This window comes from Variovorax guangxiensis (assembly GCF_003952165.1).
Classification (GTDB): Bacteria; Pseudomonadota; Gammaproteobacteria; order Burkholderiales; family Burkholderiaceae_C; genus Variovorax; species Variovorax guangxiensis.
Genome location: NZ_RXFT01000013.1, coordinates 1 through 55,415 on the forward strand (window position 1 = coordinate 1; position 55,415 = coordinate 55,415).

General features: G+C 68.1%; 54 protein-coding genes (1 of these 54 running past the window's edge). 31 read left to right on the forward strand and 23 right to left on the reverse strand.

Annotated features, from left to right (window positions below; translation table 11 throughout):
• Positions 1-243: 243 nt before the first annotated feature.
• Entirely contained in the window at positions 244-1,044 is an 801-nt protein-coding gene (locus tag EJP67_RS25245) for an IclR family transcriptional regulator (protein ID WP_126024491.1), read from the reverse strand.
• A 194-nt stretch (positions 1,045-1,238) separates the two neighbouring features.
• Here EJP67_RS25245 and EJP67_RS25250 point away from each other — a divergent pair, with 194 nt between their 5' ends.
• The 6 genes from EJP67_RS25250 (at position 1,239) to EJP67_RS25275 (ending at position 8,705) form a co-directional block, all read left to right on the forward strand.
• Complete coding sequence (locus tag EJP67_RS25250) at positions 1,239-2,198, forward strand: tripartite tricarboxylate transporter substrate binding protein (RefSeq protein ID WP_126024641.1); 960 nt, start codon at positions 1,239-1,241, stop codon at positions 2,196-2,198.
• Positions 2,199-2,233: 35 nt separating this feature from the next.
• Positions 2,234-3,025, forward strand: coding sequence for an enoyl-CoA hydratase/isomerase family protein (locus EJP67_RS25255; protein WP_126024492.1), 792 nt, complete (start codon positions 2,234-2,236; stop codon positions 3,023-3,025).
• Between the two features lie 4 nt (positions 3,026-3,029).
• On the forward strand, positions 3,030-5,138 hold the full coding sequence (locus tag EJP67_RS25260; protein ID WP_126024493.1) for an acetate--CoA ligase family protein: 2,109 nt from the start codon (positions 3,030-3,032) through the stop codon (positions 5,136-5,138).
• Positions 5,139-5,202: 64 nt separating this feature from the next.
• Complete coding sequence (locus tag EJP67_RS25265; RefSeq protein WP_126024494.1) at positions 5,203-6,540, forward strand: MmgE/PrpD family protein; 1,338 nt, start codon at positions 5,203-5,205, stop codon at positions 6,538-6,540.
• 244 nt (positions 6,541-6,784) lie between these two features.
• Positions 6,785-7,654 (forward strand): alpha/beta fold hydrolase, encoded by an 870-nt coding sequence (locus EJP67_RS25270; protein WP_126024495.1) that lies wholly within the window; start codon positions 6,785-6,787, stop codon positions 7,652-7,654.
• A 67-nt stretch (positions 7,655-7,721) separates the two neighbouring features.
• Positions 7,722-8,705, forward strand: a complete 984-nt coding sequence (locus EJP67_RS25275) for a Bug family tripartite tricarboxylate transporter substrate binding protein (protein WP_126024496.1) — start codon at positions 7,722-7,724, stop codon at positions 8,703-8,705.
• Positions 8,706-8,708: 3 nt separating this feature from the next.
• Here the strand turns inward: EJP67_RS25275 and EJP67_RS25280 are convergent, their stop codons facing one another.
• Entirely contained in the window at positions 8,709-9,629 is a 921-nt protein-coding gene (locus EJP67_RS25280) for a LysR substrate-binding domain-containing protein (RefSeq protein ID WP_126024497.1), read from the reverse strand.
• Between the two features lie 102 nt (positions 9,630-9,731).
• Between EJP67_RS25280 and EJP67_RS25285 the strand changes: the two genes are divergently transcribed.
• The 5 genes from EJP67_RS25285 to EJP67_RS25305 all read left to right on the forward strand — a co-directional run bounded on the left by EJP67_RS25285 (position 9,732) and on the right by EJP67_RS25305 (position 13,637).
• Positions 9,732-10,529 (forward strand): SDR family NAD(P)-dependent oxidoreductase, encoded by a 798-nt coding sequence (locus EJP67_RS25285; protein WP_126024498.1) that lies wholly within the window; start codon positions 9,732-9,734, stop codon positions 10,527-10,529.
• 31 nt (positions 10,530-10,560) lie between these two features.
• Positions 10,561-11,523, forward strand: a complete 963-nt coding sequence (locus tag EJP67_RS25290; protein WP_126024499.1) for a Bug family tripartite tricarboxylate transporter substrate binding protein — start codon at positions 10,561-10,563, stop codon at positions 11,521-11,523.
• Positions 11,523-12,062 (forward strand): carboxymuconolactone decarboxylase family protein, encoded by a 540-nt coding sequence (locus tag EJP67_RS25295; protein WP_126024500.1) that lies wholly within the window; start codon positions 11,523-11,525, stop codon positions 12,060-12,062. The genes EJP67_RS25290 and EJP67_RS25295 overlap by 1 nt, the downstream gene beginning before the upstream one ends.
• A gap of 8 nt (positions 12,063-12,070) precedes the next feature.
• Complete coding sequence (locus EJP67_RS25300) at positions 12,071-12,970, forward strand: amidohydrolase family protein (RefSeq protein ID WP_126024501.1); 900 nt, start codon at positions 12,071-12,073, stop codon at positions 12,968-12,970.
• 127 nt (positions 12,971-13,097) lie between these two features.
• Entirely contained in the window at positions 13,098-13,637 is a 540-nt protein-coding gene (locus tag EJP67_RS25305) for a hypothetical protein (protein ID WP_126024502.1), read from the forward strand.
• 146 nt (positions 13,638-13,783) lie between these two features.
• Here the strand turns inward: EJP67_RS25305 and EJP67_RS25310 are convergent, their stop codons facing one another.
• From EJP67_RS25310 to EJP67_RS25340, 7 genes are all read right to left on the reverse strand, one after another.
• Positions 13,784-14,575, reverse strand: coding sequence for an SDR family NAD(P)-dependent oxidoreductase (locus EJP67_RS25310; protein WP_126024503.1), 792 nt, complete (start codon positions 14,573-14,575; stop codon positions 13,784-13,786).
• Positions 14,572-15,081: a nuclear transport factor 2 family protein gene (locus EJP67_RS25315; protein WP_126024504.1), complete on the reverse strand. Its 510-nt coding sequence runs from the start codon at positions 15,079-15,081 to the stop codon at positions 14,572-14,574. Before EJP67_RS25315 ends, EJP67_RS25310 begins: the two co-directional genes overlap by 4 nt.
• 72 nt (positions 15,082-15,153) lie before the next feature.
• Complete coding sequence (locus EJP67_RS25320; protein ID WP_126024505.1) at positions 15,154-16,011, reverse strand: SDR family NAD(P)-dependent oxidoreductase; 858 nt, start codon at positions 16,009-16,011, stop codon at positions 15,154-15,156.
• Positions 16,008-16,982, reverse strand: coding sequence for a Bug family tripartite tricarboxylate transporter substrate binding protein (locus EJP67_RS25325; RefSeq protein ID WP_126024506.1), 975 nt, complete (start codon positions 16,980-16,982; stop codon positions 16,008-16,010). Before EJP67_RS25325 ends, EJP67_RS25320 begins: the two co-directional genes overlap by 4 nt.
• 14 nt (positions 16,983-16,996) lie before the next feature.
• On the reverse strand, positions 16,997-17,569 hold the full coding sequence (locus EJP67_RS25330; RefSeq protein WP_126024507.1) for a carboxymuconolactone decarboxylase family protein: 573 nt from the start codon (positions 17,567-17,569) through the stop codon (positions 16,997-16,999).
• A gap of 8 nt (positions 17,570-17,577) precedes the next feature.
• Positions 17,578-18,570, reverse strand: coding sequence for a Bug family tripartite tricarboxylate transporter substrate binding protein (locus EJP67_RS25335; RefSeq protein ID WP_126024508.1), 993 nt, complete (start codon positions 18,568-18,570; stop codon positions 17,578-17,580).
• An 8-nt stretch (positions 18,571-18,578) separates the two neighbouring features.
• Complete coding sequence (locus EJP67_RS25340) at positions 18,579-19,442, reverse strand: SDR family NAD(P)-dependent oxidoreductase (RefSeq protein WP_126024509.1); 864 nt, start codon at positions 19,440-19,442, stop codon at positions 18,579-18,581.
• A 145-nt stretch (positions 19,443-19,587) separates the two neighbouring features.
• Here EJP67_RS25340 and EJP67_RS25345 point away from each other — a divergent pair, with 145 nt between their 5' ends.
• Positions 19,588-20,610: a substrate-binding domain-containing protein gene (locus tag EJP67_RS25345; protein ID WP_126024510.1), complete on the forward strand. Its 1,023-nt coding sequence runs from the start codon at positions 19,588-19,590 to the stop codon at positions 20,608-20,610.
• On the opposite strand, the gene EJP67_RS25350 is transcribed toward EJP67_RS25345, so the two are convergent.
• From EJP67_RS25350 to EJP67_RS25375, 6 genes are read right to left on the reverse strand one after another with little or no spacing between them, the layout of a single operon-like run.
• The gene (locus EJP67_RS25350; protein WP_126024511.1) at positions 20,565-21,530 is read right to left on the reverse strand and encodes an NAD(P)H-dependent flavin oxidoreductase; all 966 of its coding nucleotides are present in this window, start codon (positions 21,528-21,530) and stop codon (positions 20,565-20,567) included. The genes EJP67_RS25345 and EJP67_RS25350 overlap by 46 nt on opposite strands.
• Positions 21,527-22,531, reverse strand: a complete 1,005-nt coding sequence (locus tag EJP67_RS25355) for an NAD(P)H-dependent flavin oxidoreductase (RefSeq protein WP_126024512.1) — start codon at positions 22,529-22,531, stop codon at positions 21,527-21,529. The genes EJP67_RS25350 and EJP67_RS25355 overlap by 4 nt, the downstream gene beginning before the upstream one ends.
• Positions 22,528-23,634 carry a CaiB/BaiF CoA transferase family protein gene (locus EJP67_RS25360; RefSeq protein ID WP_126024513.1) on the reverse strand — a complete coding sequence of 369 codons (1,107 nt, stop codon included), beginning with the start codon at positions 23,632-23,634 and terminating at the stop codon, positions 22,528-22,530. The genes EJP67_RS25355 and EJP67_RS25360 overlap by 4 nt, the downstream gene beginning before the upstream one ends.
• Positions 23,631-25,754 (reverse strand): acetate--CoA ligase family protein, encoded by a 2,124-nt coding sequence (locus EJP67_RS25365; RefSeq protein ID WP_126024514.1) that lies wholly within the window; start codon positions 25,752-25,754, stop codon positions 23,631-23,633. The genes EJP67_RS25360 and EJP67_RS25365 overlap by 4 nt, the downstream gene beginning before the upstream one ends.
• Positions 25,755-25,775: 21 nt before the next feature.
• Positions 25,776-26,921 carry an acyl-CoA dehydrogenase family protein gene (locus EJP67_RS25370; protein ID WP_276312265.1) on the reverse strand — a complete coding sequence of 382 codons (1,146 nt, stop codon included), beginning with the start codon at positions 26,919-26,921 and terminating at the stop codon, positions 25,776-25,778.
• Positions 26,922-26,959: 38 nt separating this feature from the next.
• A complete protein-coding gene (locus tag EJP67_RS25375; protein WP_126024515.1) occupies positions 26,960-27,820 on the reverse strand; it encodes an IclR family transcriptional regulator in 861 nt (286 codons plus the stop codon).
• A 191-nt stretch (positions 27,821-28,011) separates the two neighbouring features.
• Here EJP67_RS25375 and EJP67_RS25380 point away from each other — a divergent pair, with 191 nt between their 5' ends.
• From EJP67_RS25380 to EJP67_RS25400, 5 genes are read left to right on the forward strand one after another with little or no spacing between them, the layout of a single operon-like run.
• A complete protein-coding gene (locus tag EJP67_RS25380) occupies positions 28,012-28,998 on the forward strand; it encodes a Bug family tripartite tricarboxylate transporter substrate binding protein (protein WP_126024516.1) in 987 nt (328 codons plus the stop codon).
• 56 nt (positions 28,999-29,054) lie between these two features.
• Positions 29,055-29,483, forward strand: a complete 429-nt coding sequence (locus EJP67_RS25385; RefSeq protein WP_126024517.1) for a Zn-ribbon domain-containing OB-fold protein — start codon at positions 29,055-29,057, stop codon at positions 29,481-29,483.
• Positions 29,480-30,634 carry a thiolase family protein gene (locus EJP67_RS25390; protein ID WP_126024518.1) on the forward strand — a complete coding sequence of 385 codons (1,155 nt, stop codon included), beginning with the start codon at positions 29,480-29,482 and terminating at the stop codon, positions 30,632-30,634. Before EJP67_RS25385 ends, EJP67_RS25390 begins: the two co-directional genes overlap by 4 nt.
• Before the next feature lie 27 nt (positions 30,635-30,661).
• The gene (locus EJP67_RS25395; protein ID WP_206169555.1) at positions 30,662-31,483 is read left to right on the forward strand and encodes an enoyl-CoA hydratase/isomerase family protein; all 822 of its coding nucleotides are present in this window, start codon (positions 30,662-30,664) and stop codon (positions 31,481-31,483) included.
• Positions 31,484-31,536: 53 nt separating this feature from the next.
• Entirely contained in the window at positions 31,537-32,352 is an 816-nt protein-coding gene (locus EJP67_RS25400; protein WP_126024519.1) for an SDR family NAD(P)-dependent oxidoreductase, read from the forward strand.
• Positions 32,353-32,391: 39 nt separating this feature from the next.
• On the opposite strand, the gene EJP67_RS25405 is transcribed toward EJP67_RS25400, so the two are convergent.
• From EJP67_RS25405 to EJP67_RS25415, 3 genes are all read right to left on the reverse strand, one after another.
• A complete protein-coding gene (locus EJP67_RS25405) occupies positions 32,392-33,648 on the reverse strand; it encodes a serine hydrolase domain-containing protein (protein WP_126024520.1) in 1,257 nt (418 codons plus the stop codon).
• Between the two features lie 110 nt (positions 33,649-33,758).
• Entirely contained in the window at positions 33,759-34,778 is a 1,020-nt protein-coding gene (locus EJP67_RS25410) for a helix-turn-helix transcriptional regulator (RefSeq protein ID WP_206169556.1), read from the reverse strand.
• A gap of 125 nt (positions 34,779-34,903) precedes the next feature.
• Positions 34,904-35,425, reverse strand: a complete 522-nt coding sequence (locus EJP67_RS25415) for a hypothetical protein (protein WP_206169557.1) — start codon at positions 35,423-35,425, stop codon at positions 34,904-34,906.
• A gap of 292 nt (positions 35,426-35,717) precedes the next feature.
• Here EJP67_RS25415 and EJP67_RS25420 point away from each other — a divergent pair, with 292 nt between their 5' ends.
• Positions 35,718-38,111: a DNA polymerase II gene (locus tag EJP67_RS25420; protein ID WP_126024523.1), complete on the forward strand. Its 2,394-nt coding sequence runs from the start codon at positions 35,718-35,720 to the stop codon at positions 38,109-38,111.
• 92 nt (positions 38,112-38,203) lie between these two features.
• On the opposite strand, the gene EJP67_RS25425 is transcribed toward EJP67_RS25420, so the two are convergent.
• From EJP67_RS25425 to EJP67_RS25435, 3 genes are all read right to left on the reverse strand, one after another.
• Positions 38,204-38,455 (reverse strand): hypothetical protein, encoded by a 252-nt coding sequence (locus EJP67_RS25425; protein WP_126024524.1) that lies wholly within the window; start codon positions 38,453-38,455, stop codon positions 38,204-38,206.
• Positions 38,456-38,494: 39 nt separating this feature from the next.
• Complete coding sequence (locus EJP67_RS34145) at positions 38,495-38,629, reverse strand: hypothetical protein (protein ID WP_256228313.1); 135 nt, start codon at positions 38,627-38,629, stop codon at positions 38,495-38,497.
• An 81-nt stretch (positions 38,630-38,710) separates the two neighbouring features.
• On the reverse strand, positions 38,711-38,986 hold the full coding sequence (locus tag EJP67_RS25435; RefSeq protein ID WP_126024525.1) for a hypothetical protein: 276 nt from the start codon (positions 38,984-38,986) through the stop codon (positions 38,711-38,713).
• A 375-nt stretch (positions 38,987-39,361) separates the two neighbouring features.
• Between EJP67_RS25435 and EJP67_RS25440 the strand changes: the two genes are divergently transcribed.
• The 12 genes from EJP67_RS25440 to ntrC all read left to right on the forward strand — a co-directional run bounded on the left by EJP67_RS25440 (position 39,362) and on the right by ntrC (position 53,134).
• Complete coding sequence (locus tag EJP67_RS25440) at positions 39,362-40,957, forward strand: class I SAM-dependent methyltransferase (protein ID WP_126024526.1); 1,596 nt, start codon at positions 39,362-39,364, stop codon at positions 40,955-40,957.
• Between the two features lie 62 nt (positions 40,958-41,019).
• Positions 41,020-42,756 carry a gamma-glutamyltransferase gene (ggt, locus tag EJP67_RS25445; protein WP_126024527.1) on the forward strand — a complete coding sequence of 579 codons (1,737 nt, stop codon included), beginning with the start codon at positions 41,020-41,022 and terminating at the stop codon, positions 42,754-42,756.
• A 60-nt stretch (positions 42,757-42,816) separates the two neighbouring features.
• Positions 42,817-43,566 (forward strand): pseudouridine synthase, encoded by a 750-nt coding sequence (locus tag EJP67_RS25450; RefSeq protein ID WP_126024528.1) that lies wholly within the window; start codon positions 42,817-42,819, stop codon positions 43,564-43,566.
• 112 nt (positions 43,567-43,678) lie between these two features.
• Positions 43,679-44,683, forward strand: a complete 1,005-nt coding sequence (locus EJP67_RS25455; RefSeq protein WP_126024529.1) for a YncE family protein — start codon at positions 43,679-43,681, stop codon at positions 44,681-44,683.
• Positions 44,667-45,488 carry a polysaccharide deacetylase family protein gene (locus tag EJP67_RS25460; RefSeq protein ID WP_126024530.1) on the forward strand — a complete coding sequence of 274 codons (822 nt, stop codon included), beginning with the start codon at positions 44,667-44,669 and terminating at the stop codon, positions 45,486-45,488. The genes EJP67_RS25455 and EJP67_RS25460 overlap by 17 nt, the downstream gene beginning before the upstream one ends.
• A 27-nt stretch (positions 45,489-45,515) precedes the next feature.
• The gene (locus EJP67_RS25465) at positions 45,516-46,490 is read left to right on the forward strand and encodes a sterol desaturase family protein (protein WP_126024531.1); all 975 of its coding nucleotides are present in this window, start codon (positions 45,516-45,518) and stop codon (positions 46,488-46,490) included.
• 50 nt (positions 46,491-46,540) lie between these two features.
• The gene (locus EJP67_RS25470; protein WP_126024532.1) at positions 46,541-47,428 is read left to right on the forward strand and encodes an EI24 domain-containing protein; all 888 of its coding nucleotides are present in this window, start codon (positions 46,541-46,543) and stop codon (positions 47,426-47,428) included.
• The gene (locus EJP67_RS25475) at positions 47,425-48,225 is read left to right on the forward strand and encodes a competence/damage-inducible protein A (protein WP_206169558.1); all 801 of its coding nucleotides are present in this window, start codon (positions 47,425-47,427) and stop codon (positions 48,223-48,225) included. The genes EJP67_RS25470 and EJP67_RS25475 overlap by 4 nt, the downstream gene beginning before the upstream one ends.
• A gap of 146 nt (positions 48,226-48,371) precedes the next feature.
• On the forward strand, positions 48,372-49,787 hold the full coding sequence (gene glnA / locus EJP67_RS25480) for a type I glutamate--ammonia ligase (RefSeq protein WP_126024534.1): 1,416 nt from the start codon (positions 48,372-48,374) through the stop codon (positions 49,785-49,787).
• A 164-nt stretch (positions 49,788-49,951) separates the two neighbouring features.
• Complete coding sequence (locus EJP67_RS25485) at positions 49,952-50,467, forward strand: hypothetical protein (RefSeq protein ID WP_126024535.1); 516 nt, start codon at positions 49,952-49,954, stop codon at positions 50,465-50,467.
• 6 nt (positions 50,468-50,473) lie between these two features.
• The gene (gene glnL / locus EJP67_RS25490; RefSeq protein WP_126024536.1) at positions 50,474-51,553 is read left to right on the forward strand and encodes a nitrogen regulation protein NR(II); all 1,080 of its coding nucleotides are present in this window, start codon (positions 50,474-50,476) and stop codon (positions 51,551-51,553) included.
• Positions 51,554-51,580: 27 nt separating this feature from the next.
• Complete coding sequence (gene ntrC, locus EJP67_RS25495) at positions 51,581-53,134, forward strand: nitrogen regulation protein NR(I) (RefSeq protein WP_126024537.1); 1,554 nt, start codon at positions 51,581-51,583, stop codon at positions 53,132-53,134.
• A gap of 44 nt (positions 53,135-53,178) precedes the next feature.
• Here ntrC and EJP67_RS25500 read toward each other — a convergent pair whose 3' ends face one another.
• Positions 53,179-53,694 (reverse strand): hypothetical protein, encoded by a 516-nt coding sequence (locus tag EJP67_RS25500; protein WP_126024538.1) that lies wholly within the window; start codon positions 53,692-53,694, stop codon positions 53,179-53,181.
• A 3-nt stretch (positions 53,695-53,697) separates the two neighbouring features.
• Entirely contained in the window at positions 53,698-54,483 is a 786-nt protein-coding gene (xth, locus tag EJP67_RS25505) for an exodeoxyribonuclease III (RefSeq protein ID WP_126024539.1), read from the reverse strand.
• Positions 54,484-55,131: 648 nt separating this feature from the next.
• Between xth and EJP67_RS25510 the strand changes: the two genes are divergently transcribed.
• Positions 55,132-55,415 carry the start of an ABC transporter substrate-binding protein gene (locus tag EJP67_RS25510; protein ID WP_126024540.1) on the forward strand. Its footprint extends 865 nt past the window's final position, so 284 of the gene's 1,149 nt are visible here — the first part of the coding sequence; the start codon lies at positions 55,132-55,134; its stop codon lies off the right edge, out of view.

Below are 55,415 nucleotides of genomic sequence, written 5' to 3' on the forward strand. Positions count from 1 at the left end.
CCAGTATTTGTCGGGCTTCCAGCTGATCATTCAGTAGACCCAGCCCCGAGGGCGTTCACTGAAGTCGGTGAACGCCCTTTTTCATTGGGAAATCGTCTGCTGGCAGCCCAGTGTCATCTGGCGGAGTCTTCAAGATATTGGTCATTCCGACCAGCGCAAACAGCCGTTGTGCACCCATGTTTCTATCTGCTTTCCCGATTGTTCCGAATCGATCCGGGATAGCTCAGTCCACGAATGGTCAGTTCACTCAGACCTGGGCTCTCGCACCGCGAGCTCGTGGCGTACAGCCTGCGCCAGGGCGAGCAGCGACGGTCCGAGGTCCTGCGCGATTGCCTCGATCGACTCCTGTGTCGAAAGGCTGATATTCAACACGTAGATGCTGCCTTCCACCTCCAGCGGTGTAGCCAGCGCAACCACCTCGGGCTGCCAGGCCGCGGCGCAGAAGCCTCGCGTGCGGACGTCGGTGCACGCTTTCCTGATCTCGGACTCGATGCCTTTCCACTTGACGCGTCGTTTTGAAAGAAGCTGCATGAGCTGGGTCCGGTGCTGCGGCGTGAGTGAGGCCAGGTATGCGCGTCCCAGCGAGGTGAGCTCCATCGGTACGCGCTGGCCGGAAACCACGTGGCGAAGCGCGGCGCGCCTGGCGTAGCGAATCGACTCCAGGTAGACCATCTCGTCCCGGTCGGGTGCCGCCAGCCCCACGTTGATATGGCGCTGCCGGGCCAATTCGAGCATGCGCGGAGCCGCTGCCTGCAGCACGCGCGATGCGGTGCGCATCGCATGGGAGAGGCTCAGGACCGCGGGCGCCAGCCGATACGCACGCTCGGCCTTGTCGAGTTGCAGCATCCCGCTGCCGACCAGGGTTTGCGTGAGCCTGCTCACCGTGGCCTTGGACAGGCCCGTGCGCTCGGCCAGTTCGCCGTTGCCCAGCAGCTCCGAGCCGGGGCGGAACGCGCGAAGAATCTCCACGCCCCGCTCCAGCGAGCGGTTCGCGGGCGACCGTCCTGGCTTGTGATCGAGGAAGAAGCGGGCTTGATCAGTCATGGCACTGGATGAGAGAAGAGCCTGGATCATCGCAGGGAAATTCCAAGCAGTGGAATTGCATCCCCCGAACCGGAGTGCTTCCTCCTAAAGTCCGTGCACCCACTTGCGGCGTAGCCAAGAACGTCCGCGATCACCAGGGATTCACTACTTGGTTCTGGAGACATCAGATCATGACTGCTCATGGCTTGCGCAGGATGCGCGCGCTTTTCCTTCTCTTCCTCGGCTTCACTGCTTTCTTCGCCTTCGGCACGGCATTCGCCGCCTACCCCGACAAGCCCATCCGCTTCGTGGTGCCGTTCGCTCCCGGCGGGGGTACTGACATCATCGCCCGCACTTTGGGCGTCGAAATGTCCAAGGATCTCGGCCAGCCCGTGATCGTCGACAACAAGCCGGGCGCCGGAACGCTGATCGGCACCGACAACGTGGCCAAGAGCGCGCCGGACGGCTACAGCGTGGTGGTCGCCTCGTTCGCCCATGCCGTCAACCCGGCGCTGCAGCCCAAGCTTCCGTACGGCAGCAACAAGGCTTTCGCGCCGGTCATCCTCATCGGGCGCGGCCCCAACGTGCTGGTGGTGCGGCCCGACAGCCCCTACAAGTCGGTGGCCGACCTGGTCGCCGCGGCCAAGGCCAATCCGGCCAAGCTGACCTTCGCGTCGCAGGGCGCGGGCACCTCCGCCCACCTGGCCGGAGAGATGTTCGCCAACCTCGCGAAGGTCAAGCTCTCGCATATTCCCTACCGCGGCGCCGGTCCGGCGCTCACCGACCTGCTCGGCGGCCAGGTCGACATGATGTTCGCCACCGCCGCGGCGGTGTCCACCTTCGTCGACAGCGGCAAACTGCGCGCGCTCGGCGTGACCACGGCGCAGCCTTCACCCGCGTTCAAGGGCGTGCCGGCCATCGCCGCCAGCGTGCCGGGCTATGTGGTGGAGAGCTGGTACGGCCTGTACGTGCCCGCCGGCACGCCGGCGGCAGTCATCGACCGGCTCAACGCCGCGGCCCGCAAGGCGGCGCGCGCGCCCGACTTCGTGCGAAAGATCGAGCACGAAGGCCTCGTCATCAATGCCGGCCCGCCGGCGGAGCTCGACACCTACGTGCGGGCCGAGGAAGAACGCTGGGCGCGCGTGATCAAGGAAAACGGCATCAAGGCCGATTGAACGGCAGCCACCGGCCAGCCCCCAGGAAGAAGAACATGACCTACACCCTCATCGACTATCAGGTGACGGACGCCATCGCGACCGTGACATTCAACCGCCCCGACAAGCGCAACGCCATGAGCGACGACATGCGCACCGAGTTCATCGACGTGCTGGAGCGCGTGACCGCCGACAAGGGCGTCCGGGCGATGGTGCTCACCGGAGCGGGCAAGGGCTTCTGCGCGGGCGGCGACATCAGCGGGATGCAAAAGCGCATGAACGCGCCGGCGGGGGAGGTCGGCTTCAACGGCTGGCACCGCCAGCAGCGCGTGCACCACGTGCAGGCCCTGCTGCACACCATGCCCAAGCCGGTGATCGCGGCCGTCAACGGCGCCGCCTCGGGGCTGGGTGCCGACACCGCGATGGCATGCGACTTCGTCATCGCCAGCGAGTGGGCCAGCTTCACCTGGAGCTATGTGCTGCGCGGCATCATTCCCGACGGCGGCGGCATGTACTTCCTGCCGCGCCGCGTGGGCCTGCCCAAGGCCAAGGAACTGATCTTCACCGGCCGCCAAGTCAAGGTGGACGAAGCCGTCGCGCTGGGCATCGTCGATCGCAAGACCAGCGCGGAGACTCTTGTGGCCGACGCGCAGGCGTGGGCGCGCGAGCTGTCGTCCGCGTCTTCCACCGCGCTGGCGCTGACGAAGACCATCCTCAACCAGAGCTTCGAGCTCTCCTCGCACGACGTGTTCTCGCAGGGCAGCCAGGCCCAGGGCATCTGCTACACCAGCAGCGAGCACCGCGCGTCGGTGGAGGCCTTCCTGGCCAAGACGGCCTCGAAGGAGTGAGGCCATGAACGAAGCCATCGCCAAACTGCTCTCCCCGCGCAGCGTCGCCGTCATCGGCGCCTCGGCCGACCCGAAGAAGACCACGGGCCGGCCGGTGGCCTACCTGCAGAAGCACGGCTTCGCGGGGCGCATCATGCCGGTGAACCCGAAGGTCGAGCGCATCGGCGAGCTGCCGTGCTATCCCGACATCGCCTCGCTGCCCGAGGTGCCCGACGTCGCAGTCGTGCTGCTGGGCGCCGAGCGCGCCCACCTGGCCGTGAAGGAGCTCTCGCAGCGCGGCTGCGCCGCCGCCATCGTGCTGGCCAGCGGCTACACAGAGACCGGCGAGGAGGGCGCGCGTCGCCAGCAGCAGCTGGTGGAGGCTGCCGGTGCGATGCGCATCCTGGGGCCGAACACCATCGGGCTCGTCAACCTCACCGACAACATCGTGCTGTCGCCGTCCGGTGCGCTGGAGATGGACGAGTTCCAGGCCGGCGGCATCGGCGTGGTCTCGCAGAGCGGGGGCATCCTGGGCTCGCTGCTGTCGCGCGCCGCGGCGCGCGGCATCGGCCTGTCGAAGCTGATCTCCACCAGCAACGAGGTCGATCTGGAGCTGGCCGACTTCATCGATCATCTCGCCGAAGACCCGGCCACCAGGGTGATCGCGCTGTACGTCGAGACCGTGCGCAACCCCGCCAGCTTCCGTGCCGCCTGCCTGAAGGCCGCGCGCATGGGCAAGCCGGTAGTGGCCTTCAAGATCGGCCGCTCGGAAGCCGGCGCGAAGGCCGCCGTGTCGCACACCGGCGCGATGGCCGGCGCCGACAGCATGTACGACGCGCTGTTCAGGCAGGTCGGCGTGATCCGCGCGCAGAGCTTCTCCGACCTGCTCGACATTCCGGCAGCGCTGTGCACCGGCCGCAAGCTGCGCGGCGCGCGCGTCGCGATCCTCACCTCCACCGGCGGCGCCGGCACGCTGGTGTCCGACGACCTGGGCGTGGCAGGCTTCGACACGCCCGCGCCCGACGCGGCCACCGCCGATGCGCTGCGCGCGCTGCAGACCGGCAGCGAAGCCGTGCTCGACCGAAACCCCATCGACGTGACGCTCGCGGGCCTGCGCCCCGACCTGCTGCGCGGTGCCATCAATGCGCTGCTGGCGAGCCCGAGCTACGACGCGCTGGTGATCATCGTCGGCTCCTCCAGCCTCGCAATGCCCGAGCTGCTGGCCGGTGCCATCCAGGAATGCCTGCCCAACTCCGACAAGCCGGTGATGGCCTATGTGAGCCCGCATGCGCCTGAAGTGGGCGCGCTGCTCACGCGGCGCGGCGTGCCGGCCTTCACCGCCGCCGAGAGCTGCACGGCTGCGCTCGCCGGCATGCTGCGCGTGCAGCGCTTCGTGGCGCCTGCCCAAGACGAGGAGGCACCGCCGCTGGTCGAGGCCGGCGACCTGCCATCCGGCTCGCTCGACGAGGCGCAGGCCAAGCAGCTGTTCTCGCGTTTCGGCGTGCCTTGCGCCGCGGAACGCGTGGTCGCGTCGCCCGCCGAGGCCGAAGCCGCCGCGCGCGAGCTTGGCGGGCGAGTGGTGCTCAAGATCCTGTCGTCGCAGATCACGCACAAGAGCGACGTGGGCGGCGTCGCCGTCGGCCTGGGCGCCGACACCATCGGCGAGCGCATCGGCCGCATGGCGGCCGAGGTGAAGAGCCGCACCGGCACGGATGCGCAGCGCTTCCTGGTGCAGGAGATGGTCGCGGGCGGCACTGAGCTCATCCTGGGCATGCACCGCGATGCGCTGGGCACGGCCATCTTGCTGGGCATGGGCGGCGTGACGGCCGAGCTCTTCAAGGACACCACCATGCGCCTGCTGGCGCAGGACGCACGAGACGTGCAGAGTCTGAAACCGCTGAGCCGCGCCGAGGCGCTGTCGATGGCGCGCGACCTCAAGACCTGGCCGCTGCTCGACGGCTTTCGCGGCCGGCCGAAGGCCGACGTCGAAGCGCTGGTCGATGCGATCGTCGCCTTCTCGGCCATGGCGGCGCAGCTCGGCGAGCGCCTGGTCGAGGCCGAGATCAACCCCGTCTTCGTGCTGCCCCAGGGGCAGGGCGTGCGTGCCGCCGATGGGGTGGTGGTGCTGGCCTGAGCGGCGCGCCGGCAGCGTTCGCCGCTGCTTAACTTTTTTCTTTTCTCGAACCGATCGGACACCCATGCACGCCACCGAGACATTCGCCCGTTACGCCACCGAATTCCGCCAGGCCCGGCTCGACGACGAGGTGCTTCACCACGCCAAGCGCGCGGTGATCGACTGGCATGCCGCGCTGTTCCCGGGGCTCGATGTCGCACCGATGCCGCAGTTGCGCGCACTGCTGGCCGACGACCTAGGCCGCGGCCGTGCGCGTCTGCCGGACGGCCGCCTCGCACCTGCCCGAGCGGCGGCGCTGCTCAACGGCACCGCGGCCCATGCGGCCGAGGTGGACGACAGCTTCCGCGACGCCATGTACCACCCGGGCGCGGCCACCGTGGCGGCGGCGCTCGCCATCGCTCAGGAGCGCGGCGCCAGCGGGCTGGACTTCCTGCGTGGCGTGGTGCTGGGCTACGAGGTCTCCACGCGCATCGGCGTGACGATGGGGCGGGCCCACTATCGCCACTGGCATAACACCGGCACCGTGGGCACCTTCGGCGCGGCTGCATCCGCCGCCGGCCTCCTCGGGCTGCACGGCGCGCCCTTCGCCCATGCGCTCGCCACGGCCGCGACCTTCGCGGCGGGGCTGCAGCAGGCCTTCCGCATGGATTCGATGTCCAAGCCGCTGCATGCGGGCCGGGCCGCCGAGGGCGGCGTGCTCGCCGCGCAGCTGGCCGCGCAGGGCGTGACCGGTTCGCTCGACGTGCTCGACGGCGAGGCAGGCTTCGGCCGCGCCATGAGCGATGGCCCCGACTGGTCGGCGGTGGGCGACACGCTCGGGCGCGACTTCCACATCAAGCGGCTGACCTTCAAGAACCACATCGGTTGCGGCCACACCTTCGCGGCCATCGACGGGGCCCTGGAGCTGGCGCGCCGGCACGGTCTGCGGGCCGCGGACATCCGCCGCGTCCACGTGGCCACCTACGGCCCGGCGCTGGACATCGCCTGCTACGAGGATCCGCGCACCGAGAACGAGGCCCGCTTCAGCATGCGCTTCGTGGTGGCGACCGCGCTGGTGCACGGCAGCGTCCGCCTCGCGGCCTACACGCCCGAGCGGCTGGCCGATGCCGACGTGCGCGCCATGATGGCGCGCATCACGGCCGTGGTCGATCCGGAGATCGATGCGGCCTTCCCGGGTCGGCGTTCAGCCCGCGTCGAGATCGAGACGAACGATGGCCAGCGCCACGCCTGGCTGCAGCCCGACCGCAAGGGCGACCCCGAGCTGCCGCTGTCGGACGCGGAGCTCGACGACAAATTCCTGGAGCTCGCTGCGCCGGTGATCGGCGCCGAGCGTGCGCAGGCCCTGCTGCGCAACATCTGGTCGCTCGACAAGGCCGATGGGCGGCAGGGGCTGACGGCCTGAGGGGCTGCCAGCGTACGACACCGCCTTCGCGCGTTCGGTATCGACGGTCCGCGCCTGCAGGCATGCAGCGCGGAGAACCGTCGCGCCTGCGCGCTCGATTTCCACGCACGAGACCCAGACGGCGGGGAGCGACGCGGTGGCCCGCAGACTTTCTTCGCCATCGCACGGCTAGATAGCAGAAAAACATATCTGCTATAGGAGCCATGTGCTTACCCTTGATGTCGGCCCCTGAAAGACTCCAGGCATGGAGACGAAAGATTCAACCGCACAGGCCGCGACGCATGCCCCCGTATCGCGCAAGCTGATCACCTATCCCTCGGCGCGCGACGGTGCGCAGATCCGCATCGAGTACGCCGACGAAGGCGAGGGGCCCGCGATCTGCATCCTTCCTTCGCTCGCGCGGTCCGGGCGCGACTACGACGAGGTCGCGGCCATGCTGGCGCGCGAGGGCTTTCGCGTACTGCGTCCGGAGCCGCGCGGCATCGGCCGCAGCCAGGGGCCGATGCAGTCGCTGGACATGCACGACTTCGCTGCCGACGTGGCCGCAGTGCTGGACCATGAGCGCACCGGCCCGCTCTTGGTTGTCGGCCATGCGTGGGGCAGCCAGCCTGCACGCGCGCTGGCCGCGGACCGCCCGGACCTCGTGCGCGGCGTGGTGATGGCAGCCGCATCGGCGGGAAAGCTGCCGCCCGGGTCGCAGGAGAAGCCGTACGGCCGTCTGCGCGATGCTATCGACGGCGCAGGCGACCCGAGCCTGTCCGAAGCGCAGCGCATCGACTGCCTGCGGCGCGCCTTCTTCGCCCCGGGCCATGACCCGCGCGTCTGGCTGGACGGCTGGAGTGCCGAGGCGCACGAGGCGCAAAGCCACGCCCGGCGCGTGACGCCGGTCGACGACTACTTCTCCGCGGGCCAGCACGTGCCCATCCTCGATCTGCAGGCCGAGCACGACGCGGTGGTGATTCCCGGCGTGATGAAGCCCTACCTGGGCGACCGGGTCACGGTGCAGGTGGTCCGTGACGCGGGTCACGCGATGGCGCCGGAACAGCCTCGCGCGATGGCCGACGCGATCGCAGCGTTTGCGCAGCGCGTCTACGGCTCGCGCGCTGGCGCATAGCGCAACGAGGCGGCCGGCTCAGCCATGGCGGCGTCACTCGAATCACATCAATACACCAGGAGACAACATGGTCAAGAAATCCAGCCTTTCCGGCCTGAAGCTGGCGCTCGCTGGCGCGGCGCTGCTCGTGGGCGCCTTCGCTCATGCGCAGGGCTATCCGAACAAGCCGATAAGAATGGTCATTCCCTACACGCCGGGCGGCTCGATCGACACCGTCGGGCGCCTCGTGGCGGACCAACTGCAGCGACAGCTCGGACAACCCATCGTGATCGACAACGCGCCGGGCGCCTCGGGCTTCGTGGGGGCGATGCATGTGAAGAAAGCCAAGCCCGACGGCTACACGCTGCTGTTCAACGCATCGAGCCAGGCCTACCTGCCGCTGGTCGTCGCGAAGAAGACCTACGACGCGCAGCGCGACTTCACCCCCGTGGGGCAGATCGGCTACGTGCCGCTGATCGTCGCCGTCAACAACGACGTGCCGGCCAAGACCATGGGCGAGTTCGTGCGGCTGGCCAAGGCCAATCCGAACAAGTACACCTGGGCGACCTCCGGGCTCGGCACCACCAGCCACCTGAGCGAGGAGATGGTCAACCGCGCACTGGGCCTGCAGATGGAGATCGTTGCCTACAAGGGCGCCGTGCCGCAGCTGACCGACGTGATCGGCGGCCACGTCTCGGCCGCGATCTCGCCGATGCCCGGCGTCGCGCCCTTCGTGCAGGGAGGGCGCCTGCGTCCGCTCGCGGTGACCAGCAAGGTGCGTGTTCCGTCCATGCCGGATGTGCCGACGCTGTCCGAGGCGGGCATGCCCGGCTTCGAGCTGCTGTCGTGGTACGGCATCTGGGGCCCCGCGGACCTTCCCGCGGACATCGCGAACCGGCTCAACAGCGAGATCGCCAAGGCAGTCGATGCGCCTTCACTGAAGGTCAAGTTCGCCGAGCTGTCCTTCGTACCCGTGAAGTCCAGCCCGGCGCAGTTCAGGCAGCTGATCGCGGACGACCTCGCCAAGATCGGCAAGGCAGTGAAGGATGCGGGCATCCGTATCGACTTCTGAGATTCACTCTTCGCCGGCTGGCATCGGCGCCGCCGGCCGATACGCGCGAAAGTCCAGCGCCCGCAGCAGCCTCGCGGTCTCCTGGATGAGGCGGCTGGCGGGCCGCGCGGTCGGCATTGCCAGCACCAGGCTGTTCCACATGGCCGGAGGCCCGATGGGGGCTGCCCGCACCTTCGCGCGGCGCGCGCTGAGATTGAGCGCGCCCTCGGGCAGGATGGAGCAGGCCATTCCCTCCTCGACCACCGTCAGCGCCGTGTGCACGGCACCCACTTCGGCCACGATGTTCAGGTTGATCTTGCGCGGCAGCATCACCGCGTCGACCAGGCTTCGGATGGGGTTCGGCACGGCGGGCAGGATCAGCGGGAAATCGGCAAGGGATGCCAGCGAGACGCGCTCGGGCAGCCGATAGCCTTCTGGCGTGACGAGCAGCAGCCGCTCGCGCATCAGGGGCTCGTAGCTCAGCAACGGCGTTGGCGGAGGGTCGAAGAGCACGCCGACGTCGATGCGCCCGGCCAGCAAGCCCTCGCGCAGCGAGAGGCTCAGCCCTTCCACCACCGACAGCATCGCATTGGGCAGCCGTTCGCGGAACTCCCGCACGAGCGGCACGCACAGGCCGCTGGCTACCCGGTTCGGCAGCCCCACCACCACCTTGCCGGCGGGTTCGTCGCTCATCTCCTTGATCTCGAACAGGGCCTGCGCGGCTGCGTTGAGCATGACGCGGGCATGGGCTTGCAGCGCATGGCCCGCCTGCGTCGGCGTGACGCCGCGGCCGGTGCGTTCCAGCAGGCGCTGGCCGAGCTCCTGTTCAAGCAATGCGACCTGTCGGCTGATGCTCGGTTGCGCCAGGTTCAGGGCGGCCGCGGCGCGGCTGAAGCTGCCTTTCTCGACCACGACGACGAAGTACTCGAGCTGTTTGAGATCCATAGCGCAAAGACATATCTGATATAGGCCTCATTCGATTTAACTTTGCTTGCGTTCGGCCCAGACTCAAGGTTTTCCCGGGGAAGCCGGGCTCGAGGAGCAACGATGAAGAGATTCGAATCGAAGGTCGCGATCGTGACCGGCGCGGGCTGCGTGGGCGCAGGCTGGGGCAACGGTCGCGCGATGGCCGTGCGGCTCGCGGAAGAGGGCGCCAGGGTGCTCGCGGTCGACCGCGACGCCGAGCGCCTGGCCGAGACCCTGTCGCTCGCTGGCAGCGCCGCGGCATCCATCACCACCTGCATCTGCGACGTGACCGGTTCCGCGAGCGTGCAAGCGATGGTCGAGGCCTGCATCGAGACCTATGGCGCGCCCGACATCCTGATCAACAACGTCGGCGGCTCGGCCGCGGGCGGCCCGGTGCAGCTCAGCGAAGAGGCCTGGGACACGCAGATCGACGTCAATCTCAAGAGCGTGTTCCTCACCTGCAAGCACGTGCTGCCGCACATGATCGAGCGCAAGCGCGGCGCCATCGTCAACGTGGCCTCGACCTCGGGCCTGCGCTGGACCGGCAGCGCGCAGGTGGCCTATGCGGCCAGCAAGGCCGGGGTGATCCATCTGTCGCGCGTGGTGGCGGTCCAGCATGCGGCCGACGGCGTGCGCGTCAACACCGTGGTGCCGGGACAGCTGCACACCCCGATGGTCGAGGCACGCCTGGCCAGGCAGCGCACCGGTGGCGACATCGAAGCGCTGCTGGCGTCGCGCGTCAAGCGCATCCCGCTGGGCTTCATGGGCGACGGCCGCGACACGGCGAGCGCGGCGCTCTACCTCGCCAGCGACGAAGCCCGCTTCGTGACCGGCACCGAACTGGTCGTGGACGGCGGCATGACGGCGCGCTGCGACTGAGCGGCCCGCAAGGCAAGCAAGGAGACAAGCGATGAAGAGAAGACAAGTCCTGGCCGCGGCCGCGATGCTTTCGCTGGCATCTGCCGCATTCGCGCAGGCCGGCGGGAAGCCGGTCCGCATCGTCACCTCGTTCAGCCCGGGCGGCCCGGTCGACTTCGTGGCGCGCACGCTGGCCGAGCAGCTCGGGCGCGAACTCAAGCGCCCGGTCATCGTCGACAACAAGCCCGGCGCCAACGGCGCGCTCGGCGCATTGGAAACCCTGCGCTCCGAAGCGGATGGCAGCACGATCTGGATCACCAGCGTGGGCGCTGCCGCCATCAATCCGTCGCTGGTCGAGAAGTCGCCCTACGACACCCAGCGCGACTTCGCGCCGGTCTCGCTCGTGGCGAACAACGTGGAAGTGCTCGTGGTCGGCGCGAAGGACCCTGCAGCGGATGCCGCGGAGTTCGTGAAGACGGCCAAGGCCAGCAAGGAGTCCACGCCGATGGCCTCTTCGGGGTCCGGCAGCATTCCCCATCTGGCCCTGATTCAGCTCGAGGAAGCCACCGGCGCACGCTTCCTGCATGTGCCGTACAAAGGCATGGCACCGGCTTTCACGGACCTGATGGGCGGCCAGGTCAAGGGCGTGTTCGCCGACGTCGCGGCGATCATGCCGCACGTGCAGGGCGGCCGGCTCAAGGCGATCGGCATCGCGGCGGGCAAGCGCCATCCTTCGCTGCCGCAGGTCAAGACCTTCGACGAGCAGGGCATCAAGGCCGTGGACACGAACAACTGGTATGCGCTCTTCGTCTCGGCGAAGACGTCTCCGGCGGTGGTGCAGGAGCTGAACAAGGCCGTGCGCAGCGCGATCGCCAACCCCGATGTCAGCGCCCGGCTGCTGCGTGGTGGCGCCGAGCCGAAGACATCCACGCCGCAGGAGCTTGCAGCGCTGCTGAAGGCCGACACGGCCAAGTGGGCCGCATTGATCAAGTCACGCAACATCAAGGCTGAATGATGAGCACGAGCCACATCCGCGTTCCGCTGGTGGTGCCGGGCACGGTTCCCGAGCTCGCCGGCATCGAGGCCCGCATCCTCTCGGAGCGCGGCCGGATCTCGCTGCTCTACCAGGTGCTGCTCAACAGCCCGAGCATCGCCAGTGGCTGGGAGTCGATGCTGACGGCCGTGCGCAACCGCACATCGGTGCCGGCCGACCTGCGCGAGATGATCATCCTGCGCGTCGCCGTGCTCAACGAGGCGGCCTTCGAGTTCGAGGCGCATGTGCCGCATGCGTTGAAGGCCGGATTCGCGCAGGAGAAGATCGATGCGCTGTGCGCGCCCGATCCCGCAGGCGCCTTTGAAGGGGTCTTCACGCAGGATGAGCTTCTGCTGCTGGCGCTGACCGATAGGATGACGCGCGATGTCAAGGTGCCCACCGAGCTGATGGACCGCCTGAACGTGCGCTTCGAGCCTTCGGCCGTGGTCGAAGTGGTCGCCACCGCGGCGGCCTACAACATGGTGTCGCGATTCCTCGTGGCGCTGAACATTTCGCACTAGACACCGCCATGACAGATGCAACCACCGAGGCCGGCGTTCCCTCGAGGACCTATCTGGAGCGACCCTCGCAACCGAGCCTGCGCCTGCCACCCGGGGCCTGCGACAGCCATGTGCACGTCTTCGGGCCGACCGCGCGCTTTCCTTATGCGCCAGGCCGCCCGGCCACGCCGCTGGAAGCGCCCAAGGAGACGCTGTTCGCGCTGCATCGCGCCCTGGGCATCGAGCGCTGCGTGATCGTGCAGTCGATCACGCACGGCACCGACAACCGCGTGGTCGAGGACGCCATCGCGGCGGGGCAGGGCCGCTATCTCGGCATCGCCCTGGTCGAGGCCGACGTGCCCGATGCCGAACTCCAGCGCCTGGCGCAAGCGGGCATGCGCGGCGTGCGCTTCAACTTCATGCGGCATATCGCGACCACCGCGGGCGTCGAGGCGGTGCTCGCGCTGACGCCGCGCCTGGCTGCCGTCGGCATGCATTTGCAGGTGCACTTCGAGAGCGAGCTGGTCCACGAACTCTCCGCGCCGCTGCAGCGCAGCCAGGTTCCGGTGGTGATCGACCACATGGGGCGCGTGGATGCCACGCGCGGGCCGGATGCTTCCGACTTCCAGGCGCTGCTGAAGCTGCTGGAGAACCCGCGTTTCCACGTGAAGGTCAGCGGCATCGATCGCGTCGACGCGCATGCACCGCCGGCCGGGCGCTATGCCCATGGCGAGGCGCTGGCCCGCATCCTGGTGGAGCGCTTTCCCGAGCGCTGCGTGTGGGGCACCGACTGGCCGCATCCCAACCACACCCACATTCCCGACGACGGCGTGCTCGTGGATGCACTGGGCCGTATCGCGCCGGATGCGAGGCATCTGGAGCAGTTGCTCGTGCATAACCCCCAGGCCCTGTACCGGTTTCCAACCTGAGCCGCGGCTTCGACGCCACACGGTTCCATCCGAGGTGCACATGTCAACAACTGGCCGGATTCCAACCGACGTCGTACTCCTGCGATGCCATGGCCCGCTCTCGACTCCGGCTGGGTTCGGCGAGGGAGTGGCGACTTTGCCTTGCTGGAAGGGAATCGGTGGCCGCATCGTCCGGCATATTCATTCGCAGGCGCTGCAGCTCTCGTACGTCTACCTGGGATTGCCTCGCCGCACGGCGCTGTCGAGGCACTGCCTGATCGAGCTCGCCACGGAGGCGGGCAAGGTCTGGCCCGGCACACGGGTGGCGGCCTCCCGCCTGACGCTGATGCACGACATCGCCGGTGCCAGCGCGGACTCGCCGGCGCGCTCTCACTACGTCGTCGAGATGAAACCCGAACCCGGCTGGGGCATCGAGCTGCAACGCTGGTACGACCAGGAGCACCTGCCCGCGCTGGCCGCGGTGCCGGGCTGCATACGCGCCCAGCGCTTCTGGAACAACGACGACGAGCAGGAGTCGCTGGCGTGCTACGACCTCGTCTCGGACCGGACCACGGCCTCCGCCGAATGGCTGGCGGTCCGCGAGACGAGCTGGAGCGCTCGCGTGCGGCCCCATTTCATGAAGCCCGTGCGAACCATGTTCGCCCTGGCCGACGCCGCTCTGCCTTAGGTGATCGTCCGGCCCGCCGGCAGGAACTGCTGCGGTCGGCACGGACGGCGACCAGTTCGCGCGCCCCCTTGGCGCGATGCGGCGCGATACGGCGCGATGCCTCGCGCGAGGCAGCCCTGCATCGAAGCAGCAGTCCTGCGCCCTCGCTACCGCGCCGAGGCGCCGCCATCGACCGGAATGATCGCCCCGGTCATGTAGCTGGAAGCAGGCGAGGCCAGCAGCAGGGCCAGTCCCTTGATCTCGTCGGCCTGGGCCACGCGGCCGAGGGGAATGTGGGTGCGCATCCGCTCGGCGGATTCGGGAAGGCGCAGGCGCCCGCCGTTGATGTTGGTGGCGAAGGGGCCGGGCGCGATGGCGTTCACCAGCACGTTGTGCGGTGCCAGCTCCATGGCGGCCTGCCTCACCAGGTTGTTCGCCGCCGCCTTCGAGGTGACGTAGGCGTAGCCCGAGAGCGACTCGGAGCGCAGGCCCGCGATCGATGTGGTCACGACGATGCGTCCCTCCCGGCGCGGCTTCATGTGCCGCGCCGCGGCGCGCACGGTGTGCAGCACGCCGTCGAGGTTGATGCGCAGTACCTTGTCCCAGTGCGCGAGGTCGATGTTCTCCAGCTGGCCCGCCTCCACGACGAAGCCGCGTCCTGCGCTGATGCCCGCGTTCGCGAACACGCAGTCGATGGCGCCGTGGCGCGCAGCCATGCTGTCCACCAGCGCGTCAACGGCCGTGGCGTCGGCCACGTCCAGCGTCGCACCTTCAACGAGCGGATAGCGCGATTTCAGGCGCTGCACCTCGGTGTCCAGCGCCTGCGCATCCATGTCGGTCATGAGCGTGCGTGCGCCGGCCTCCAGCATGGTCTCGGCGTATGCCAGGCCGAGGCCGCTGGCGGCGCCGGTGACCAGCACGCTGCGCCCGGTGAGGTCGAAGAGTGAAGGGATGCTCATACGGCCTCCGCCTTCTTCGTCATTGGCAGCAGGGTCTCCCAGTGCTCCGCCGCCTCGATCATGTAGTGGACCGTGAGCACCACCTTCTTGAAGTACCACCGACCGTCGATGCGCACGTAGGCGTCGTCGAAGCGGCCCACCACGTAGAAGCTCTTGCCGCCGTGCACCGGGCGGCCGTCCAGGTACGACTGGCCGGTGCCCGTGTCGCCGTCGACGCTCACCTCGTGCTGGTGGATGAACTGCCGCGCGTACTGCACGGGGAAGTTCTCGAAGAAGGTGCGGATGGCCTCGCGGCCGAAGACCTCGGGTCGGCCGTTGTAGATGACGCTGGCGTCCGGCGCGAACAGTTCGTACAGGCGCGGGCCCTGGTCCTCGTTGACCAGCGTGTGGTAGCGCGCACGAAGGGCGCGGATCGCCTCCACGCTCTCCAGCTGGTCGACGCGGCGCTGAAGGGCCTGAAGTTGCTGTGCGACCTGCGCGAGCGTGTTGCCGGAATCCGTGTTCATTCGAAGTCTCCTGTAGAAAGTGCTCGGCCCTGGCAGCGCAGGGCCGTCGTGTGGAAGGAAGAAAGCTCCGTCTCACCCCGCGTCGGGGTGCTGCGCGCCGAAGTCGGAAAGGATCGCGCGCATGCGCTTCTCGACCGACGCGCCCGTGTGGGCGTGCGGGATGACGTAGAAGCGCCCCGCGCGCACGGCCGCCAGCGTGGCCGAGGCGACGTCCGTCGCGTCGATGGGGGATGCCGCCATGCCTTGGCGCACCCTCTCGTCATAGGTTGCGGCGGGCGCGACGGTATCGGCGAGGTTTTCGGGCCGGTTGCGCTGGGACACGTGAATGCCGGTGGGCAGCAGCGAAGGGCAGACCACGGTCACGCCGATTGGCGAGCCGGCCTGCTCCAGGTCGCGCGCGAGGCATTCCGAGAAGGCGACCACCGCGTGCTTGCTCGCGCTGTACACGGCGGAGCCCGCCAGCGTCGCGAGCCCGGCGGCCGACGCCGTGTTGATCACATGGGCCGGGCGGCCGCGTGCGCGCATGCGCGGAACGAAGCTGCGCACGCCGTTGGCGACGCCCAGCACGTTCACGCCCAGCACCCACTGCCAGTCCGCATCGGTCGCGGCCCAGGCGGGCCCGAGCACCGCGACGCCCGCATTGTTGAAGAGCCAGTCGACGCCGCCGAAGCGGTCGTCGCAGGCTTGTGCGAAGGCTTCGACGTCTGCGGCGCGACTCACGTCGCAGCGCTGCGCCAGCGTGGGCACGCCCATCGATCGAACCAGCGCCTCGGTGGCTGCGAGCGCCTCGACCTCCACGTCGGCGAGCGCCACGGCCATGCCCTCGCCCGCGCAGGCCAGGGCCAGCGCGCGGCCGATGCCGCTGCCCGCGCCGGTGACGGCGGCCACGGCGGGTGCAGCGAGGGTGCGCGGTGTGGAGGCAGCAGTCATTCCAGCGTCACTCCCGCCGTGCGAAGGACTTCCGTCCACTTGGCGGCTTCCTTGGCCACATAGACCTGGAACTCCGCATGCGGCATGTCGATGATGAAGCCGCCCGCCGATTCGAGCGTGTTCTTCACCTCCTGCGAGCGCAGGGCTTCCGAGGTCTCCACCGACAGGCGCTTGACGATGTGCTCCGGCGTCTTCGCGGGCGCGAAGAACCCGCCCCAGGTCAGCGACTCGACGCCTGGGTAGCCGGCCTCCGCCATGGTCGGCACCTCCGGCAGCATCGGCATGCGCTGTCCGCGCGTGACTGCCAGTGCGCGCAGCTTGCCGCCGCGGATGTGCGGCGCGGCGGTCTGGAGGAAGTCGAACATCGCATCGACGTTGCCCGAGACGAGGTCGACCAGTGCCGCTGAAGTCGCCTTGTAAGGCACGTGCGTGAAGCGCGCGCCGGTGCGCGTCTGCAGCAGCTCCAGGCACAGGTGCCCGCCGGTGCCGTTGCCGCCCGAGCCGAAGTTGAGCTTGCCCGGGTTCTTCTTCGCGAGCTCGACCAGTTCACTCACCGAACCGACGCCGAGCCTGGGGTTCACCACCAGCACGTTCGGGTTGCCCGAGAGTCCGTGGATGGCCACGAAGTCCTTCACCGGGTCGTAGCGGATCGTCTTGTACAGCGCGCTGTTGGTGCCCTGGGTGCCCTGCGTGCCCAGCAGCAGCGTGTAGCCGTCAGGCGGCGCGCGCGAGACGAACTCCGCGCCGATCGAGCCGCTCACGCCCACCTTGTTGTCGATCACGATGGGCTGCCCCAGTCGCGCGGCGAGCACGCGCGCGATCACGCGGGCCTGCAGGTCGACGACGCTGCCTGCCGAAAAGGGCACCACCAGCGTGATGGGCCGGCTGGGGTAGGTCTCCTGGGCGCGCAGCACCGGCGCAAGCGGAAGCAGGCCGGTGGCGAGCGCGAATTGGCGTCGGTTGAGGCTCATGTGTGTCTCCCGGATCAGTTCTGCCTGAGGATCTCGGCCCACGGGGCGTGGCCCGCGAGCACGTCGCTGCCTTCCAGGTCGACCTCGAAGTTCTCGAGAACGCGGCACACCAGCATGTAGTAGCCGATGGTCATCACGACCTCCATCAGCTGCTGGTGCGGCAGTTGCGCGGCCAGCGCATCGAACATCTCGCTCGGCGCCTTGACCTGGCGCACCACGGCGTCGGTGAAATCGAGCACGCGGCATTCGAGTTCGCTGAACGGGGCCCTGTCGACGCTGCCTTGCGGATGGTCGAGCACCGCCTCGACCTGGGTGGCTGGCACGCCGGCCTGCGCAGCCACGCGGCGGTGCTGTGTCACCTCGTAGCTGGAGCCGCACAGCGCACCCACGCGCAGGATCACCAGCTCGCGCTGCGACACCGGCAGCGAGGCGTGCCGCAGGATGCTGGAGCCCAGGGCCAGGAAGCCCTGCGCGGTGGCGCCGCCGTGAGCCACCATGCGGTAGATGTTGAGAGGAGGGCGCCCGCCCAGCAGTGCGTGGAGTTCAGCGGGCGCCTGGGCGAGGTCGAAGTAGGGGATGCGAGCCATGGTCTTTTTCAGTCGAGTCGGATGGCGGCGGCGCGGATCACTTCGCGCCACCGGAGGGTTTCGCTGCGCGCGAAGTCGGCCAGCGCCTGGGACGTGCCGCCCTGGGGCTCGATGGTCAGTTCGCGCATGCGATCGGCCACTGCCGCGGTCTGCAGCGCGCGGTTCACTTCCTGGTTGAGCCTGTCGATGACGGGCGGCGGCGTGCCGCTGGGAGCCCAAAGTCCGCCCCAGGCCGCGATCTCGCAGTCCGGCAGTCCCAGTTCCTCGAAGGTCGGTACCTGCGGCAGCAGCGGCAGCCGGGCGCGCGAGGTGACGGCCAGCGGGCGGATCTTCTCGCTGCGGATGTAGGCGAGGTTGCCCGCCACGTTGTCGAAGATCGCAGGCACCTGCCCACCGAGCACGTCGGTGAGCGCTGGAGCGCTGCCCTTGTACGGGATGTGTGCGAGCTGCACCTTGGCCGCGCGGTTGAGCAGCACGAGCGAAAGATGGCCGCTGGTGGCATTGCCGGGCGTGGCGACGGCGATGCGCTCGGGCTTGGCCCTGGCCATGGCCAGAAAGCTCTTGAGGTCGCGCGTCTCGAAGGCCGGGTTGACGCACAGCACGTTGTAGACCTTGCCTTCGAGCGCGATGGGCGCGAAGTCCTTCACCGGGTCGTAGTCCAGCTTCGGATAGAGGCTGACGTTCATCGCGTGGGTTGCGTTGCTGCCGTAGAAGAGCGTGTAGCCGTCGGGCGCACTGCGCGCCGCTGCCGCGGCCGCGATGTTTCCGGAGGCGCCCGGACGGTTGTCGACGATCACCGGCTGGCCCAGCTGGCGGCCCAGTTGCTCGGCCAGGCGCCGCGAAGACTGGTCGGCCGAGCCGCCCGCCGGAAAGCCCACGATCAGGCGTGTGGGGCGGCTGGGGTAGGCATCGTCGCGCGCCGCCATCGCGGCGCCCAGGTGCGGCGCCGCGACCGTGCAGGCGGCTGCCTGGAGGAATCGGCGTCTCTGAAGCGGCTGCATGGTCTTGCTCAGGCCGAGGCGCGCGGCGCGGCGATGCCGCCGGTCAGGCCGCCATCGACGACCAGCGCGTGGCCGTTCACGTAGGAGGCTTCGTGCGACATCAGGAAAAGGGCCGCATAGGCCACTTCCCAGCCGGTTCCCTGGCGGCCGAAGGGCAGCGGCATCGCGAGGCGGTCGGACCTGCGGCGCGTCGCCGCGCGGCCGATGGGCGTGTCCATCAGGCCGGGCAGGATGCTGTTGCAGCGCACGCCCCTAACCTGCCCCGCCATCGCGATGGAGCGGGCGAGCGACACCTGCGCCGCCTTGGTCGTCTCGTAGGCCGGGTTGAAGCTGGAGTTGCGCAGCGCCGCGATCGACGACAGCAGCACGATGGAGCCGCCGGGCGCCATGTGCCGCAGCGCCTGCTGCCCGAACAGCATGCACGAGCGCACGTTGGTGGCGTGCTCTCGGTCCCAGGCCTCGGCGGTCTGGTTGTCCAGCGAGAGCCCGCTGGCCACGCCCACCACCATCACGAGGCCGTCGAGGCCGCCCATCTTCTGCACCGCGCGCTCCACCGTCGAAGCTGCGGCCTCGGGCTGCGAGACGTCGGCCACCTCGGCATGGGCCGTCGCGCCCGATGCGCGCACCAGCTCGCAGGTCTGCTGCAGCGAGGCGGGATTGATGTCGACGCAGGTCAGCGTTGCGCCCTCGTGCGCGAACAGCAGCGAGATCGCCCGGCCGTTGCCCACGGGCGGATCGGGGTCGTCGATGTCGCGCTGGCCCGCGCCCACCACCAGGATGCGCCGCTGCGCGAGGCGTTGCGCGGAGGGGCGGAGGTTGCCGAGCGCTTCGGCGAAAAGCTGCTGCTCGGGCTGGATGGCTTGCGAGGGCATGAACGTCTCCTTCTTCGTCTTTCAATGCGTTCATGGTTCGATTTTGGAAACGTTTCCGAAATGGTGGAAACCCTCGCCCGCTGTCACCTAAGATTCACCCCGTCCCAGTCCCCGTCTCCTTGCTCGCAAGGGAATCTCCATCCGAATGAATGCAGGAAAACAGAAGATCGATCTGCGCGACGTGGCGCGCCTGGCGGGCGTCTCGCTGGGCAGCGCATCGCGCGCGATGAACGGCGTCGGCGCCTCGGCGGCCACGCAGGAGAAGGTCAACCAGGCGGCTGCGGCGCTGGGCTACCGGCCCAACCACGCGGCGCGCGTGCTGCGCTCGAGGCTCAGCCGCACCGTCGGGTGCCTGCTGCCCGACATCTCGAACCCGCTGTATGCGCAGGTGTTCCGCGCGCTGGAAGACGAGTTCCTGCGCCACGACTACCTGCTGCTGCTGGCCAACGGCGCCAACGACGTCGATCGCGAGACGAAGGCATTGGGAACGTTCACGCAGCGTGGCATGGACGGCGTGATCCTCGCGCCCGGCAACGAGCGCAACGCGGCGCTGGTGGAGGCGCTGCGCGTGCTGCCGATGCCGGCCATCGTGTTCGACCGCGAGGTCAGCGGCGCCCACGACGCCGTGCTCATCGACCACGCGGGCGGCGTGCGGCGCGTGGTCGAGCACCTGCTGGGCCTGGGGCACCGCGACATCGCCCTCGTGCTCTGGCAGGGCGACACGCGGCCGGTGCGCCGCCGGGTGCAGGGCTTTCGCACCGCGTTCCAGGCCGCGGGCCTGCCGGTGCCCGACCTGCTGGTGCAGGCGCGCAGCGTCACGGCCTCGGTCAAGGCGGAAGTCACGGAGCTGCTTGCGCGACCCGACCGGCCGACCGCGCTGATCGTGCAGGGCACGCACATGCTCAACAGCGCACTGCGCGCCATCGCCGCGCGCGGGCTCCAGGTGCCACGCGACATCTCGGTGGTCGCCATCGGCGACACGCCCTTCGCGGCCGAGCACGACCCCGCGGTGAGCGTGCTCGACATCGACCAGGCCGAGACCGCGCGCTGCCTGGTCGACCTGCTGCTCACGCGGATCGCCGACAACGGCCTGCCGCAGCGCAAGGCGCGCGTCGGGCTGCGCTACGTGGAGCGCGATTCGGTGGCCGCGCCGCCGCGGTATTCCTGAACGAGCGCATCCACCAGCTCGGCGACCGTCGGCACGGCGCGCACGCCGGAGACCGAGTGGCCCGCGCTCCAGATGTCCGTCCAGCGCTGGCTGGGCGCCGCATTGGCGCCGCCGCCGTAGCGTCTTCTCGCTTCTTCCACCGAGATGCTTTCGTCGAGCGTCGAGATGTCGATGCCCAGCCGCCGTGCCGAGGGCGCCAGGAAACTGGCGGGCAGGCCGGTGAAGCCGCGCGTGAGCAGCACGTCGTCGATCGAGCTGTCGACCAGCATCTGCCGGTATTCGTCGCTCGCCAGGCTCTCCTGCGTGGCGATGAAGCGGGTGCCCATGATGCCGAGGTCGCAGCCTAGCTCCCTGGCGGCGCGCAGGGCCACACCGTCCGACAGCCCGCCGGCCAGCACGATGGGGCCGTCGAACACCCCGCGCACCGCGCGCACGAAGGCGAAGGGGTTCGCCCAGCCGGTGTGGCCGCCGGCGCCCGCGGTGAGCAGCACGAGGCCGTCGACACCCGACTCGACGGCGCGCACCGCATGGTGCAGCGAGGCCACGTCGGCGAACACCCGGCAGCCGCCTTCGTGCAGGCGCGGAACCACCGCAGCGGGCGAGCCCACGCTGGTGATCACGAGCTGCGCGCGGTGCCGTGCGATGAGCTCTACCTCGGCCATCACACGCGCGGGGTCGCGCCGCATGATGAGGTTGGGGCAGTAGGGCGCCGTGCGTCCAGGTGCGGCGGCGGCTTCTTCGTCCAGGCGGGTGAGCCAGGCATCGAATTCGTCGAGCGTCTGGCAGTTGGCCGTCGGAAAGGCGCCGATCACGCCTGCGGTGCAAGCGGCGGACACCAGTTCGATGCCCGAGACTCGCAGCATGGGCGCGACGATCAGCGGCAGAGCCAGTCGATCGAGGAAGGGAAGTGCTTTGGTCATTGCAGTGCGGTCGATGCGTTCAGGTGCGCCAGCGCGGCGCGCGTTTGCCGGATGAGTTCCTCGACGATCGCGGCCAGCGGCTCGGTGCGCGTGGCGAAGCCGATGGCGGGCCCGAGCGAGAGCATGCCGCCGCGCCAGTCGCCGTCGCCGTAGCAGCGGTCGCGCGCCACGCGGCTATCGAGCAGGGTGCCGAAGGCGGCGTGGTCGGCCGCGCCGGCGCGCTCGATGGCGTCGACCTGCGCGGCGGTGTCGTTGCGCAGCACGCGCCAGGTGTTGCCCAGCGTGTGCAGCAGGCGCACGGTGCTGTGCTCGTCGCAGCCAAGCAGGTGGTTCTTGTAGGCGGCGTGGGCAGACACCTCGTCGCTCACGAGGAAGCGGCTTCCCATCAGCACGCCGTCGGCACCGAGCGCGAGCGCGGCGGCGATCTGGCTGCCATGGCCGATGCCGCCGCCAAGCACCAGCGGAACGTGGAACTGCCCGCGCGCCGTGGCCAGCGCGCCCATCAGCATGGTCGGCAGCTCGTTGGCGCCGGGGTGCCCGCCTTCCTCCATGCCGACCAGTGCGACCGCATCGGCGCCGGCCGCCTGCGCGGCGAGGGCGTGCCGCACGCTCGATGCCTTGTGGATCACGATGCCGCCGGCTTCGTGGATCGCCCGGATCAGCGCATCGGGCGCGTAGCCCGCGGTCTCGAAGTGCCGCACGCCATGTTCGAGCGCGGTCTCCAGCGAAGCCCGCACACCGGCGTTGGCCTGCGGGCGCGCCGACAGCGTGAGGTTGACGCCGAAAGGGCGGCCCCCGGTGATCTCGCTGCAACGCCGCAGCTGCTCGTACAGCGCGGCCTCGCCGTCGAAGGAGCGCGGTGTGATGAAGCCCATGCAGCCTGCGTTGGTCAGCGCGCCCACATAGCGCGCGTCCGAGAGCCACATCAGCCCGCCGCCGAGGATCGGATAGGCCAGGCCGAAGAGCCGCGTCAGCCGTGTGGGCAGCGGTGGCTGGCTCACTGCAGCAGCTGCCGTGCGTTGTCGAGGCCGGGCGCGTCGCCCAACGCCGACGGATCGACGCCCGCGAGTGGCACCGGAAAGCGCACCAGCGACAGCGCCTCGGCGCCGTTGAGCAGGCCGCGCTGCGCGAACTGAGGCAGCGCAGCGAGATCTGCGGGCGACACCACGGGCGCGACGGGCAGGTCGTTGCGGGCCATCGTCTCGAAGGCTTCGGCCGAATCGCGCGTGGCGAGCTGCTGCGCGATGCGGTCGTTGATGGCCTGTGCCTGCTTCTTGCGCGCGCCCAGCGAGCGGTAGGCCTCGCCTGTGAAGTCGCCCATGTCGAGCACCTGGCAAAGCCGCGCCCAGAAATGGTCTTCGAGCGCGGCGACGCTCAGGTGCTGCCCGTCGCGGCAGCGGAAGCTGCCGTACGCGGGCTTCAGCTGCGTGGACGCGCGCTGGCGCTCGAGGCTGTCCGCGCCGTCGGCGCGGTAGGCGCCCAGGCGTGGGTTCATCCAGTGCAGCACGCAGTCGGCCAGGGCCACGTCCAGGTGCTGGCCCTGGCCCGTGTGTTCGCGCTGCAGCAGCGCCGCCAGCGTGGACGACAGCGCATACGTCGAGCCGCACAGGTCCGCCACCGGCAGGCCGAAGTTCTGCGTGGGCGGGCCGCCGGGTTCGCCCGAGACCGCGAGCGCGCCCGACGCGGCGAGGTAGTTGATGTCGTGGCCCGGCAGCTGCGCCCAGGGCCCCTGCTGGCCATAGCCGCTGAGGGAGACGTACACCAGGCGCGGGAAGCGCTCGCGAAGGCTCGCGTAGTCCAGGCCCAGGCGCGCCATCACGCCGGGGCGGTACGACTCCACCAGCACGTCGGCCTGCGCCACGAGCTCGTGCACGCGGGCGCGCTGCGCCTCGTCCTTCAGGTCCGCGAGCAGGCTGAGCTTGCCCCGGTTGACCGCCTCGAAGCCGCCCGGCCCCATGCGCCGCGCGTTGTCGCCGCCGGGCGGGCGCTCGATCTTGATGACGCGCGCGCCCATCTCCGCGAGGTTCTGCGTGAAGAAGGGGCCGGGCAGCAGTTCGCTGAAGTCGAGAACGGTGACGCCCGCGAGCGGGCCGCCGGCGCTCACGCTGCCCCTCGCTCGACGATGACCGCATCGAGCGGCAGGGCGCCTTCGCCCCGGGCACCGACCCAGATCGGGTTGAGGTCCATCTCCTCGATGCGCTCGGCGTTCGCCGTCACGAACTCGGACACACCCAGCAGCAGTCGCTCCAGCGCGGGCACGTCGGCCACGGGGCGGCCGCGCGCGCCGTCGAGCACGGGGAAGCAGCGCATCTCGCGCACCATCGAAGCGGCATCCTCGGGGCTCAGCGGGAGCAGCCGGCGCGTGACGTCGCGCAGGATCTCCACGTAGACCCCGCCCAGGCCGAATGTCATCACATGCCCGAACACCGGATCGCGCGTGACGCCCGCCATCAGCTCCACGCCGCCGCCCGGCGCCATCTTCTCGATCAGCAGGCCGTCGATGGCCGCATCGGGCTTGTGATGCCGGGCCGAGGCCATGATGTCGTCCCATGCCAGCGCCAGCTGCGCGCCGTCGGCGATGCCGACGCGCACGCCGCCGATGTCCGACTTGTGCAGGATGTCGGGGCTCGCGATCTTCGCGACCACCGGATAGCCCATGCCGTCGGCGATACGGCGCGCTTCTTCACGCGTGCGCGCCACGGCCACGGGCAGCAGCGGGATGCCGGCCTTCTCCAGCAGGGCCTTGGCCTGCAGTTCCGAGAGGCTGCGCACCTCGTCCTGCGCCGCTGGCACTGCGGCCGGAAGGCGGCGCGCCGGGCGGCCCGCCGCGCTGCGGTGCCAGCGGCCCCATTCGGTCCAGCGCCGGATCGCGGCGATCGCCTTGCCGACCGAGCGCGGCGGCGCGAAGCCGGCTTCCACCAGCATGCGGTAGCCCTCGCCGAGCCGGTCGCTCATCCAGATCGGCACGATGGGGCTGCGCACACGCTGCTGCGCGGCGATGATGGTCTGCGCCATGCGGATGGTGGTTTCGCCGTAGTCCAGCGCGATCGGCGTGACCACGCAGCCCGTGTTGGGGTCCGCCGCCACCGCGCCGAGCGTGCTCTCGACGAGGTCGGCGTCGCTGAGCACGGCGGCCGTGGTGTCGACCGGGTTGTTGATGGCCGCGTAGTCGGGCAGCTTGCCGCGAAGCAGCTCCGTGGTCTCGGGCGCGAACTCGGCCAGCGTGAGGCCGGCGGTGCCCACCGCATCGGCGGTCAGCGCGGTGGTGCCGCCCGAGGAGCAGTACACGCCGATCGCTTCGCGCTCGCCGGGCATGGTGCGAGCGAAGAGCCAGGCCGTGTCGACCAGTTCGTCGATGTCGTCGACCTCGATCACGCCGTACTGGCGGAACACCGCGCTGTTGACCTCGGCCGAGCCTGTCAGCGAAGCTGTGTGCGACTGCGCGGCGCGCTGGCCGTACTCCGACTTGCCGACCTTCAGCGCGATCACCGGCTTGCCGTTGTCCGCCGCGCACTGGAGCGCGGCCAGGAAGCGCGGGCCGTCCTTGATGCCTTCGAGCAAGGTCACGATCACCTTGATGTCCGGCGCGGTCGCCATGTAGTGGATGAAGTCGGCCACCTGCAGGTCCACCTCGTTGCCGGTGGAGGCCCACAGGCCGATGCCGATGCCGCGCTCCATCGCCTGCATCACGTTGCGCCCCAGGCCGCCGCCCTGCGTGGCCAGGCCGATCGGGCCCTTGACCAGGTCATGCGGGAACGATGGCGAGAAGGTCATGCCCAGGCGGGCGTTGACGTTGGTGAGGCCCGGGCAGTTGGGGCCGTAGATGCGCATGCCGGCCTGATCGGCGATCTCCTTGAGCCGGGCCTGGGCGCGTTGGCCCTCGGCACCGGCCTCGCCGAAGCCCGAGGTGAGGATGATCGCGAAGGGCACGCGCCGGGCCGCGCATTCCTCCATCACCGCGATGACGCCCGAAGCGGGCACGGCGATCACGGCGACGTCGGGCGTCTGCGGCAGCGAGGCGATGCTGGGCCAGCAGCGATGGCCGCGCAGCTCGCTCTTGGTGGGATTGACCAGGTAGAGCTCGCCGTCGATCTGCGAATGGTCGAGCAGGTTGCTCAGGGTGCGCCCGCCGATGCTCTGCGGCCGCTCGGAGGCGCCGACCAGGGCGATGGCGCGCGGATTGATGAGGCGAGACAGGTCGGTGCTGAAGGCCGGATGGGTCATGCTGTGCGACTCCCGCGGCGTTCAGGCGATGGCCGAGATGCCGAGGATCTCGCGCCCGACGATCAGCGTCTGCACTTCGGTCGTGCCTTCCGGAATGGTCCCGCCGCGGGTGTCGCGGAAGATCCGCTCGATCGGGTAGTCGGTGGCGTAGCCCAGGCCGCCGTGTACCTGCAGCGCCATGCTGGCCACCTCGTGGGCGGCTTCTGTGGCGTAGAGCTTGGCGATGGACGCGGCGGTGCGTGCGTCGTGGCCCGAGTCGAGCGCGGCGGCGGCGCGCAGGCCCAGGGCGCGCGCGGCCTCCACGCGGATCGTCATGTCGACGATCAGCTTCTGCACCAGCTGGAAGCTGCCGATGGGCTTGCCGAACTGCGTGCGCGTGCGCGCGTAGTCGATGGAGAGGTCGAGCGCCGACTGCGCGGCGCCCACGGCACCCATCGCGATGTTCACGCGCGCGCTGTCCAGGCCGATCAGCATCTTCTTGAGCGCGCCGCCTTCCTCGCCCAGCAGGTTCTCGCGCGGCACCTTGACGTTGTCGAAGCCCAGCTCGGCCGTGCCGGTGCTGCGCAGCACCATCGTGTCGACGCGTCGCATCTCGTAAGGCGACACGTCGCGCTCGACGAGGAAAGTGGAGAGCTGGCCCTGGCAGTCTGGGCTGAAGGTGCGCGCCACGACGATGCCGAAGTCGCCGAAGGCGCCGTTCGTGATCCACAGCTTGCGGCCGTTGAGCACGTAGTGGTCGCCCTGCAGGTCGGCGCGGGTCTGCACCTGCGCGATGTTGGAGCCCGTGCCCGGCTCGCTGATGGCGCTGAAGCAGCGGCGCTCGTTGTTCAGCAGCGGCTTGAGGAAGCGCTCCTTCTGCGCGGGCGTGGCCTCGGCCGCGAGCTTGTTGATGGCCGCGTTGGTGATGTTGAGCATGGTGCGCAGCGAAAGCCAGGCATAGCCCGCTTCCTCCATCAGCATCGCCCAGGTGAGCTGGTCCAGGCCCATGCCGCCTTCTTCTTCCGACAGCCTTCCGCCCAGGTAGCCGAACTCCGACAGGGGCTTGAGCAGCTCGAAGGGAAAGGTCTTCTCCTGGTCGTGGCGCGCGACGATGGGGGCGACCTCGCTCTTCATGAAGCGGCGGATGCTGTCGCGCAGCATGGCTTGTTCTGCAGTCTGGGTGTACACGTTGTCTCCTGTTTGATGGTGATGAAGGTGGGCCGCGCTCAAGGCTCTGCGGGAGGCGAGGCCTTGGCGCCGCGGCGGGAAGATGAAGAGGCCGGCGAAGAAGCCGTTGAAGAAGAGGCTGCTGCCGTCGCCGGCTGCTCGCGCGTCGCGCCTTCGGCGGCCTGCTTGCGGAAGACGATGGCCTTGACCTCCTGCAGCGCCTCGAGGCAGCGCTCGCGCTGGTCTCGCATGCGATGGGTGAGCCCGGCCACCGAAAGGGCCAGCGTCTCCCCGCCGATCTGGCCGGCGACCGCCACTGCGGTCAGCCCTTCGCTGCCTTCGTTCTCGACCCAGATCCAGCCCTGTTCGCGCGCACGTTCCACCTGCGCTTCGAGTTCGGACAGGTCGGTGAGCGTGCCCGAGGCCAGCACGCGCAGCGGCTTCAGGCGCAGCTGGCGCGCCGCCTCTTCCGGCGTGCCGACCGCGAGGATCGCCTTGCCGAGGGCGGAGACGTGCAGCGCGAGCTTGTCGCCCACGTGCTGCATGTAGCGAAGCGCGTGGCGGCCTTCGCTGAGCGCGATGACTTTCACGACGCCGTTCTCCAGCCGGCCGCACAGGCCGGTCTCGCCGGTGCGGTCGCGCAGCAGCTCGCAGGCCTCGGCACCCACGGCGTACAGCGGGTCGCTTGCGGAGATTTCCTTGGCAACGGTGAGCAGGCGCGCGGTTGGATAGAAGCGCCGGCTGCGCGCGGTGCGCAGCAGGTAGCCCAGTTCGTGCAGCGTGTGCAGCAGGTCGGAGCAGCTGCTCTCGGGCAGGTCCATGAGGCGGGCCAGGTCCGAGTTGGACAGCTCGCGTTTTTCGCGCGCAAAGACTTCGAGCAGGGTCATCGTGCGGGCGGCTGCAGGGACGATGGTTGGCATGAATCCTCCGATAGGTCGTAGAAGTTATCGATCATAGCTACGGGAGTCATGCATTTACCGGCGATTTCAGTTGAATGATTTCCTGGAGGAGGCAGAAAACACGGTTGTCAAACAACGATGGGTTGAAGTAGTCTACGTCTATTCGTAGAAAAAACGCAATTGAAGAGCGTCACAAAACCCGGAGACAACCCTTGAAAACCTTCCTCAAAGCTCTCGTCGCTGCCAGCAGCGCGCTCCTCCTCGCCACTGCAGTGCATGCGGCTGGCGAAGCCGACGGCTGGCCTTCGAAGCCGCTGACCTTCGTCGTGCCGTTTCCACCCGGCGGCATCACCGACAACACTTCCCGCCTGCTTGCGCTGAAGCTGGGCGAGAAGCTCGGCCAGCAGGTGGTCGTCGACAACCGCCCCGGTGCCGGCGGCTCCATCGGCGTGGAATACGCGGTGCGCCAACCGGCGGACGGCTACACGCTGATCTACGGCACGCAGGGCACGCACGCGGCCAACCTCGCGCTCTACAAGAACGTGCGCTACGACCCGGTCAAGGACTTCACGCCCGTGCACGGCATGTCGGAGTCGCCGCTGATCCTGGTCATCAACCCGAACAAGCCGTTCAAGACGGTGCCCGAGCTGGTGGCGTACGCCAAACAGAACCCCGGCAAGCTCAACTTCGGCTCGGCGGGCGCGGGCACGGCCACGCACCTGACGGCGGAGCTCTTCCAGACGACCGCGGGCATCAAGATGACGCACGTGCCCTACAAGGGCAGCAGCCCCGCGTTGACCGACCTGATCGCCGGCAACCTCGACCTGGCCTTCGACTACGCGGCCGTGGTGCTGCCCTTCGTGCAGTCGGGCAAGCTCAAGGCGCTGGCCGTGACCGGCAAGTCGCGCCTGGGCAGCGCGCCCGACCTGCCGACCGTCGCCGAACTGGGCTACCCCGGCGCCGAGTCGAGCGCATGGGGCGCCATGTTCGTCTCGTCGAAGACGCCCGCGCCTATCGTCAAGCGCCTTGCCGACGCCATGGCGGAAGTCATCGTGAATCCGGAAGTCCTGGCCGCCACCGAGAAGTTCGGCAGCGTGCCGATGCGCGGCATGCGCGGCGAGAAGCTCGACGCATTCGTCAGGTCCGAGATGACGCGCTGGCGCGAGGTGGTGCAGAACTCCGGCGCCAGGCTGGAGTAGCACGCGCGCCGCCTCCCCCAACTCCTCTTTTTTCGACAACCGGGAAATCCGTTTCTATGACCACTGACCTGCGTGGCCTGCAGCCACAGCATCCGACGCTCTACCAGCTCGCGCCCGACGGCGAGTCGCTGGAGTTCCTCTATGCGCAATGTCCGGCGTGCCGCAAGCTCGTCTTTCCCGCCAACGTGCCCGGCTGCAGCCACTGCGGCGATCCGCTGCAGGGCGCCGAGAAAGTGGCGCGTCCCGGCGGCGGCAAGCTGCTGGAGTACGTCACTTTGCACGTGCCACTGCTGCCCGGCATGGAGGTGCCGCGCATCGCCGCCGACATCCTCATCGAGGACGGGCTCGTCGAGGAGGGCGTGATCGCCGGCTCCGACGAGTCGGCCCTGCATGTCGGCATGGCGTTGCGTGCCGTCGCGGTGGCGCAGCCGGGCGGCGAGACCTTCGCCTGCCGCTTCGTTCCGGCTGAAGGAGCGGCGCGATGAGCAACTGGATCGACGACAACGAAGGCGTGTACGTGGCCGGCATCGGCATGCACGCGTACCAGTTCCCGAGCGAGACGCCCTACACGCACCTGGGCCTGACCGCGGTGCGCGCCGCGCTGGCGGACGCGGGCCTGGCCTGGCCGCAGGTGAACAGCGCCTACGTGGGCACCACCTCCATCGGCATGGCGGCCGGGCGCGTGATGCTGCGGCACCTCGGCTCCAGCGGGCTCGCGGTCACGCAGGTCGAGAATGCATCGGCATCGGGCTCGTTCGCCTTCCGGCAGGCGTGCATGGAGGTGGCGCGCGGCGTCAGCGACGTGGTGCTGGCGGTGGGCGTGGACAAGCACGGCGACGCCCGGCGCGCGGCCGACAAGGAAGGCCTCGCCCGGCTGAGCGAGACGGCCAACGTGCCTGCCGTGAAGTTCGCGATGATGGCCCGCACCTACCTGCGCGAACGCGGTGCGGACGCGGCCTCCATGGCGCAGGTGGCGGTGAAGAACCATGGCAACGCGTCGCGCAACCCCTTCGCGCAGTTCCGCAAGCCGCGCACCCTCGAACAGGTGCTCGCCTCGCCGGCCGTGGCGGGCGACCTGACCGTGCAGCAATGCTGCCCGCGCGGCGAAGGCGCCGCGGCCGTCATCGTCGTCTCGGGCCGCGCGCTGCGCCGTCTGGGCCTGGACGCTTCCCGCTGCGTGCGCGTGCGCGCCTCGACCGCGTGCAGCGAAACACCCGAGACCTCCTACGGCGCCGCGGCGGTCGACCTCGTGCGCGCCAGCGCCCGCGCGGCGCTCGAACAGGCGGCGATTCCCGCAAGCCGGCTGGACCTGCTGGAGCTCCACGACGCCTTCTCGGTGGAGGAACTGCTCTACAGCGAAGCCATCGGCGTGTGCGAGCAGGGCGAGGGCGCCGCATACCTGCTGCGCGGCGACTCGCGCATCGGCGGGCGCTGCGCGATCAACGCATCGGGCGGCCTCATCGGCATGGGGCACCCGCTGGGCCCCACCGGCATCGGCCAGATCGCGGAGATCACGCGGCAGCTCCGCGGCGAGGCCGGCGACCGGCAGCACGCAGGTGCCGGCTGGGGCATGGCCCACATGATCGGGCTCGGGTCGGTGGCCATCGCGCACGTGCTCTCCCGCGCCACGGCATGACAGCGCAAGAACTCGCAAGGAAACACGATGCCTGAAGAAAACAACCGTCCCGACCTAGTCGAACTCTCGACGCTCACTTACCGTGTCGAAGGGCATGTGGCCATCGTCACGCTCAACCGGCCCGACCGCATGAACACGCTGGGCGGCACGATGAAGCCCGACCTCGCCCACGCCTTCTTCGAACTGGCGCGTGCCGACCAGCGCGTGCGCGTGGTGGTGCTCACGGGCGCCGGCGAGCGCGCCTTCTGCGCCGGCGCCGACATCAAGGAGCGCGCCGACCACCAGATCTGCGCCACCGACTTCTTCGTCGCCCAGAAGGCGACGCACGACCTGTTCCGCGGCATCGAGGAATTCGAGAAGCCCACTCTCGCGGCGATCAACGGCGTCGCGCTCGGCGGCGGCCTCGAACTGGCGCTGTGCTGCGACCTGCGGCTCGCGGCCGACCATGCACGGCTGGGCCTTCCCGAAGTGAAGCTCGGTGTGCTTCCCGCAGCGGGCGGCACGCAGCGGCTGCCGCGGCTGATCGGCGAGGCGCGCGCCAAGGCGCTGATGTTCACGGCCGCGCAGATCGATGCGGCCAAGGCCCTCGACTACGGCCTGGTCACGCAGGTGCTGCCCGGCGCCGAGCTGCTGCCGGCCGCCATCGCCCTCGCGCAACAGATCGGCGAGATGCCGCCGCTGGCGGTGCGCTTCGTCAAGCGGGCCGTCAACCGCGGCATGCAGACCGACCTGGACAGCGGCCTCGAGTACGAGCGCTATGCCGCGGCCATGCTCGTGGACAGCGAGGACCGCAAGGAAGGCATGCGCGCCTTCGTCGAGAAGCGCAAGCCCGTGTTCCAGGGGCGCTGAGCCCCGTCCGCATTCCCCATCCATTCAAAGCAAGCAATCAAGGAAACACACATATGAAACTCGGTTTGGACTCACAGGTCGCGCTGGTGACCGGCGGCGGCCAGGGCGTGGGCCGGCAGATCTGCATCGAACTCGCACGCGAAGGCGCGCGCGTCGTGGTCAACGACCTGTTCCCCGAGCGGGCGCAGGCCGTGGCGCGCGAGATCGAGGCGCAGGGCGGCAAGGCGCTGGCAGCGCCCGCCGACATCACGCAGGCCGAGCAGGTGCAGGCCATGGTCGATGCCGCCGCGCGGCACTTCGACGCGCCGGTGCAGATCCTCGTGAACAACGCCGGCATCATTCCCGAGCGCCGCGAGAAGGGCGGTCGCACGCCGGCCTTCGTCGACATGCCGGTGGCCGACTGGGCCAAGATCGTCAACCTCAACGTGTATGGCACCTTCCACTGCTGCCACGCGGTGCTGCCCGGCATGGTTGCGGCCAAGCGTGGGCGCATCGTGAACATCATCTCGGAGGCCGGCCGGATCGGCGAGGCCAACATGGCCGTGTACTCCGGCGCGAAGGCCGCCATCGCGGGCTTCGCCAAGGCGCTGGCGCGCGAGCACGGCCGGCATGCCATCACGGTCAATTCGATCGCGCTCGGCGCGGTCTCGCACGAAGGCATCAAGGACGGTCCGCTGCATCCGGACGCAACAGTGCAGAACAACGAACTGCTCGCGAAGATGGTGAATCTCTATCCGATCTCAAAGGGCGTCGGACGGCTGTCCAGGCCGGACGACGTCTCCGGCCTGGTCGCGTTCCTGGCATCCGATCGCGCGTTGTTCGTCACTGGCCAGACGATCGGGGCATCGGGCGGTTTCGCGATGATTTGAAGTGATTGCCGCAAACAGCGCTCATCCCTATGCGGTCCTCTATCTGGATGGCTTCCAGGCCGAGACCGCCAGCAGGAAGGCGCGCGTTTCGGCATAGGGCTCATCGCGGCCCGGCGGCATGTAGCTGAGCTTCACGACCACCGTGCGGGTGGCCGGTTCGACGTACGTGTACTGGCCTTGCAGCCCAAGGGCGTAGTACGCGCCGGTGCTCGGAAAGGTCCACCACTGGTAGCCGTATCCGCCGTTCGGCGAGTCGCTGCCGGGCACCGAGGCCGTCGCCGCCTTGACCCACTTCTCGGGAATGATCTGCTTTCCGTTCGCCCGGCCGTTGTTCAGGAAAAGCAGTCCAAGGCGCGCCCAGTCCCTCGCGGTTGCATTGAATCCCGCCCCGGTGAACTCGCGGCCCACGCCCGGGCCGCCGTCCATGATGAAGAAGCCGTTGCTCTCCGCGCCCAGGGGCTCCCACAGTTTCTCGCTCATGTAGCCCGCAAAGGTGGTGCCGCTGACGCGTTCGACCAGCCAGCCGAGCACGGCCGTGTCGATCGTCTTGTAGGCGAAGTGGCTGCCCGGCGGATGCGCACGCCCGATGGTCGTGGCGACATCCGCGAAGCGCGAGGTGTTTCGCACGAGCGACGACATGTGGTTGCTCGCCGCGATGCCGGGATTCTGGAAGTCGTACCGCTCCTCGTAGTCCACTCCGGACCGCATCTCCAGCACCTGCCGGATCGACACGTCCCTGTAGGCGCCGCGCGCGAGCTCGGGGAGGTACTTGACGATCGGATCCTCGATCGAGGCGATGCGTTTCTCCTCCAGCGCGATGCCGACCAGGGTGGAGACGATGGATTTCGTCATGGACCAGCCCATGAACCGCGTGCTGTCGTCGCAAAGGTTGCGGTAGTTCTCGTAGACGATGGCGCCGTCCTTGATGACCACAAGGGCGTTGGTGTAGGTGCGGTCGAGGAAGTCCTCCGGAGTGCGGGCGGCGCCTGCGAACTCGTAGCGGAAGTTCAGCGGCGCGTCGTTGCGCGGAATGGCCCATGTCGCGCGCCGGTGGATGACTTCCCGGGTGTCGAAGATCCGGTCCATCGAGCGGAAGGTCAGTGCGTTGATGCCCGGGTTCAGCATCTGCCAGCGCACTTCCTGGAGCGCGACGGGAACGGAAGAAGCCGGCGCGCCCGCGGGCGGGGGCGGCATCGGTTGCGAATGGGCGGCGCAGGCAAGCAGTGCCAGGCCGCATGCGGTTGCGAGTCCGCGCGCTCGCAGGCTGGCGGCCATGGTTTGGAAGCCGAGTCTCATTGGCGAATTCCTTGGGTGTAGTGCCCGCTCTCGCAGGCTGAGCTTTGGAGCCGGCAGCGTAGCGAGCGGCCTTCGCGGTCAGGCCTCTGCAAATGAGGAGGGGCGGGAAACTACGGGGCCTCGCGCGTGCCAGAGCCCAGGGCGGACAGAAGCTCGATCTTGTTGCGCACGCCGAGGGCGGCGTACACGTTGCGCAGGTAGGTGCGCACTGTCGCGGGGCTCAGATCGAGCCGCTCGGCAATCTCCTTGTAGGAGCGGCCCTCGGCGTACAGGGTGGCGGCCCGGCGTTCGCGCGGGGCGAGTGGATCCCCGGGGCTTCGGTCTTCGAGCACCAGCGCGAGCAGGCGACCGCAGGGCGCGATCGACACGCGATCCGAGCGGCCCATCGCGACGGAGCACGGCGCCTGGCGGGCCAGGTCCGCGATGTCGGGAGGCAGCATCGTTCCCTGCCAGTCGGGATGGGCCCGGTGGAGGACCTGCCCCAGCCTTGCGCCCAGGTAGAGCAGGCGGCCTGCGCCATCGGCGAACGCATACGCGCTCCACGCGCGGCCCGGCACGGCGCCTTGCAGGCCGTCGAGCACATCGCGCCAGTGCTGCACGAGGTGGCGCGTGAACTCGCCGAAGATGACGGCCTCTTCATCGCGGAAAGCCGAGTCGGCACCGCGGCGGTAGATCGATACGAAGAACAGCAGCCCGCTCGCCGGCAACTCCAGCGTGATCGCCATGGCGTGATGGAGGCCGTGCCGCTTGCAGAACGTGTCGACCGTGCTCCCCGGCGCATGCCTGCCGTCGCCCGAGCCGCCGCGCAGCACCACGCCGCAGTGTGCAATGGATGCACTTGCGAACTCGTCCGCGTCGGCGAGCGCATTCCACTCCTGCGCGAAGCTGGCGCTCAGCCCGATGCTGCCGTGCAGCCAGTTCCTGGGCGGGCTGCCGTCAGAGCCGGGCGAGACTTCTCCCCACCATGCCGAGTCGAAGGGAACCAGGCTTTTCAGCACCAGAAGGGCCTCGCGGTGCATGTCCTGCGCATTGCCGGAACGAGCGAGGGTGACCAGGGCCAGAAGGCACATCCCGAAATCCCTCAGGGTGGCCAGGCCGGACTCCGCCGGTACGCTCTCCAGCGTGCGCATGGTGGATGGGGCTTGCGCGGTCATGCGGGCGAAACCGGGTGTTGGTCGGAAAAAGTGTATCTGCCAAGACTGGGGGCTTCTTGCTGGATACGTCGAGCGCGCGGCCAGCCGGCGGCCTCGGCCGGTCAGGGCGCGAACACCTCCGGATGGGTATGGCGCCAGGCGCCGATGCAGCCGATCAGGCAGACGGTGTGGCTGATCATCGTGCGCTCGCGCCCCTGGCCGGCGAACGTGATCGCCAGGTTCAGGTGTTCTTTGCGCCAGGCCAGCACCCTGCCGGAGAACCCGGGCCGCTCATGCTCCTCGTCCAGGTCGGGTGGGCCGTGCGCGTCGATGCAATCCTGCGGCGTCGAGCCGATGGCGAGGCCCATAGGAAGAGGGCCGGAAAACGGCGCCTTGATCCTGTCGTCCGATCCGGGCGCGAGAAGCTCCACGGAGCCGACGATCCATGCTTCGTCCTCGGGGTGGTTCGATCCCGTCAGTCCGTTCAGTTTTTGCGCCTGGTAGATGTCGATGCGCACGGACGCCTTGGGTATCCAGATGATCTCCTCGCTCGAGGAGAACGCACCCGGACCGGAAACCCTCTTGACGCCCAAGGAGCCCAGTACCTCGCGAACCTTCTTGCTGTCGAAAGGCTGGCCGATCATTGCGACCAGCCGTTCTGATATTTCTTTCACTCGAGAGACCTCTGCTTCGTACGTTGCGATGGGCCGATGCCCAAGAGACGGCGCGGCATGATAGGTGATCGAGCCATGCGGAAGCTTCGGGGTCGGGCGCAAAGCCATGACAAGATGGCCGCGGCCCGGCCGACATCGGCGGATCCAGTCTTTGCCAAAGGTCGAGGCAGGCGCGCAGCCCCGGCCAAGGTTCCGCGGAACGTGGCGATGACTGCGCAAGAATCGGGCGTGACCGAGTCCGCCCTTCTTTCTTCGCACCCCCATGTCTCAGCCTCACGCGGCGTCCACCGAACTCAAGGGATTCATCCTCACCCGCCACTGGCGTGACGCACCCGCCGGCACCGAGATCGAGTACTGGCTGGCCACGGATGCAGGACCGGTGAAGGTGCTCCTGACCTCCCAGGCCTGCGTCGCGTTCGTCGCCGCCCGGCACCGCGCGGCAGTGGAGGCGCAGCTTGCCGCCATGCCAGGGATGGAGATTCGCGAGCTCGACCTGAAGACCTTCGGGCAGGAACCCGTCGTCGGTGTCTATGCGAGGCACTTCCGGCAACTGGGCCGGTTGGCGCGTGCGCTGCAGCCGCAAGGCGTTCCTGTGCTCGAAGCGGACGTGCGTCCGCACGACCGCCATCTCATGGAGCGCTTCATTACCGCCGGCGTGCTGGTGGAAGGAGGGCGGGCAGGCCGCGCCAACGTCGTCGACGGCAAGCTCAGGCCCGCGCCAGAGTTCCGCCCGGCGCTGAAGGTGGTGTCGCTGGACATCGAAACCAGCCAGCACGAAGCGCTCTATTCCATTGCACTGGACGGCCTTCCGCAGCGCGTGGTCTTCATGCTGGGCGAGCAGCCATCCGGGCGGGATGAGCCTGCGGACTTCTCTCTCGTCTATTGCCCGACCCGCAAGGCCATGATCGAGAAGCTCAACGAATGGTTCGAGAGGAACGATCCGGACGTCATCGTCGGCTGGAGCGTCATCCAGTTCGACCTGCGGGTGCTGCAGAAGACGGCCAACGACTGCGGGACGCAACTGCTTCCGGGACGGGAGCGAGGTGCCATCGACTGGCGCACCCATCCGGGCAAGCAGGGCTATCTGTTCGCGTCAGTGGCCGGGCGGGTGATCGTCGATGGCATCGAGGCACTGCGGGCCGCGATGTGGAGCTTTCCTTCCTTCAGCCTGGAGAGCGTCTCGCAGGCGCTGCTCGGCGAAGGCAAGGCCATCGGCGACGAGTACGACAAGATGGCCGAGATCGAGCGGCGCTACCAGGAGGACAAGCCCGCGCTCGCGCACTACAACATCCGTGATTGCGAGCTCGTCCTGCGCATCTTCGAGAAGGCGAAGCTGCTGCAGTTCGTGCTGGAACGAGCGCAGACCACCGGCCTGCAGATCGACCACTTCGGCGGCTCCATCGCGGCGTTCAGCCACCACTACCTGCCTCGCATGCATCGCCTGGGCTACGTGGCGCCGAACGTGGGCGAGATCCCGAGCAAGGCCTTTCCCGGGGGCTACGTGATGGACTCGAAGCCGGGGTTCTACGACTCCGTCGTGGTGCTGGACTACAAGAGCCTCTATCCCTCGATCATCCGCACCTTCCTCGTCGATCCCGTGGGCCTGGTGGAAGGCTCCGGTGCCGGCGCCGCCGACCCGGCCGCGGTCGTGCAGGGCCCCCAGGGGACGACCTTTTCGCGCACGAAGCACTGCCTGCCGGAGATCGTGACCACGCTCTGGCGCGCGCGCGACGAGGCCAAGCGGGCCGGGAACGAACCGCTGTCGCAGGCGCTGAAGCTGCTGATGAACTCGTTCGCCGGCGTGCTGGGCGCATCGGAGTGCCGCTTCTTCAATCCCAAGCTGGTGTCGGCCATCACTCTTCGGGGCCACGAGATGATGAAGCTCACGCGCGAGTTCGTGGAACGCCGGGGCTACGAGGCCATCTACGGCGACACCGACTCCATCTTCATCTGGCTCGGGCGCACCCACACCAACGAGGAGGCGCATGCCGTCGCGGCGGGCCTCGTGAAGGACATCAACGGCTGGTGGACGCGCACCCTGCGCGAGACGCACGGACTCGAGAACTTCCTCGAGATCGAGTTCGACACCCACTACAGCAAGTTCTTCATGCCCACCATCCGCGGCTCCGACGTGGGCAGCAAGAAGCGCTATGCCGGCCTGGGCAAGGACGCCGCGGGCAAGGAGGAAATGATCTACCGCGGCCTGGAGATGGCTCGCAGCGACTGGACCCCGCTGGCGCGGCAGTTCCAGGAGGGGCTGCTCTCGCGCATCTTCCGCGGCGAGCCCTACGAGGAGTTCGTGAGGGAGTACGTGCGCTCGACGCTGTCAGGCGGCCAGGACGAGCTGCTCGTCTACAGGAAGCGCCTGCGCCATCGCCTGGATGCCTACCTCGTCAACGTGCCGCCGCAGGTGCGCGCCGCGCGCCTGGCCGACGAACACAACGACCGGCTTCGTCGGCCCAGGCAGTACCAGAACGGCGGCTGGATCCGGTACGTCATGACGCGCAACGGTCCGGAACCGATGGAGACCCTCCACTCCCGGATCGACTACGACCACTACCTGAGCCGGCAGCTGCAGCCGATCGCGGATGCCATCCTGCAGCCCATGGGAGAGAGCTTCGCGGCCCTGACGAGTTCGCAGCAGCATCTTTTCTAGCCCGGCAGAGGGGATCAGTCGCCGGGTCTTTCTCTGGTTTTCAGCAGCGAGCCCCGAAAGCAGACGTGCTTGCGGACGCCTGCAGCCTGCCGCTACCGCAGTGCGACCTCGGCTCCATCGGCGGCCACCATGACGCCGGGCGAAGCTTCGTCGATCTCGATGCGCACGCCCATGTGTTTCGTCGCGCTCATGTCCCGCTCGCCCGGAATGGTCATGAGCTCCAGGCAATGGACGTATTCGGCGCGCAGTGCCGGGCTCAGCACGAACTTCTGGGGATAGGCGTTGTTGTTGGCTCTCCAGTGCTCGGAGAGCTTTTCGGTCATCTGCAGGTAGAGGGTGGTCATCCGGGGATTGTCGCGGCGCCGCGGTCACCCGGATTCAGTTCAATAGCACTGGAACAGCACACCCTGCTCCGCGGGTGCCCTGCCAAGCCAGCGCGGCGTCTTGTCGCGCGCATCGCAGTAGTCGGAGGCCTGGACATAGGTCATGGCGCGCAGCACGCCTTCGCGGACTTGCATCACTTCGTTGGGTGGGGTCGAGCAGCCGGCCAGGACCAGGAGAGCAAGCGGAAGCAGTGTGCGCCAATTCATCGGGGCATTCTAAGACCGCGGATCGTTGGAGCTGCGCCCGCGCTCGGGGTAGAGATACTTGAAGTATTCGCCGGAGCGGCCGAACAGCTGCCGCGCCAGCTGGACCGGATCTTCACCCTTGTGCTTCTCGTAGAGCACGGGCCCCCAGATGATGAAGCCGTCGATGCTGAGGCTCTTCGGGGAGGGCTCGATGGCCTTCCACGCATGCGCGAACTTCGAGATCCAGGCCAGCGCATCCTTGAGCGCATGGTTGGGTGGGGCGGGCGTTTCTTCGGTTGGGGGCATGGCGTGCATCCTTGCTGAAAAGACTGTACAAATATACAGTAAACTATGCCCATGGAAAACAAGCTGTTCACAAACGGGCCTGGTGGCTCGACGACTGTCCGGCATGTCCATCCGGTTTTTCTGATTTCTCCTTGACGGGTAAACCGTCCCCCGCCGGTCAACCTGAGCGGGGGCCTTGATGCATTGCCAAGCAGATAGGCATTTCAAGCCCAGCCTCGTGCTGGGCTTTTTTTTGCAGGCGGCACCCGTGTGCGGCCCCGTGAAGCCGCGCTTCTTTTTGCCTGGGCGCAAGGCTATAGTCGGCAGGCACTGTCACATTGCAGTCACTGCAATCTCCGCTCTCGCCCGCCTGCCCAGATCCCGAAAAGGACGCCCGTGCCGGATTCCCTGACCTCCGAGTTGACCAGCTACTACGACACGGTGCCCTATGACTCGCATCCGTTCCCGCAATCGGCGATGGAGCACCTGGAAGCGCTGGCCTTTCTCTTCGGTCTCGACGTTCCTCCTCCCGCAACGGCCCGCGTGCTCGAACTCGGCTGCGCCGCCGGCGGCAACCTGATTCCCTTCGCGGCACGCCATCCCCAGGCGCGCGCGGTCGGCGTCGACCTGTCGACCGTGCAGGTGGCGCAGGGCATGGCGGCCATCGCGCGTGCGGGGCTCTCGAACATCGAGCTCAGGGCTTTCAATCTCGCGGACATCGATGCCTCGTTCGGCCAGTTCGACTACATCGTCTGCCACGGCGTCTACAGCTGGGTGCCGGCCCCGGTGCAGGAGGCGATCCTGCGCATCTGCGCCGAGAACCTCGCACCGGACGGCGTTGCCTACGTCAGCTACAACGTGTACCCCGGCTGGAAGGCCCGCGAGATCGTGCGCGACGCGATGATCCTGCGCGGCGGCCCCCGCGACTCTCCCGACGAAAAGCTCTCCTATGCCCGCGGCATGCTCGACTTCCTCGAGCAGTCGGCCCGCGCCGACAGCGTGCTCAAGAAGACGCTCGAAGAGGCGATGCCCATCGTGCGCAACGCCAACAGCTCCTACCTGCTGCACGAGTTCCTCGAACCCTGCAACGCGCCGTGCTATTTCAAGGAGTTCGTCGCGCGCGCGGAGGCCTGTGGCCTTGCCTATCTTTGCGATGCCGAGCCGTCGACGATGTTCGTGCAGAACTACGGCGAGAAGGTGCGCGATCCGCTGCTGCGCGAATGCGGCGGCAGCCAGGTGCTCATGGAGCAGTACCTCGACTTCCTGGTCAACCGCACGTTCCGGCAGACGCTGCTGGTGGGGCAGTCGCATGCCAGGGACATCCGCTACAAGCTGCAGCCCGGGCGCATCCGCCAGCTCGAACTCGCCGGCATGTTCAAGACCGAGGACGGCACCGCGCTCTCGCTCGACGCGCGCGAGCAGCCCTGCAATGCGCAGCGCGGCCTCAAGGTCACGATGCGGCTGCCGGTGCACAAGGCGGTGGCGCATCTGCTCGACACGCGCTATCCGGCCTCGATGTCCGCCGGAGCGCTCATCGGGGCCGTGGCCGGGCTGGTGGGACAGCCCGTAGCGGCGGTCGAGCCGGCCGTGATGGCCATGGTCGAGGAGCTGCTGATCCTCGGCGCCTTGCGCTTCAGGCGCTCGCCGGTGCTCACGGCCGATGCGATTTCCAGCCTGCCCCAGGCGCTTTCCGCGGTGCGGGGCTCGGTGGCCCTGGTGGCGGGCGCCAGCGTCACGGCCAGCACCTGCAACCAGTGGCACGAGCACGTGACGGTGTCGCTGCTCGAACGCAGCCTGCTGCCGCTGCTCGACGGCACCCATTCGCACGAGGCGCTGGCAGAGCATCTCGAAGCCGAGGTGCGCAGCGACCGGCTGCGCTTCGTCAAGGACGACAAGCCGCTGACCGAGCCGGCGGCCGTCCGGGAGTTCGCGCGCCAGCAGGTCGCGATCGCGCTCGACGCATTGCGCCGCAAGGCGCTGCTGACGGCCTGACCCTATCGATCGGCAAGACACACACATCAGATTCTTCAACACGCTCTAGAGGAGACTTCAACATGCAACAAATCCACTGGACTCCCAGGCTGAGGGGCGCCGTCGCGGCAGTGCTCGCGCTGGCCGCGGCCGGCGCGTCGAACGCCGCTTCTGTGGCGCCCGTCGCGGCCGAGAACGGCATGGTCGTGAGCGCCCAGCACCTGGCCACCAAGGTCGGCGTCGACGTGCTCAAGCGCGGCGGCAACGCGGTCGATGCGGCGGTGGCCGTGGGCTATGCGCTGGCGGTGGTCTACCCCGCGGCCGGCAACCTCGGCGGCGGCGGCTTCATGACCGTGCAGCTGGCCGACGGCCGCAAGACCTTCCTCGACTTCCGCGAGAAGGCACCTCTGGCCGCCACGGCCAACATGTACCTCGACAAGGACGGCAACGTCATCAAGGGCCTGAGCACCAAGGGCCACCTCGCCGTGGGCGTGCCGGGCAGCGTCTCGGGCATGGAATACGCGCGCGAGAAGTACGGCACCATGAAGCGCGGCGACCTGCTCGCCCCGTCGATCCAGCTGGCCGACAAGGGCTTCGCGCTGCAGCAGGGCGACATCGACCTGCTCGCCACCGCCACGGCCGACTTCAAGGAAGACCCGGCCACGGCCGCCATCTTCCTGAACAAGGGCGAGCCCTACAAGGTGGGCGACAAGCTGGTGCAGAAGGACCTGGCCAGGACCCTGCGCGAGATCAGCGCCAAGGGCACCGACGGCTTCTACAAGGGCTGGGTCGGCAATGCCATCGTGGCCTCCAGCCAGGCCGGCAAGGGCCTGATCACGCAGGCCGACCTCGACCAGTACAAGACGCGCGAAATGGCTCCGGTGGAGTGCGATTACCGCGGCTACCGCGTGGTGTCGGCGCCCCCGCCGAGCTCGGGCGGCGTGATCATCTGCGAGATGCTCAACATCCTCGAGGGCTATCCGCTCAAGGACCTGGGCTACCACTCGGCACAGGCGGTGCACTACCAGATCGAAGCCATGCGCCACGCCTACGTGGACCGCAACAGCTACCTGGGCGACCCCGACTTCGTGAAGAACCCGCTCGAGCGCCTGCTCGACAAGGGCTACGCCGAGAAGATCCGTGCCGTCATCGATCCGAAGAAGGCCGGCGTCTCCAAGGACATCAAGCCCGGCGTCGCGCCGCACGAAGGCAGCAACACCACCCACTACTCGATCGCCGACAAGTGGGGCAACGCGGTCTCGGTGACCTACACGCTGAACGACTGGTTCGGCGCCAAGGTCACGGCCGCCAAGACCGGCGTGCTGCTGAACGACGAGATGGACGACTTCACCTCGAAGGTGGGCGTGCCCAACCTCTACGGCCTGGTGCAGGGCGAGGCCAACAAGATCGAACCGGGCAAGCGCCCGCTGAGCTCGATGAGCCCGACCATCGTGTCCAAGGACGGCAAGCCGGTGATGGTGGTCGGTACCCCGGGCGGCAGCCGCATCATCACCGCTGTGATGCTGACCATGATCAATGCCATCGACTACGGCATGAACGTGCAGGAGGCCGTGGACGCGCCGCGCTTCCACCAGCAGTGGCTGCCCGACGTCACCAATGTCGAGACCTACGCGCTGAGCCCCGACACGCGCAAGATCCTGACCGACATGGGCCACAACCTGGGCGTGCCGCAGCCGGCCAACCACCTGGCGGCGATCATCGTCGGCGCGCCTTCGCTGGGCGGCAAGCCGGTGGGCAACAACCGCTTCTACGGCGCCAACGACCCCCGCCGCAACACGGGCCTGGCGGCAGGGTACTGATCCTGCGGCAAACTCGAAGGCGGTCGTGCCCTGGCGGCGCGGCCGCTTTTTTCTTTTCCCATGCATCTGCAAGACATCCTCTACACCCAGGGCTTCGGCACGCGCCGCGTGTGCGCGGGGCTGGTCCAGCAAGGCCACGTGAGCATCGGCGGCGAAGTGGTGGACGACCCGTTCGCTGACCTGGAACCCGAAGGACTCCACTACATCGTCCAGGGCACCCCGTGGGAGTACCACGAGAAGGCCTACCTGATGCTGCACAAGCCCGCCGGCACCGAGTGCTCGCAGAAGCCCTCGACCTATCCGAGCATCTACACGCTGCTGCCGTCACCGCTGCGGCTGCGGCCCAACAAGGGCGCGGTGCAGGGTGTGCAGGCCATCGGCCGGCTCGACCAGGACACCACCGGCCTGCTGCTTCTGACCGACGACGGCCAGTTCATCCACAAGATGGGCTCGCCCAAGCACCACGTGCCCAAGGTCTACGAGGTGACGGCCAAGCACCCGGTGGACGAGGCACAGATTGCGAAACTGCTGGCCGGCGTGGTGCTCGACGACGATCCGAAGCCGGTACGCGCCGCCGCCTGCGAATCCGACGGCCCGCTGCACCTGCGGCTCACCCTCACCGAGGGGAAGTACCACCAGGTCAAGCGCATGCTGGCCGCGGTCGGCAACCGGGTGGAGGGGCTGCACCGCTCGCGCATCGGCGAGCTGGCGCTGCCTGCCGAACTCGCGCCCGGGCAGTGGCGTTGGCTGACCGCCGACGAGGTGGCGGGCCTGCGTGCGCCGGCCAAACCCGCCAAGGCGTTGAAATAGAAGGGAAAAACGCGAGGAAAACGCTGAGAAACGGGGGAAAAGGGCACGGTCCCGGTCAGCCAGTCTTAAGGGCCGGCCGTTAACATTCCGAACTCTCTCCCGGAACATTCCCTTGCGACTCCCAGCCCGACCGAATGGCCGCCTCGCGGCTTTCCTGCTTGCCTGCATGACGGCCTTCGCGGCCCATACCGCCGCCGCAGCGCCAGAACCCCCTCCGATCTTCGTGCTCAACTCGCTGGACGCGAACGTGAGCGTGATCAATCCCGTCGACTGGACGGAAAAGCAGCGCATTCCCACCGGCAAGGAGCCGCACCACATCTACATGACGCCAGACGAGAAGTCGGTCATCGTGGCCAATTCGGCAGGCGACTCGCTGACCTTCCTGAACCCCCGCACGGCCGAAGTGCAGCGCGTGGTCTACGGCATCATCGATCCGTACCAGCTGCAGTTCTCGCGCGACATGAAGTGGTTCGTCACGGCGGGCAACCGCCTGAACCACGTCGACGTCTACCGCTGGGACGGCAAGGACCTGAAGCTGGCCAAGCGCATCGCCAGCGGCAAGACGCCCAGCCACATCTGGATCGACAACACCAGCACCATCGCCTACGTGACGATGCAGGACAGCGACGAGATGATCGCTGTCGACCTGCCCACCCAGACCATCAAGTGGCGCACCGCCACCGGCGCCATGCCGGCCGACATCTTCGGCGTGCACAACGACAAGACCCTGCTCGTGGGCCTCACCGGCAGCGACGGCGTGCAGGTGTTCGACGTGGCCGGCGCCGAGCCGAAACTGGTCGGCAAGATCCCCACCGGCAAGGGTGCCCACGCCTTCCGCTCGGCCGGCGACGGCAAGAGCGTGTTCGTGAGCAACCGCGTGGCCAACAGCATCAGCCGCATCGACCTGGCGACGCTGAAGGTGGTCGCCACCTACCCGGTGCCCGGCGGTCCCGACTGCATGGACGTGTCGGCCGACGGCAAGACGCTCTACGTGACGTCGCGCTGGGCCAAGAAGCTCAGCGTGGTCGACCTGGCCAGCAACAAGGTCGTGCGCCAGGTCAACGTCGGCCGTTCGCCTCACGGCGTGTGGACGCTGGACCATGCCAGGCGCATCTAGGCGCGCCGGCCTGGCCGTCGCGGCTTCCATGGTCGCGCTGGCGGCGGTGCCGTCCCCCGGCGCCTGGGCGGCGCAGGAGCCGCCCGCCTGCGAAAAGCCCGTCTACCTGACCTTCGACACCGGCCACATGGGCATCGCGCCGCTGGTGGCCGACGTGCTCAAGCGGCAGGACGTTCGCGTCACCTTCTTCGCCGCCGCCGAGCGCACCCAGACCGACGGCGACAGCCTCGACGACCACTGGGCGCCGTGGTGGAAGGCGAGGGCGGCCGAGGGCAACGAATTCGGCTCCCACACGTACGACCACGCCTACTGGCGCGCCGACGTGAAGGGCGTGCCGCCGTCCTTCCGCATCAAGCCCTCGGCCGGCCCGCAGAACGGCAAGGAATCGACCTGGAGCGCGGCCGAGTACTGCGCCAACATAAAAAAGGCTTCCGACCGGCTGGCGGCGGTCACCGGCAAGAAGCCGCTGCCGCTGTACCGCGCGCCGGGTGGCAAGACCTCGCCCGCGCTGCTGGCTGCGGCCGAAGGCTGCGGCTACAAGTACGTGGGCTGGGCGCCCGCCGGCTTTCTCGGCGACGAGCTGCCGAGCGAGAAATTCAGCAACGCGAAGCTGCTCACGCAGGCGCTGGACACCATCCGCCCCGGCGACATCCTGCTCGCGCACCTGGGCATCTGGTCGCGCAAGGACCCGTGGGCGCCGGCCAACCTCGAGCCGCTGATCGTCGGCCTGAAGGCCAAGGGTTTCTGCTTCCGCACGCTGCGCCAGCATCCGGACTTCAAGGCCTGGATCGCCTCCCATCCCTGAACGACTGAACGACGAGTTTTCCTGACCGTGATCGACTGGCTGACAGACGCCTTTTCCGCCATGCAGGGCTGGTTCTTCGAAACCGCCGTGCAGCCGCTGGTCTACGCCGTGGGGCTGGGCGGCTGGACGGAGGACGCCTTCGACGCCACCGGCTGGCTGCTGGTGGGCGTGATCCAGATCCTGGTGCTGCTGGCCATCATCGGGCCGCTGCAGCGCTGGCGTTCGGCGGAGCCGGTGGTCGACCACCACGCGATCCGCATCGACGTGCTCTACACGCTGATCCACCGGCTGGGGCTGTTCCGGCTGGCGATGTTCTTCACGCTGCAGCCTTTCTTCGACGACGCCATGGGCGTGCTGCGCACGGCGGGGTGGGGCACTTTCCACCTCGACGAGGTGTGGCCGGGCGTCACCGACATTCCCTGGGTGGCCTTCGCCATCTACCTCGTGGTGCTCGATTTCGTGGGCTACTGGATCCACCGCGGCCAGCACCAGTTCAACTGGTGGTGGGGCCTGCATTCGCTGCACCACTCGCAGCGCCAGATGACGATGTGGAGCGATGACCGCAACCACCTGCTCGACGACATCATCCACGACGCGCTGATCGTCATCGTCGCGCAGCTCATCGGCGTGGCGCCGGGGCAGTTCATCGCCTTCGTCGCCTTCACCCAGCTCAGCGAGAGCCTGCAGCACGCCAACCTGCGGCTGAGCTTCGGCGCCATCGGCGAGCGGCTGTGGATCAGCCCGCGCTTCCACCGGCTGCACCACAGCATCGGGCTGGGCCACGAATCGAACGGCCCCACCACCCTCGGCGGCCACAACTTCGGCGTGCTGCTGCCTTGGTGGGACATGCTCTTTCGCACCGCCAACTTCGATAACCGCTACGACCCGACCGGCATCCGCGACCAGGTGGAGCCCCGTGCCGACGGCCGCGTGCGCGACTACGGCCGCGGCTTCTGGGCGCAGCAATGGCTGGGACTGAAGCGAATGGTCGGTCGCGGTTGAGGGGCTCCGGGCCCTGAACCGCGCGCCCGAGGCGTTATCCTCGCTGCCTCATGCGCCTGCTCCTCGACTCCTTCTGGCGCGCGGTCGCCTATTGCATGCTGCCGCGCGTGATCGTGCTGTCGCTGCTGCCGCTGGGGCTCATGATCGTGCTGGCCGCGGCGCTGGGCTACTTCTACTGGGACGCGGCCGTGGTCTGGACGCGCGGCGCGCTCGACGCCTGGCCGCTGCTGTCGAGCTTCTGGTCGTGGCTCGGCCGCCTCTTCTCCGGCGACGTCACTTCCGTGCTGGCATCGCTGGTCGTGGTGTTCGCCGCCACGCCGGTGATCGTGGTGGTCTGCCTGCTGATCGTGGCCGGTTTCATGGCTCCCGCTTTGACGAAGCTGGTCGGCGAACGGCGTTTTCCGGGGCTGGAGCAGAAGAAGGGCGCTTCCTTCCTCGGCAGCGTGGCGCGCTCGCTGGCCGCCACCGTGCTGGCGGTGATCGCGCTGGTGGTGTCGATGCCGCTGTGGCTCATTCCTCCGCTGGTGCTGATATTGCCGCCGCTGATCTGGGGCTGGCTCACCTACCGCGTGATGAGCTTCGACGCGCTGGCCGAGCATGCCAGCCCCGAGGAGCGCGCCGCGCTCATCCGAGCGCACCGGGTGCCGCTCTTGTGCATCGGCGTGCTGTGCGGCTACCTGGGCGCCGCGCCCAGCATCGTCTGGGCGTCGGGCCTGCTGTTCGCCGCCGCCTTCTTCGTGCTTGTGCCCATCGCCATCTGGATCTACACACTGGTTTTCGCTTTCTCGGCGCTCTGGTTCGCCCACTACTGCCTCGACGCGCTCGCGCAGCTGCGCGCCCGGCGCGCGGCGGCGGAAGCATCCGCGGCCGGCGGCACGCCCGCCATCGAGGCCGATGAAGCCAGCAAGGCAGCTCTTTCCCAATGGGGTTCTCCATGACTCGCGCATTCGGTCTCATCGTCGTCGGCGACGAGATCCTCTCCGGCAAGCGTGCCGACAAGCACATGTCCAAGGTCATCGAGCTGCTCGCAGCGCGCGGCCTGCAGCTGGGCTGGGCCGAATACGTGGGCGACGAGCCCGCCCGCATCACGGCGGCGCTGCAGCGCGCCTTCGCCTCGGGCGACGTCGTCTTCTCGACCGGCGGCATCGGCGCCACGCCCGACGACCACACCCGCCAGTGCGCGGCCAGGGCGCTGGGCGTGCCGCTGGCGCTGCACCCCGAGGCCGAGCTGCTGATCCGCGAGCGCATGCAGGACACCGCGCGCGAGCAGGGCGTGCCCTACGAGCCCGACCGGGCCGACAACGTGCACCGGCTCAACATGGGCGTGTTTCCACAGGGGGCCGCGCTCATCTACAACCCGTACAACAAGATTCCGGGCTTCAGCGTGGGCGACGTGCACTTCGTGCCGGGCTTTCCCGTCATGGCCTGGCCGATGATCGAATCGGTGCTCGACGGGCGCTACGCCAGCCTGTTCGCCAGCAACGCGGTCGCCGAGAAGTCCGTGATCGTTTTCGGTGCCATGGAGGCCACGCTGACCCCCCTCATGGAAGCCATCGAGGCCACCCATGCCGGCGTCAAGGTGTTCAGCCTGCCCAGCGTCGATCACCCGACCTACGGCCGCCACATCGAACTGGGCGTCAAGGGCGACGCGGGCCGGCTCGACGCCGCCTATGCCCAGCTCATCGAAGGTCTGCACACTTTTGACGCCAAGCTTGGCCCTGAATTGGTGCGATAAAAATCAATGCACCAAAATAGTGAATTTCCGCCTTCATTTGGGTTCCATGGCGGCCATCGAAGCCTCATCCGGCGAGGCGACAATGGCACAGAAACTGCATCCCACGTCCCTGTATTCCTAACCACCATCCAACTCAGGAGAAACTGATGGCAAAGACCGTCGCCGATGTACTCAAGCTCGTCAAGGAAAACGAGGTCAAGTTCGTCGACTTCCGCTTCACCGATACCCGCGGCAAAGAGCAGCACGTGACCGTGCCGGTCTCGGCTTTCGACGAAGACAAATTCACCTCGGGCCACGCATTCGACGGCTCGTCCATCGCCGGCTGGAAGGGGATCGAAGCTTCGGACATGCAGCTCATGCCCGACCCGAACACCGCCAACATCGATCCGTTCTTCGAAGAGACGACGATGATCCTGACCTGCGACGTGATCGACCCCGCCGACGGCAAGGCCTACGAGCGCGATCCGCGCTCGCTCGCCAAGCGCGCCGAGGCGTACATGAAGGCATCGGGCCTGGGCGACACCGCCTACTTCGGTCCGGAACCCGAATTCTTCGTCTTCGACGGCGTGCGCTGGAAGAACGACATGTCGGGCTGCTTCGTGAAGATCGAATCCGAAGAAGCCTCGTGGAACACCGACAAGGAGTTCGAGCACGGCAACAGCGGCCACCGTCCCGCGGTCAAGGGCGGCTACTTCCCGGTTCCCCCGGTCGACAGCTTCCAGGACATGCGCTCGGAAATGTGCCTGGTGCTCGAATCGCTGGGCATCCCGGTCGAAGTGCATCACCATGAAGTGGCCAACGCCGGCCAGCTCGAGATCGGCACCAAGTTCAGCACGCTGGTGCAGCGCGCCGACTGGGTCCAGCTGCAGAAGTACGTGATCCACAACGTGGCCCACGCCTACGGCAAGACCGCCACCTTCATGCCCAAGCCCGTCGTCGGCGACAACGGCTCCGGCATGCACGTGCACCAGTCGGTCTGGAAGGACGGCAAGAACCTGTTCGCCGGCGACGGCTATGCAGGCCTCTCGGACTTCGCCCTGCACTACATCGGCGGCATCATCAAGCACGCCCGTGCCCTGAACGCCATCACGAACCCCGGCACCAACAGCTACAAGCGCCTGGTCCCCGGCTTCGAGGCCCCGGTGAAGCTGGCCTACTCGGCCAAGAACCGCTCGGCATCGATCCGCATCCCGTTCGTGGCCAACCCGAAGGGCCGCCGTGTCGAAGCGCGCTTCCCCGATCCGCTGATGAACCCGTACCTCGGTTTCGCGGCCCTGCTGATGGCAGGCCTCGACGGCGTGGAAAACAAGATCCATCCGGGCGAAGCCGCCAGCAAGGACCTGTACCACCTGCCGCCGGAAGAAGACGCGCTGATCCCGACCGTCTGCCACAGCCTCGACCAGGCCCTGGAAAACCTGGACAAGGACCGTGCGTTCCTGACCAAGGGCGGCGTGTTCACCGATGCCTACATCGACGCGTACATCGACCTGAAGATGCAGGAAGTCACGCGCTTCCGCATGGCTACCCACCCGGTCGAGTTCGACATGTACTACTCCCTGTAATCGGTTCGCCCCAGACTGCATGCGCCTTCCTCCCGGGAGGTGCAGGCCTGATGGGTCATGAAGGACGGCTCGGCCGTCCTTTTTCTTTTGGGTGGAACATCTGGTCACTTTTGCCGTCGAATTGCACGAAAATGCGCCTTTGTCGCCGCTCTCCACCGATACACATGAAGACTGCTTCCCTCATTTTCCTGGCTGGTTCATTGGTCGCGTTGCCGGCGCTTTCGCAGGAGCGCGTCTGGCGCTGCGGCAACGAATACACGAACAACTCCACCATCGCGCAGCAGAAGGGCTGCAAGGTGATGGAAGGCGGCAACGTCACGGTGGTGCAGGGCACGAGGGCTTCGGGCGGCGGTTCCGCATCTTCCTCTTCGGGCGGTGGCTCCTCGGCGGCGCGTTCACCGGCAGGCAGCCCCCGCGTGGAAGGCGTCGACCAGCGTGCCCGTGACGGCGAGGCGCGCGCGGTGCTCGAGGCCGAGCTCAAGAAGGCCGAGGCGCGGCAGGCCGAGCTGCAGAAGGAATACAACAACGGCGAGCCCGAGAAGCAGGGCAGCGAAGGCCGCAATTACCAGAAATACCTGGACCGCGTCGCCGAGATGAAGGCCGAGCTGGCGCGCAACGAGAGCGACATCGCCGGCATCCGCCGCGAGATCGCCCGGCTGCCCGCCAGGCAGCCTCAGTAAGACGTCATGGTGTTCGGAAAGAAGGCGGCCGGCGCCAATTCGCGCTTCCAGTCCTTCGACCTGCTGTCCACGCTGATCGCGGTGGTCGACAGCAAGGGCTCGGTACTGTTCGCCAACGCGGGGCTCGAGGACGCGCTCGGCACATCGCGCCGCACGCTCGAAGGCTCACAGTTCGGCGCGTGCTTCCACGAGCCGCAGGTGCTGCGCACGGCCATCGACGGCGCGAGCAGCAACGACTTCGCCACGCTGCGCTACGAAGCCTTCCTGCGCCGCGTGAACCACGAGCTGATGCCGGTGCAGGTTTCGCTCGCGCACGGCGAGAAGAAGGGCGAGCTCATCATCGAAATGTCGCCGCTGGAGCAGCAGGTGCGGCAGGACCGGGAGGAGCGGCTCATCGACCAGGCGCAGGCGAACAAGGAGCTCATCCGCAACCTCGCGCACGAGATCAAGAACCCGCTGGGCGGCATCCGCGGCGCCGCGCAGCTGCTGCAGATGGAGGTCGAATCGCGCGACCTCGTCGAATACACCCAGGTCATCATCCACGAGGCCGACCGGCTGCAGACGCTGGTCGACCGGCTATTGGCGCCGCACCGACGCCCGCACGTGGTGGGCGACGTCAACATCCACGAAGTCTGCGAGCGGGTGCGCTCGGTCATCCTCGCGGAGTTTCCGCGCGACCTGCACATCGAGCGCGATTTCGACGTTTCCATTCCCGAGTTCCGCGGCGATCGCGAGCAGCTCATCCAGGCCACGCTGAACATCGCGCACAACGCGGCGCAGGCGCTGGCGGAGCGCCGCGCGGCCGGTGACGCGCAGATCACTTTCAAGACGCGGGTGGCCCGCCAGGTGATCTTCAACAAGCAGTGGTATCGACTGGCACTGGAATTGCATGTAATCGACAATGGACCGGGTGTGCCGGACACGATCAAGGACCGCATCTTCTATCCGCTCGTATCGGGCAGGGAAGGCGGGACCGGGCTGGGATTGACGCTCGCGCAGACTTTTGTGCAACAGCATCACGGCGTGATCGAGTGCGACAGCGTCCCGGGCCGAACCGATTTCAAGATATTGATACCGCTGCCCTAGCGCAGCCACCGGCAACAGAGGAGATGCATGAAGCCGATCTGGATAGTTGATGACGACCAATCGATTCGCTTCGTGCTCGAGAAGGCTCTGCTGCGCGAAGACCTGCCCACGCGCAGCTTCACCAACACGCGCGAGGTTCTGGCGGCACTCGAGCAGGCCGCCGACGACGACCAGCTCGCGCCCCAGGTCCTGGTGAGCGACATCCGCATGCCCGGCGGTTCCGGGCTCGACCTGCTCGACAAGATCAAGGCCCTGCACCCGGGCCTGCCCGTCATCATCATGACGGCCTTCTCCGACCTCGACAGCGCCGTCTCGGCCTTCCAGGGCGGCGCCTTCGAATACCTGCCCAAGCCCTTCGACCTGCCGCGCGCGGTCGAGCTCATCCGCCGCGCGGTCGACGAAAGCCAGCGCGAGGAAGTGGCCGAGGAGCGCATGGTCGCTGCGCCAGAGATGCTCGGCCAGGCGCCCGCCATGCAGGACGTGTTCCGCGCCATCGGGCGTCTTTCGCAGAGCAACGTCACGGTGCTCATCACCGGCGAATCGGGCTCGGGCAAGGAACTGGTGGCGCGCGCGCTGCACAAGCACTCGCCGCGCGCCAACGGCCCCTTCGTGGCCATCAACACCGCCGCCATCCCCAAGGACCTCTTGGAGAGCGAACTCTTCGGCCACGAGCGCGGCGCCTTCACCGGCGCGCAGACCATGCGCCGCGGCCGCTTCGAGCAGGCCGAGGGCGGCACGCTCTTCCTCGACGAAATCGGCGACATGCCCTTCGACCTGCAGACGCGCCTGCTGCGCGTGCTGAGCGACGGCCATTTCTACCGCGTGGGCGGCCACAACTCGGTGAAGGCCAACGTGCGCGTCATCGCGGCGACCCACCAGGACCTGGAGCAGCGCGTCAAGCTCGGCGGCTTCCGCGAAGACTTGTTCCACCGCCTCAACGTGATCCGCCTGCGCCTGCCGGCGTTGCGCGAACGCGGCGAGGACGTGCCCGCGCTCACGCGCCACTTCCTGCAGGTGAGCGCGCGCCAGCTCGGCGTGGAGCCCAAGCGCATCTCTGATGCTGCATTGGCGAAGCTCGCGGCATTCAATTTCCCGGGCAACGTGCGCCAGCTGGAGAACATCTGCCACTGGCTGACGGTGATGGCACCGGCCCAGCTGATCGAGGCGAAGGACCTGCCGCCCGAAGTGATGATGGCGGGCAGCACCGGTGCCGAAGCGCATGCCGTGGCCGACGCGCCGTTCGTCGCATCGACGCCCGTGGCGGCACAGCCTGTGCCCTCACTGCCGGTGGGCGGCGGCGAGGCGGTGTCCTCCGCGCATGCCGTCTCCGAACACGCCGAGACTCATGCTCCAGCAGCGAGCACCACCAGCAGCTGGGAAGGCGGCCTGGAAGCCGAGGCGCAGGCCCTGCTGGCAGCCGGCCGCACCGACGTGTGGGACGTGCTTTCGCGTCGCTTCGAGTCCAGGCTGATCCTCACCGCGCTGGCCAACACGCGCGGCCGCCGCATCGAGGCGGCGCAGAAACTGGGCATCGGGCGCAACACCATCACCCGGAAGATCCAGGAACTCGGCATCGAATGAAAAAGGCCCCTTCAGGGCCTTTTTCATTCTTCCGCTTCGCTCTTTCAGCGGCTGCGCTGCCCCTGCGTCAGCGAATCGATCTGGAACTTGTCGCTGCGGTCCCAGAGCCAGGTGTCCACGTAGGTGTGGCCTCCGAGCTTGCCCGGGTTGGGCAGGGGAGAGGCGGCCTTGATCATCTCCGCGATCATCGGCGCCACCTCCGGCGCATGGCTCGGCGTTCGGCTGAAGGTGACGTTCACCACCTTGCCCGTCGCGTCGATGTCGGTCTCGACCACCACCACCGCATACACCAGCGGCGGCAGCTTGCCCTTGTAGATGCGGCTCGCGTACTTGCTATAGATATGGCGCGCGCCGATCTTGCGGTAGGCGCGCACCGCGGGCGTCTGCGCGGTGATGAGCCGCACGGTCGGCACCTCGCGGCCGTCGGTCGTGGTCTCGCCGGTGGAAGCGGGCGGGGTGCCCTTGTTGTCGCCTTCCTCCGCCTTGTCGGCCGGCTTCAGCAGCGAACAGGCCGAGAGCATCAGCGCGACGGCGGCCACTGCCAGTTTGCGCGCGGCCATGGCCTAGGCCCCCAGGTCCAGGTCGAGCACCACCGGGGCATGGTCGCTCGGTTTTTCCCACTTGCGCGGCACGCGGTCGATGATGCAGCCTTTCACGCGCGGCACCAGCGGCTCGCTCACCAGGATGTGGTCGATGCGCAGGCCGCGGTTCTTCTGGTAGCCCAGCATGCGGTAGTCCCACCACGAGTAGCTCTTCTCGGGCTGCTCGAACATGCGGAAGCTGTCCTTCAGGCCGAGCTCGAGCAGCGCCTTGAAGTGGTTGCGCTCTTCGGTCGTGTGGTGGATGGTTTCCTTCAGGCCCACGGGGTCGAAGCTGTCGCGGTCTTCGGGCGTGATGTTGAAGTCGCCCAGCAGCACGAGGTTCGGGTTGGCCGCCAGTTCCTGCCGCAGCGCGTCGCGCAGCGCGTCGAGCCACTTCATCTTGTATTCGAACTTGTCCGTACCCGGCGCCTGGCCGTTGACGAAGTAACCGTTGACCACGCGCAGCGGACCCGACGCTGTCTCCACCGTGGCCGCGATCACGCGCGACTGGTCGTCGCTGAAACCGGTGATGTTCTTCACCACGTCGCCCACCGGCGCGAGGCTGAGGATGGCAACGCCGTTGTAGGTCTTCTGGCCGAACACCGCGGCCTCGTAGCCGGCCGACTTGAGCACGTCGAGCGGGAATTTGTCGTCCGTCATCTTCAGCTCCTGCAGGCACAGCACGTCGACAGGGTTGGCGATGAGCCAGTCGAGCACGTGCTGCAGGCGCGCGGTGAGGGAGTTGACGTTCCAGGTCGCTATTTTCATGAAATTCGCTAAGTTATTGAGTGCGTTTGGCGGTTCGTACCCTTTGGCATACCCGTTTTTGAACCGCTGCCCCTGGGCCGCGGGTACACCGACCCAGCCAGCTTAGCAAAAGCCCTGGGCAAAGCTGGTAGCAAAAAGCACCGGACGGCATCGGCGTTGTTGTCGTGAGCGCGTCCTGGCTTCCGGGCTGACGACTCCGCGTCGTTCCGCAAACAAAATGCCGATGACGGCATCCGATACCGCACCGGCAGGATGCTCGACTACAGGGCCGGCTCGGCCCACGTTCACGTCACCCAGGCCACCGCCGCGGATGTTTGCAAGCGCTCGATGTCCCTGTGGATGGTCTTCGAGGATGCCGCCAGGAAGCCTTTGGCCAGTATCAATTTCTACGGAATGCGGCCTGCTCCGGCCTCCCTGTGAGGCGGGGCGCCTTCCGGATACGGGGTTCGACGGGCTCGTGCTAGGCAGCGGAGGAGACAGCGGCGTCGGGCAGATCCATTCGCATGCCAGCAGCGACTCACGGCCGCATGATCCCTGACAGTCGAAAGCAAGTCGACCACCTTGCAACTGGCGGGTACCGCGGAGAAGGTATCTGTCGTGAAGTGTGCGTTGGCGCACATCCTCGGTCGAAGGGAGGGCCTACGCTGGGTGCTTTCCATTCTTCCCGACGCGATCATGAAGCTGTTCCGCTCCTTTCCCATGACTGTCCTGGCGGCCGTGCTGGCTGCTGGGGCCATCGGCCTCCCGGCCCAGGCCCAGCAGGTACCGGCGGTGGCGCCCCCGACGGCCACCGCAGCAGAGCGCGACGGTGGCGGCCTGAGCCTGAACGATCTCTACCAGGCGGCCCTGAAGGAAGGCGGAACGCTGACCGTCTACGCCGGCGGCGACGAGGTGACGCAGGGGTTCGGCATCAAGTCCGCCTTCGAGCGCCA

Bases quoted from the DNA above. Each gene is read 5' to 3' on its own strand.
- EJP67_RS25290 (WP_126024499.1), top strand. From the start codon at position 10,561: ATGAAGAGAAGACAAGTCCTGGCCGCGGCCGCGATGCTTTCGCTGGCA.
- EJP67_RS25310 (WP_126024503.1), bottom strand. From the start codon at position 14,575: ATGAGCATCCCTTCACTCTTCGACCTCACCGGGCGCAGCGTGCTGGTC.
- EJP67_RS25345 (WP_126024510.1), top strand. From the start codon at position 19,588: ATGAATGCAGGAAAACAGAAGATCGATCTGCGCGACGTGGCGCGCCTG.
- EJP67_RS25350 (WP_126024511.1), bottom strand. From the start codon at position 21,530: ATGACCAAAGCACTTCCCTTCCTCGATCGACTGGCTCTGCCGCTGATC.
- EJP67_RS25325 (WP_126024506.1), bottom strand. From the start codon at position 16,982: ATGAGCCTCAACCGACGCCAATTCGCGCTCGCCACCGGCCTGCTTCCG.
- EJP67_RS25285 (WP_126024498.1), top strand. From the start codon at position 9,732: ATGAAGAGATTCGAATCGAAGGTCGCGATCGTGACCGGCGCGGGCTGC.
- EJP67_RS25410 (WP_206169556.1), bottom strand. From the start codon at position 34,778: ATGCGCACGCTGGAGAGCGTACCGGCGGAGTCCGGCCTGGCCACCCTG.
- EJP67_RS25265 (WP_126024494.1), top strand. From the start codon at position 5,203: ATGCACGCCACCGAGACATTCGCCCGTTACGCCACCGAATTCCGCCAG.
- EJP67_RS25300 (WP_126024501.1), top strand. From the start codon at position 12,071: ATGACAGATGCAACCACCGAGGCCGGCGTTCCCTCGAGGACCTATCTG.
- EJP67_RS25275 (WP_126024496.1), top strand. From the start codon at position 7,722: ATGGTCAAGAAATCCAGCCTTTCCGGCCTGAAGCTGGCGCTCGCTGGC.
- EJP67_RS25450 (WP_126024528.1), top strand. From the start codon at position 42,817: ATGCATCTGCAAGACATCCTCTACACCCAGGGCTTCGGCACGCGCCGC.
- glnA (WP_126024534.1), top strand. From the start codon at position 48,372: ATGGCAAAGACCGTCGCCGATGTACTCAAGCTCGTCAAGGAAAACGAG.
- EJP67_RS25415 (WP_206169557.1), bottom strand. From the start codon at position 35,425: ATGATCGGCCAGCCTTTCGACAGCAAGAAGGTTCGCGAGGTACTGGGC.
- EJP67_RS25405 (WP_126024520.1), bottom strand. From the start codon at position 33,648: ATGAGACTCGGCTTCCAAACCATGGCCGCCAGCCTGCGAGCGCGCGGA.
- EJP67_RS25330 (WP_126024507.1), bottom strand. From the start codon at position 17,569: ATGGCTCGCATCCCCTACTTCGACCTCGCCCAGGCGCCCGCTGAACTC.
- EJP67_RS25365 (WP_126024514.1), bottom strand. From the start codon at position 25,754: ATGACCCATCCGGCCTTCAGCACCGACCTGTCTCGCCTCATCAATCCG.
- EJP67_RS25245 (WP_126024491.1), bottom strand. From the start codon at position 1,044: ATGACTGATCAAGCCCGCTTCTTCCTCGATCACAAGCCAGGACGGTCG.
- EJP67_RS25390 (WP_126024518.1), top strand. From the start codon at position 29,480: ATGAGCAACTGGATCGACGACAACGAAGGCGTGTACGTGGCCGGCATC.
- EJP67_RS34145 (WP_256228313.1), bottom strand. From the start codon at position 38,629: ATGCAAGTCCGCGAAGGCGTGCTGCGCGCCATGACCTATGTCCAGGCC.
- EJP67_RS25400 (WP_126024519.1), top strand. From the start codon at position 31,537: ATGAAACTCGGTTTGGACTCACAGGTCGCGCTGGTGACCGGCGGCGGC.
- ntrC (WP_126024537.1), top strand. From the start codon at position 51,581: ATGAAGCCGATCTGGATAGTTGATGACGACCAATCGATTCGCTTCGTG.
- xth (WP_126024539.1), bottom strand. From the start codon at position 54,483: ATGAAAATAGCGACCTGGAACGTCAACTCCCTCACCGCGCGCCTGCAG.
- EJP67_RS25420 (WP_126024523.1), top strand. From the start codon at position 35,718: ATGTCTCAGCCTCACGCGGCGTCCACCGAACTCAAGGGATTCATCCTC.
- EJP67_RS25280 (WP_126024497.1), bottom strand. From the start codon at position 9,629: ATGGATCTCAAACAGCTCGAGTACTTCGTCGTCGTGGTCGAGAAAGGC.
- EJP67_RS25295 (WP_126024500.1), top strand. From the start codon at position 11,523: ATGAGCACGAGCCACATCCGCGTTCCGCTGGTGGTGCCGGGCACGGTT.
- EJP67_RS25470 (WP_126024532.1), top strand. From the start codon at position 46,541: ATGCGCCTGCTCCTCGACTCCTTCTGGCGCGCGGTCGCCTATTGCATG.
- EJP67_RS25340 (WP_126024509.1), bottom strand. From the start codon at position 19,442: ATGCCCTCGCAAGCCATCCAGCCCGAGCAGCAGCTTTTCGCCGAAGCG.
- EJP67_RS25485 (WP_126024535.1), top strand. From the start codon at position 49,952: ATGAAGACTGCTTCCCTCATTTTCCTGGCTGGTTCATTGGTCGCGTTG.
- EJP67_RS25255 (WP_126024492.1), top strand. From the start codon at position 2,234: ATGACCTACACCCTCATCGACTATCAGGTGACGGACGCCATCGCGACC.
- ggt (WP_126024527.1), top strand. From the start codon at position 41,020: ATGCAACAAATCCACTGGACTCCCAGGCTGAGGGGCGCCGTCGCGGCA.
- EJP67_RS25375 (WP_126024515.1), bottom strand. From the start codon at position 27,820: ATGCCAACCATCGTCCCTGCAGCCGCCCGCACGATGACCCTGCTCGAA.
- EJP67_RS25425 (WP_126024524.1), bottom strand. From the start codon at position 38,455: ATGACCACCCTCTACCTGCAGATGACCGAAAAGCTCTCCGAGCACTGG.
- EJP67_RS25475 (WP_206169558.1), top strand. From the start codon at position 47,425: ATGACTCGCGCATTCGGTCTCATCGTCGTCGGCGACGAGATCCTCTCC.
- EJP67_RS25385 (WP_126024517.1), top strand. From the start codon at position 29,055: ATGACCACTGACCTGCGTGGCCTGCAGCCACAGCATCCGACGCTCTAC.
- EJP67_RS25395 (WP_206169555.1), top strand. From the start codon at position 30,662: ATGCCTGAAGAAAACAACCGTCCCGACCTAGTCGAACTCTCGACGCTC.
- EJP67_RS25315 (WP_126024504.1), bottom strand. From the start codon at position 15,081: ATGAACACGGATTCCGGCAACACGCTCGCGCAGGTCGCACAGCAACTT.
- EJP67_RS25320 (WP_126024505.1), bottom strand. From the start codon at position 16,011: ATGACTGCTGCCTCCACACCGCGCACCCTCGCTGCACCCGCCGTGGCC.
- glnL (WP_126024536.1), top strand. From the start codon at position 50,474: ATGGTGTTCGGAAAGAAGGCGGCCGGCGCCAATTCGCGCTTCCAGTCC.
- EJP67_RS25250 (WP_126024641.1), top strand. From the start codon at position 1,239: ATGCGCGCGCTTTTCCTTCTCTTCCTCGGCTTCACTGCTTTCTTCGCC.
- EJP67_RS25435 (WP_126024525.1), bottom strand. From the start codon at position 38,986: ATGCCCCCAACCGAAGAAACGCCCGCCCCACCCAACCATGCGCTCAAG.
- EJP67_RS25500 (WP_126024538.1), bottom strand. From the start codon at position 53,694: ATGGCCGCGCGCAAACTGGCAGTGGCCGCCGTCGCGCTGATGCTCTCG.
- EJP67_RS25335 (WP_126024508.1), bottom strand. From the start codon at position 18,570: ATGCAGCCGCTTCAGAGACGCCGATTCCTCCAGGCAGCCGCCTGCACG.
- EJP67_RS25260 (WP_126024493.1), top strand. From the start codon at position 3,030: ATGAACGAAGCCATCGCCAAACTGCTCTCCCCGCGCAGCGTCGCCGTC.
- EJP67_RS25270 (WP_126024495.1), top strand. From the start codon at position 6,785: ATGGAGACGAAAGATTCAACCGCACAGGCCGCGACGCATGCCCCCGTA.
- EJP67_RS25460 (WP_126024530.1), top strand. From the start codon at position 44,667: ATGCCAGGCGCATCTAGGCGCGCCGGCCTGGCCGTCGCGGCTTCCATG.